A 55,312-nucleotide genomic window follows, 5' to 3' on the forward strand; every position below is an offset into this window, starting at 1 on the left:
GACGACCCGAAGTGCGCGTCGCGGCCGTTCGACGTCGATCGCGACGGCTTCGTCTTCGGCGAGGCAGGCGCGATGATGATCGTCGAGACCGAGGAGCACGCCAAAGCGCGCGGCGCGACCATCCACGCGCGGCTGATGGGTGCGGGGATCACCTCCGACGGTTTCCATCTGGTTGCTCCCGACCCCGAGGGTTCCGGCGCAGCGCGTGCGATGACCAGGGCGCTGCAGAGCGCCGGATTGACCAAACACGATGTCGACCACATCAATGCCCATGCGACCGCGACACCGATCGGTGACACTGCCGAGGCGCTCGCGATCAGCAAGGCGATCGGCAACCATGCGTCGGTGTACGCGCCGAAATCGGCACTCGGACATTCCATCGGCGCCGTCGGCGCGCTCGAGTCGGTGATCACCGTGCTCTCGGTGCGTGACGCCATCGTCCCGCCGACGCTGAACCTGGAGAATCAGGATCCGGAAGTCGACCTCGACATCGTCAGGGGTCAGGCAAGGGCCGGGCGCATCGAGTACGCCGTGAACAACTCTTTCGGCTTCGGTGGGCACAACGTCGCACTCACTTTCGGCCGGTACTGAGTGACCCGGGGCCACCGGACCTGCTAATCTTCCCGGCGCTCCGGTGTCTGTCTGTGTTCAGTGTCATGGCTTAGTGCGTGCGTTGGAAAAGGATAAGGCGATGATCGGCGAAACCTTCGACGACTATTTGGACGAGCAGGGCAATATCAAGATCTTGGGTGACAAGACCTTGATCGACTTCGTCGACAAGCACAGCGCGGAGAACGGTGACGGACTCGCGTACCGCTTTATCGACTACTCGCGGGAACGCGATGGTGAGTACCTGGAACTGACCTGGCGCGAGTTCGGTGTCCGGCTGCGGGCGGTCGCTGCTCGACTTCAGCAGGTGTCGAAGCCGGGTGATCGGGTGGCGATCCTTGCCCCGCAGGGCCTCGACTACGTCGTGGCGATCTTCGCGGCTGTCTACGCGGGCAATATCGCGGTGCCGCTGTTCGACCCCGAAGAGCAGGGTCACACCGATCGCCTACACGCGGTGCTCGGTGACTGCGCGCCCGCGGCGATTCTGACGGTCGGATCCGCTGCGGCGGGGGTGCGGAACCTCTTCCGGCATCTGCCCGCGGGGCAGCGTCCGCGCTTCATCGCCGTCGACGCGATCCCCGACAGCGTCGGTGCGGCGTGGGTGCGGCCGAAGATCAATATCGACAGTGTCGCCTATCTGCAGTACACCTCGGGGTCGACGCGGACGCCTGCGGGTGTGGCGATCACCCACCGCTCGGTCGGCACGAACCTGCTGCAGATGATCGATGCCATCGGCGTCACCGAGAACTCGCGCGGCGTCACCTGGCTGCCGCTGTTCCACGACATGGGTCTGCTGTGCGTGATCCTGCCGACCATCGGCGGCGGCTTCATCACGATCATGTCGCCGAGCGCGTTCGTGCGTCGACCCTATCGCTGGATCAAGGAATTGGCTGCCGCCTCCGACGGTGCGGGAACCTTCGCCGCCGCACCGAATTTCGCGTTCGAGCATGCCGCGGCCCGGGGCAAGCCGAAGCCGGGCGAGGCGCTGGATCTGTCCAATGTGATCGGCTTGATCAACGGCAGTGAGCCGGTATCGGTGTCGTCGATGAAGAAGTTCAACGAGGCGTTCGGGCCCTACGGTCTGCCGAAAACCACCATCAAGCCGTGCTACGGCATGGCGGAGGCAACGCTGTTCGTCTCGGCGACCAAGGCCGAGGACGAGGCCAAGGTGGTCTATGTGGATCGTGGCGAGCTCAACGGCGGACGCATGGTCGAGGTCGAGCCGGGCACCGACAATGCGATCGCCCAGGTTTCGTGCGGCTACGTCGCGCTGTCGCAGTGGGCGGTGATCGTCGATCCGGAGTCCGGCATCGAGCGCGCCGACGGCGAGGTCGGCGAGATCTGGCTGCACGGCGAGAATATGGGCATCGGTTATTGGGGTCACCCAGAGGAATCCGTCGCGACTTTCCAGAACAGGCTCACCAAGCGGCTACCCGACGGCAGTCATGCCCAGGGCACCGCTTCGGACGCGAAGTGGATGCGCACCGGCGATTTCGGTGCCTACTTCGACGGCGAGCTGTTCATCACCGGCCGGGTCAAGGATCTGGTGATCGTCGACGGCCGCAACCACTACCCGCAGGATCTGGAGTTCTCGGCGCAGGAATCCAGCACCGCGCTGCGCCCGGGATTCGTCGCGGCGTTCTCGGTGCCTGCGAACCAGTTGCCCGCGTTGGTGTTCGAGCAGGGCAGTCGCGCCGGTCTGAACTACGACGCCGAGGACACCTCCGAGCAGTTGGTCATCGTCGCCGAGCGTGGGTCCGGCGCGGGCAAGCTGGACCCGCAGCCGGTCGCGGACATCGTGCGTGTGGCCATCGCGCAACGGCACGGCGTCACCGTCCGCGACGTGCTGCTGGTGCCCGCGGGTTCCATCCCGCGCACCTCCAGCGGCAAGATCGCCCGCCGCGCCTGCCGGGCCGCCTATCTCGAGGGCACCCTGCGCGGCGGATATCAGCAGCAGGCCTTCCCGGACGCGCCGGACGATCAGCAGACGGCCGTGTGAGAAACCGCCGCTACAACCGGGTTTCGTCGGTGTAGTCGAATTCGCGGACCTCGGCGCCCAGGATCTGGGCGTCGAGTTCGCCTTCGGTGCCGGCGCCGCGGAACCGGTCGAGCGCGGTCCGGGTGGACCAGCGCTAGCGCGACTTCCTTTACAAATACCGACGCGCCGGTCGCTGACCAGCCGGAAAATCGGTTGGCCGGAGCGCGCGTCGATGCGACGCTGGATTGTCGGACCCCGATGCGAACATCATGGGAGGGTCCGTTCGCGACACCGCCGATCCACGGACCACGAGGGGGAGCCTTGTCTGTCATGCTCGAACGGCCGTCGGCCGAACCGGAGGCCGATAGACCGGAGCGGCTCGATGCCGCCGCGCCTGGACGCTTGCAATCGCTGCGTCGGTTTCTGCCCTACCTCCGGCCGTATCGCGCCGCACTGATCGGGGCGACGGCGCTTGCCGTAGTCGCCACCCTGACCGCGATCGTGATCCCGCTGCTGATCGCGCGCATCATCGATGGCCCGATCGCCCATCGCGATTTCTCCGGTGCGGTCCTGCCGGTGCTGGCGGTGCTGACACTCGGCCTGCTGGAGGCACTCGGCGTGTGGGGACGCCGATGGCTGGTTTCCAAGCCCGCGACGCATTTCGAAATCACGATGCGCGCCAAGATCTTCCGCAAGCTGCAGTCGCTGGCGATCGGACGCCATGACGCCTGGGAATCGGGACAGCTGCTCTCCCGCGCGATCGATGATCTGGCCACGCTGCGCCGGTTCGTCGCGTTCGCGGGCCCGTTCCTGGTGCTGCACTTCGTCATCATTCCGGTCGGCCTGCTCGTGTTGTGTGCGCTGAGCTGGCAGATCGGGTTGATCTTCGGGATCATCTCGATCCCGCTGGTGTACATCTGCACGCGGTTCGTGCGGCGCTACGAGGTGGCGTCGCGCCGCTCACAGGACCAGTCCGGCGATCTGGCGACAACGGCCGAGGAGTCGGCGCAGGGCGTCCGGGTGCTGAAAGCGTTCGGCCGCGGCGTGTTCTTCGGCGGGCGCTTCACCGCACAGTCGCGCGAACTGCAGCAGACCGAACTGCTCAAGGTCCGGTTGGACGCGACACTGTGGTCGGCGATGATGAGCCTGCCGCAGCTGGCGATCGCGTTCGCGCTCGGCTACGGCGGCTACGCCGTCGCGCACGGCACGATGACGCTCGGCACCTTGGTCGCGGCCATTACGCTGTCGACGTTCCTGCAGTGGCCGATCATCTGGACCGGATTCCTGCTTGCCGAGCTCAACGATTCGCGCACCGCGGCGGACCGGTACTGGGAGATCATCGACACTCCGGTCGACATCACCGATCCGGCCGACCCGGTAGAGCTGCCCGCGCACATCGCGGGCGAGCTGACCTTGGACGGTGTGCGGTTCGCCTTCCCCGACGCGAAAGGGGAGGTGCTGCACGATGTCTCGCTGAAGGTGCGTCCCGGTGAAACGGTGGCGCTCGTCGGCGCGACGGGCAGCGGAAAAACCGCGCTGCTCAACCTGATTCCGCGGCTCTACGACGTCTCCGACGGTGTCATCACCATCGACGGCATCGATATCTCCGCGATGCGGTTGTCGGATCTGCGGTCGCTGGTCTCGGTGGCATTCGAGGATCCGGTGCTGTTCTCGGCGAGCGTGCGGGAGAACGTCGCGCTCGGTGACCCCGAGGCCACCGATGCGGATGTGCACCGCGCGCTCGACATCGCCCAGGCCGCGGAGTTCGTGGATGACCTGCCGTGGGGGTTCGACACCAGGATCGGTGAGCAAGGGCTCAGCCTCTCCGGCGGTCAACGTCAGCGGCTCGCGCTGGCTCGTGCGGTGCTCGGCCCTGTCAGCGACAACGTACAGACCACTCGACATGGTCGGCAGGGCGTGGGTGATCGGACCCGGATCATGGTGCTCGACGACCCGCTGTCGGCACTCGACGTGGAAACCGAAGAGCGCGTGCAGGAACGGCTGCGCACCGTGTTGGCGGGAGCGACCACGCTGCTCGTCGCGCATCGGCCGTCCACGGCGGCGTTGGCCGACCGGGTCGCGGTGCTCGCCGACGGCCGGATCGTCGCCGAAGGCTCCCACGATCAATTACTGAAGACCAACAGCCGCTATCGCGAGCTGATGGGAGGTGAATCATGACGACGGAAGCGGAGGCGACCACGCCGCGCGAGGCCGAACCGGCCACCCGGGATTCGGTCGCCGATTGGCGCGGCATCGCCAGCGAGGACAAAGAGGTCACCCAGACCGGAAACCTGGTGCTGGCCGGTCGATCCCGGCGACTGCTGCTCGACCTGGTCCAGCCGTACCGCAAGATCGCGGTGCTCGCCATGGTGCTGATCGTGGTGGACAACGCCGCGATGGTTTCGGCGCCGCTGTTCATCGCGCACGGTCTCGACACCGGGATCGCCGAAGGAGCCCGGGGCAACTGGACTCCGTTGGCGCTCACCGTCGTCGGTTACCTCGGCACGGTCGGCCTCGGCGTGCTCACCACGTTCTTCTTCCTGCGGGTTTCCGGCAATCTGAGTCAGAGCGTGCTGTTCGACCTGCGGGTCCGCTCGTTCGAGCACATGCAGCGGCTCAGCGTCGCCTTCCACGAGAAGTACACCTCGGGCAAGGTTGTCGCCCGGTTGACCGGCGATATCGAGACACTCCAGGAACTGCTGGAGAGCGCGCTGAATCAGGCACTGAGCGCAATCCTTTCGGTGCTCACCATCGCGGTCCTGCTGGTCTATCTCGATCAGACACTCGCCGCGATCGTGCTCGTCGGTTTCGTCCCACTGGTGCTCGTCACCCGCTGGGCGCAGCGCAGGCAGCGCGCGGGCTATCGACGTACGCGCGGCGCCATAGCGAAGGTCGTCGTGCAGTTCGTCGAGTCGATGGGCGGCATCCGCGCCGTGCAGACCTTCCGGCGCGAACGGCGCAACGAATCGGTGCTGGCACTGGAGGATTCGGAGTATCGGCAGGCCACCACCGCCGCCATGCGCGGCATGGGCGACTACGCCGGACTCACCCGGCTGCTCGGCAACCTGACCACCGTGATCGTCATCGTGGTCGGTGCGTGGCGGGTGATCGAGGGTGACCTCGCGGTCGGTGTCCTCGCCGCGTACCTGCTGTACCTCAATGAGTTCTACGGTCCGCTCGACGAACTGGCCCAGGTCTTCAACTCCTATCAGTCCGCGGCGGCGGCGCTGGAGAAGATCTCCGGTGTGCTGGAGGAGGAGCCGTCGGTGCCGGAACCGACCGAGCCGACATCGCTCGGTAAGGCCCAGGGCGCGGTCCGGATGGATCGCGTGTGGTTCGGATACGACTCCAGTGCGAACCGGCCCGCGGAGACCGGTACGAAGCAGCAGGTCGACGGCGGTGTGAATGCGCTGCCCGACGATGCCGAGCCGCTGCCCGAGGTGGGCACAGCCGTGTCCGCGATCGGGGGCGAGGCCACAAAGACGTTGCAGCCCAACGGTATAACGCTCGACAAGGCATCGAAGCCGGGAGGCGGGACCCGCACTGTGCTGCCGGAGTTCACCTTGGACATCCCGGCGGGCCAGGTGATGGCCCTGGTCGGCGCGACCGGTGCCGGCAAGTCGACGCTGGCCAAGCTGCTGACACGTTTCTACGATCCGTCCGGTGGCACGGTGACCCTGGACGGCATCGACCTGCGCAAGTTGACCGATGTCGACCTGCGGCGCAATATTGTGATGGTGACCCAGGAGTCGTACCTGTTCTCCGGATCGGTGGCCGACAACATCCGGCTCGGCAGACCCGAGGCCACCGACGAGGAGGTGTACGCGGCGGCCCGCGCGATCGGACTGTACGACTTCGTGCAGGCGTTGCCCGAGGGTTTCGACACCGACGTGCGCAAGCGCGGCGGCAGGCTCTCGGCGGGCCAGCGGCAGTTGGTGTCATTCGCGAGGGTGTTCCTAGCGGATCCCGCGGTGATCGTGCTGGACGAGGCCACTTCGAGCCTGGACATCCCGAGCGAGCGGCTGGTCCAGCAGGCACTGGAAACGGTGCTGCGCGACCGCACCGCGGTGATCATCGCGCACCGGCTCTCCACTGTCGCCATCGCCGACCGGGTGCTGGTGCTGGAATCCGGCAGGATCGTCGAGGACGGCACCCCCGAAGCCCTGATCGGGGGCACCGGACGGTTCGCCGGTCTGCATGCGGCCTGGCGCGAGTCGCTGGTGTGACGCGGGGCAGACGGCTGCGTCCCTTACGGTAGATACGTGACGAACCCAGCCTCTGGCCCTGACAGCCAACCGGCATCGCGGTGGCCGGCGATTCTCACCTGGCGTGCGCACAACGCAGTGCGGATGGAGTCGGTGCGTGTGACGCTCAACGGCAACCGCATCCGCGCCGCGGGCCGGATGATCGCTGGCGCCTGCGCGGACCATCCCCCCTTCAGCGCCTCCTACGATCTGGTCACCGACGAGAACGGCGTCACCAAGCGGCTGTCGCTGCGCAGCACCACTGCGGCGGGGGAGCGGCACGCGTCCATCGCACGCGATGAAGAGAACTACTGGCTGGTGGATGCGGGTGGCAGCCACGTGCGCTCCACCTTCGCGGGTGCGCTCGATGTGGATGTGGTGCTGAGTCCGTTCTTCAACACCCTGCCGATCCGCCGCTTCGGCCTGCAGCACGCAGTCGGCGATGTCCAGGTGCCGGTCGTCTACGTCCGCCTCCCCGACCTGCTCGTCCAGGAAGCCAGCCTCACCTACAGCAGCGGCACGGACGGGATCAGCGTCCTGTCGCCGGTTTCCAGCGCCACTGTCACCGTCGACGCCGACGGCTTCCTGCTGGACTACCCCGGCCTGGCCGAGCGAATTTGACGGCAGCCCGCCTGTCGGTGACCCATGACCAGCAGCACGGTTGATCGCCCCCACCAGGCCCGGTCCACTCGTGGACGACTGTCGGCGCGGACGCCTTTCCCCTCGGCGCTAATGCTGCGCATCGAGCCGAAGCTGCCTGCGTAGGTCGAGCCTCGATCAACATCGCATCGGCCGAACATTCGGCCCATCAATCCAGCTGAACCGATGACGCCGTGCTGGATTCTGCACGCAACATCCTGTGCATCAACCAGCATCGCGATCGGCCGGGTGACCGATCATCAGTCCAGACTGGTGATAACGCCACCGCGCCGACCAGCTTCGCGCAACTGCCCCAGCCAGTCCTGCTTGCCAGGGTGGACACCGGTGATCTCCCAGCGTTGCGCCGTTTCGTAGCGCTGCCGTGCCGCGAACCCGGCGTCGACGAGATCCGCAAGCGATCCTGTCTCGCGCAGGCTGTCGCGGGCGGCGGCGAGCACCGCGAGCGTGACGTCCAACGTGGCGAGCAGCGCCGCGGAATTCGGTTCACAGATCGCGCGCACCAGGCCCGGCGCGGTTCCCGCCACTCTGGTGCCATCGCGGAACGAGCCCGCCGCGAGCCCGAGCGCCAGCTCCCCGCCGCCGTCACCCGCGATCGCGAGCGCCTCGGCCAGCACATGTGGCAGGTGCGAAATCCGGGCGACGGCGCTGTCGTGCTCGTCCGCGACAACCGGCACGACCACCGAACCGCAGGCCAGCGCCAGCCGCACCACGCGCGTCCACGGTTCCGGGTGCGTGCCCTCGTCGACGCCGACCGCCCACGCCGCGCCTCGGAACAGACCCGGATCAGTGGCGGCCCAGCCGGATTCGGAGGTGCCCGCCATCGGATGGCCGCCCACATAGCGCGCGGACAGTCCGTGTTTGTGTACGGCCGCCGCCACCGGAGCCTTCACGCTCACCACATCGGTGAGCGTGCACCTGGGCGCGAAGGCGGAAACCTCTGTGAGGATGTGGTCGACCGCGGGCATCGGCACCGCGACGACGATCGTCGCGTCGGTGTCCGCGGCCCTGGTCAACACACCGAGCAGATCGCCGGTGACATCGAATCCGTCGGCGCGTGCGGCCTGCGCACCCGGCTCCGATCGGTTGTATCCCCAGGCGTCGAAGCCCGCGCCGGCGGCGGCGCGGAGCAGGGAACCACCGATCAAGCCCGTCCCGAGGACGCACACGGGTGCTTTCTGGTCACGAGTCACCGGAACAGATTCGCATACGACTTCAACATTTCGGCTCGAGCCGACTACCGTTGCGGCCATGGCAGCACAGCGCTCGGGCACGAACAGGGCGGCGTCGGATGATTACGACGACGTGGAAGGGTTCGCAGTGGCCGTTGTCCGCGAAGAAGGACAATGGCGGTGTAGTCCGCTGAGTTCGGCTGCACTCACCGATCTGTCCGCGGCGGAGAACGAGCTCAAGGCATTGCGCAGTTCAGGCGCGGTGTTCGGACTACTCGACATCGATGACGAGTTCTTCATCGTGCTCCGGCCCGCACCCAGCGGCACCCGCATGCTGGTCTCGGACGCGACCGCCGCGATCGACTACGACATCGCCGCCGATGTGCTCGAGGCTCTCAATGTCGAAATCCCGGATATCGACCCCGACGAACTCGACGACATCGAGCCATGGGAGGAAGGCGACCTCGGCGTCCTCGCCGATCTCGGCCTGCCCGAACCTGTGCTCAGCGTGATCCTCGCCGAGACCGACCTGTACCCGGATGAACAGCTCGGCATGATCGCCCAGCGGCTCGGCTTCGCCAACGAGCTGTCGGCCGTGCTGGACAAGCTGCCGCGCTAACAGTGTGTCGGCCGACGTGGGCTTGCTGAGAGACGGTCTCTCCGACTTCGAGATGGTGCGCGCCGCGATCGCCGCCGCCGGCGACGCGGGTGTCCGCGACGTGCCGGTGGGCGCCGTCGTGTTCGATTCGGCAGGCCGCGAGCTCGCCCGCGCGGCCAATGCGCGCGAAGCCCTCGGCGACCCGACCGCACACGCGGAAATCCTCGCCCTGCGCCGCGCCGCCGAGGTGCACGGTGATGGGTGGCGCCTGGAAGGCATGACCCTCGCGGTCACCCTGGAACCGTGCACCATGTGCGCGGGCGCGCTGGTGCTCGCCCGCGTCGCCCGCGTCGTATTCGGCGCATGGGAACCCAAAACCGGCGCCGTCGGCTCACTCTGGGATGTAGTCCGCGACCGCCGCCTCAACCACCGCCCCGAGGTGCGCGGCGGCGTGCTCGAGCAGGAGTGCGTGGCGCTCCTCGACGACTTCTTCCGTGCCCAACGTTGACTCGATGTAGCGGGCCGCCAAAGCTCCGCTTTCCCACCTCTCCAGGCGATTTATCGATCCGGCGGTGGTCCGGTATGGTTGTCGGCGGTGGCGTGTCCGAGCGGCCTAAGGAGCACGCCTCGAAAGCGTGTGAGGGGTAACCCCCCTCCGAGGGTTCAAATCCCTCCGCCACCGCCAAAGCCCTTCACCTGTTCACGCAGGTGAAGGGCTATTTTCTTCTCTGTAGTAGGGGATTTAGTCTTGGCCGCGTTGACCGGTCGACACGTCCCTCGACCAGATGCGAGGTACTCGGCGAGGCCACCGCGCGCGGGCAGCCGCGAGATTCGGCCATCTGTCAAGCTTTTCGTCGGTCTTGAAGACACGGTCCACCCATCCGTCATCGGTGGCGTAGGACCCGAACATGTCCGCGACCGGCTCTGCGTCAGCGACGCCGTACCCGGCTCCTACGAAGGTCAGCGCACTCGCAAACAGCGGAGCGGCGCCAAGACGCAGAGTTCGGCCCCAGGGTGGGGTGCCGATTGGCGAGGGCGATCTGCCAGGGGTGTCCGAGTCCGGCGTTCGCCAACCGCGACCTACTCGCGAGCATTCTGTAGCATTCTGTACACCATGTAGCAGTTTGGGTAGCCTGGGGGTATGAAAACGATCCAGCAACGCGACCTCCGCAACGACAGCGGCAAGGTCCTCGCTGCTGTCGAAGCCGGCGAGAGCTTCACCATCACCCGCAATGGCAAACCTGTCGCCGAACTCAAGCCCCTCACACGGCGAACCTTCGTGCCCATCGCCGAACTCGCCCGCACCAGCGCCCACGTGCCGCGTATCGACTACAACGAGTGGCGTGCCGGCATGGATGCGATGATCGACCAGGAGATCCCTGGCCGTGAATGAACCCACCATCCCCCGGCACGTGCTGCTCGACACATCGGTCCTTATCGATTTCCCCGAGGTGCAATCAGCGCTGCCCGATGAAGCGGAAGCCGCCATCAGTGCGATAAGTCTTGCCGAACTCGCCGCGGGACTGCACTCCACCAAAGATCCGATGAAACAAGCCCAACGCCAACTCCAGTTTCAGTGGGTCGCGAAATCGTTCAACCCACTCGCGTTCGACGCCGAGACGGCCAACGTGTACGGGTCGTTGGCCTTTCTCCTCGAGCAGATCGGGCGTAAACCCCGAGGACGAGTGGCCGACCTCCAGATAGCAGCTACAGCAGTCCAGTACAGCTTGCCGCTGTACACCCGCAACCCAGACGACTTCAAGGGGCTCGGACCGCTGCTGAACGTCGTCGCGGTGTAGACGGGCGCAGGGCAGCGGGCGGCCCGTCTGGTGGGCGCAACGGGACCGCATTTGCTGATGTTGATGGACGAGATCGCTCGCTGATCTGATGCAGGTGCGGGCATGTCCACACATCACGTCGACAGGCCGCCGGCCGCGGCGCGGGTTATCGGGCGGGGTAGTGCTCGTCCAGCCATTCGGTGAAGGTTGGACCAGCGAGGACTGCGTCGGGCCCGGGGAGTAGGGCGCCGTTTGCTTGGAGTTCGTGGTTGGGGTCTTCGAGGTCGGTGATTTCTTCGACTCGGGAGGGGGCGCCACGGCGGGCGGCGAGCCGGGATGTGGCGGCGGCGAGGTTGAGCTCTTCCGGGCCGGCTATTTCGATGGTCGTGGTGGGAGCCGTTTCATCGGTGGCGAGTTCGGCCAGTTTTTCGGCGACGGTGCGGGCGGCGACGAGTTGGGTGCGGGTTGCGGGGACGTAGGCCACATCGTCGCGGGTGGTCCAGTCCAGCATCATCTCGGTGAACTCATGGAACTGCGCGGCACGCAGGATCTGTACAGGCACCGGGCCTTCGTTGAGGGTGCGTTCCTGCACGAGTTTTCCGGCGTAGTGACCGGCGGTGAACGGGTCGATGCCGATGATCGAGACCAGGACGATTCGGGTGACGCCGGCCTCGGCCGCTGCTTGTTGCAGGTTTCGGGCAGTGGTGCCGAAGAAGTCTGTCACCGCGTCGGTTTCCGCGGTCGGTGCGTTCACCGCGTCGACGACGACCTGCACACCGGTCAGCGCCTCGGCGAGACCTTCCCCGGTGTAGACGTCGACGCCGGTGGAGCGGGCTATTTCGACTACCTCATGGCCCTGAGTCTCCAGCACATCGACCACCTCGCGGCCGATCCGCCCGCTTGCTCCGGCTACTGCGATCTTCATCGTCTGCTCCTTTATCAGTCTTCTGAGGAACAGACGAAACGTAGCGCCGGAGTGTGACATCGGCATCGATGCGCACGTTGTGCGGCGTTTCTCCGGTCGTGCGGTCCGCGCCACCGCGCGCGCGGGGCTACGGGGACTCGGTGGGCCACGTGGCTGTCGGCCGGAGGATGACTCGAAATCCGGCGGAGGCCCCTGGGTGATCTTCGAATTCGCGGGTATACGCGCAGTAGATGAGTGCAGGAAGGACGCGATGACAGTGCGCCGCCGAAGAGTCCGCGTGGGAACCATGCGCGGCAGATATATGAGTGAGAGTTATATGAGAATTGGCAGTCTGCTGGTCCTGATCTGGTTGGTGATCGGTGTGATCGCCGCGGGTCAGCGCCACTATTTCGACAGCGGCCCGGTGAACTGCGCCGGGTTCGGCACCATCGCCGTCACCGTGATCGCCGGTCCACTCAACTATATGGGTGTGAATCCGAAGATCTCGGATTGCAATGTGCCGCAACCTAGTCCGTAGCAGTTAGGGCAGTGTCGGCCGGTTGGTCCTCCGTTCGCGGTGGTCCACCGCAACAGTGCGGCCCGAGGGCGCGGCGCGCAAACATCGGCGAACCAGTGGGCGGGTTGCGCTCTTACGCGGATAATTGGCACACGTGCGGGTATCCGCTCGAGAGGAAGCGCGGGACCGATGCCAGGCAGGATGCGTCGTGGCACGGCCCGTGCCGCGACGATGCGCAGGTGAAACATGAAACGGGGCACTGCTCTTGTCCTGATCTGGCTGGTCATCGGTGTGATCGCGGCGGGTCAGCGTAACTATTTCGACAGCGGTCCGATCAACTGCGCCGGGTTCGGTTCGATCGCATTGACCGTGCTCGTCGGCCCGCTCAACTACATGGGTGTGAACCCTAAGGTTGCGGACTGCAATGTCCCGCAACCGAGTTCATAGCCGCATTGTCCCGAGGGCACCGGACTCGCCCTGTTCCGGCGAGCAGGGAGCGCTTGCTCGCCGGAACAGGGTGCGATAGACGGTGCCGTCCTACGCCGCGACGATCTCTCGATGCGACTGCGACTGCGACTGCGACTGCGACTGCGACTGCGACTGCGACTGCGACTGCGACTGCGACTGCGACGGTTGGGTTTTCGACTCACCGGTGAGGCGGGCAGCCCCTGCTGCCGCGGCAATCACCAGGCCGACTCCGATCCATTGCGTGAGGTGCAGCCCCTCACCGAGCAACAGCAGCCCCACCCCGGCCGCGACCGCAGGCTCCAAACTCATCAGCACCCCGAACGTCGAGGCCGTGATTCGGCGCAGCGCCTGCAGCTCGATGGCGTGCGGGACCAAAGAAGACAGCACGGCGATACCGACAACGCCGAGCAGCACTATCGGGTCGAACAGTGCCGAGCTTGCATCGACCGCGACCAGGGGCAGCGCCAGAATCGCGCCGAAGCCCAATGCCCAGGCCAGTCCGTCATGACCCGAGGTGTGTTCGCCGACCACCTTGCTGAACACGATGTAGCTGCCCCAGCCCGCAGCCGCGAGCAGCGCGAACAGCACGCCGGTCCAGGACATGGGCCCACCGGTTTTCATCAGAAGCAGCACGCCGCCGCCGGCAAGCAGCGCCCACAGTAGGTCGCGGCCGCGGCGGGAGGATGCGACCGCGACGCCGAGTGGACCCAGGAAATCGATAGTGACCGCGATGCCGAGCGGAATGCGATCGATCGCCGCGTAGAAGAACGAATTCATCACGGCCACAGACACTCCGAGCCCGATGATGCCGGGCAGTGCGTGCCGTTCGATGCGCAGCGACGGCCGCCACAGCGCCATCGCGATGATGCCTGCCATCAGCAGCCGTAGGGCTGCGGTCGGGCCGGTGCCGAGGATTTCGAACAGCTGCTTGGCGATGATCGCGCCGAATTGGATGCTGAGCATGGCGGCGAGGATGAGGACGGGTGCACTGCCGAACATGGAAGCTGTTCTGCCAGTGTGTGATTGCGGCAATGCAACCGCGGGTGGGATTTCTTTGACCGGGCCGATAACCAACGGGTGACTCCATTCTGCGGACACGCGCCGACGCCACCGGTGCGTGCCGGTGGTGCGCGGTCGGATCTCGTATTCGGTTGTGCGGGAGGGGGATTGGACATATCCGTGGAGATGGGCGCGCGCTGGTAGCGCGCGGGATCATCCAGGCGTTTCGCATTCGGTATCAGCACGAATGGGCTGGGGATGTCCGGGATTCGAGTGGGAGGGTCCGTCAGGCGACGGACGTCGACGTAGTACAGGCCGGTGGCCGAGCGGTGCGGAGCGGGTTCGCCATCGGCGGCATTGCCTTCACGAGCGAAAGATAGGTGCTCTAAGTGGCAGGCAAAAGACTGGTCGGTTGATTAAAAGCGTGGAGCATGTGACGGACTGTATCGCAGATTGTGTTGCCTCGCGTGGGGAGTGATCGGCGTAAACGGGGGTACCCACGGTAGACGCGAGTGCAGAAAGAAGGCGATGACAATGCGCGAGCGAACGATCGACCCACGACCGGTACACCGCAGAGGTACTGGGCTGCTGAGCACACTGCTTCTGGTCTGGTTGGCCATCGGCCTTATCGCCGCAGGTCAGCGCCACTATTTCGATAGCGGCCCGCTCAGTTGCGCAGGTTGGGGCACCATTGCTGTTACCGCCCTCGCAGGCCCACTCAACTACGCGGGTTTGAACCCCACGGTCACCGACTGCCTGTTGCCCCAACCCAGCCAGTAGGTGCCGCCGACATGAGCGCGTCCCCAACCGATCGGATGGGGTCGCGGGAGTCTCGTCGTACCTAGCCGAAGCGGCCGGTACCGCGCTCAGCCCGCACAAGATCAAACCTGGACGGAAAGCACTCGGCCCCGCACCCAGGTTCCTGGGTGCGGGGCCGAGTGGTTGTTTCAGGGGCGGTCGGCTCAGCCGACCAGGACCGGCTCCTTGTCCACCCCGACGGACTGCTGCTGCAGTTCACGCAGCTTCGAGCCCTCGACGTCGATGTCGGGCAGGATCCGGTCGAGCCACTTCGGCATCCACCAGGACCACTTGCCCATCAGCACCAGCAGCGACGGGATCAGAATCATTCGGACGATGAACGCGTCGAGCAGCACACCCACCGCGAGCGCGAAGCCGAACGACTTCGCCGTGGCATCGGATTCCAACAGGAACGAGCCGAACACCGAGATCATGATGACCGCGGCCGCGGTGACCACGCGGGCACCGTGGTGGTAGCCGCTGACCATCGCGTCCTTGGGGGACTTGCCGTGCACGAACTCCTCGCGCATCCGGGTCACCAAGAACACCTGGTAGTCCATGGCGAGGCCGAACACAAGACCGATCAACATGATGGGCAGGAAGCTGATGATCGGGTGCGGGTCGTCGATCAGCCCGAACTTGCCCTCCTGGAAGATCAGCACCGTCGCACCGAAGGTCGCCGCCATGGAGAGCAGGAACCCGAGCGCGGCCGTCAGCGGCACCAGGATCGAGCGGAAAACCAGGATCAGCAGCAGGAACGCAGCGCCCGCGACGATCGCGAGATACGGCACGATCTTGCCGAGCAGCACATGGTCGACATCGGCGAAGATCGCGGTGGTGCCGGTGATTCCGTATTCCATGCCGTACTCGGATTTCAGCGATCCCTCGGCGTCGCGAGCGTCGCTGACCAGATCCTTGGTGGCCTGGTTGTTCGGGCCCGACTTCGGCACGCCGTTGAGCAGTGCACCGGCCTTGTCCTCGCCGCTCCACTGCGGCTCGGTCACGTAGTCCATGCCGGAGTAGGACGCGAGCTTGTCGCGCAGTGCGTTGACCGCATCCACGCGGCGGTCGGCGGGCACGTTGGTGAGGTCGGCGGCGACGTTCAGCACGCCGTTGCTGCCTTCCCCGAAGCCCTCGGTGCGCAGCTCGTACGCCTTTCGGACAGTCGAGGTTTTCGGCATGCTGTCATCGCCGGGCAGACCGAGGTTCAGGCCGGCCGCGGGCGCGGCGAGCAGGCCAAGGACGACGACGCTCAGGAGCAGCGTGACGGCGGGTGCCTTGCCGATGAGCCTGCCGAAGCGCTGGCCGTTGCTGATCGAGGTGTCGTCTTCCGGATCGTGCTTGGCGACGAACGGCAGCTTGGGCTTGAACAGGAACCGGCCGAACGCGCCGAGCAGTGCCGGCATCAGCGTGATGGCGGTCAGCACCGCGAACGCGGCGGCGATCGCGCCACCCAGACCCATGAAGGTGAGGAACTCGACGCCGACGATGCTCAAACCGCCGAGCGCGATGATCACGGTGAGACCCGCGAACACCACCGCAGAGCCTGCGGTGCCGAGCGCGGTGCCTGCGGCCTCTTCCGGCGAATCCTGTACCGCCAGTTCATGTTTGTACCTGGAGACGATGAAAAGCGCGTAGTCGATCGACAGCGCGATACCGATCATCGAGGCGAGGAAGGTGGTGAAGCTCGGAACCTCGATCACCGAGGTGCCGAGGAAAATCAGCGAGGTGGCCGCGCCGAGGCCGACGATCGCGGTGATGATCGGGACGAAGGCGGCGACGATGGCACCGAACGCGACGATCATGACAATGAGCGCGATGCCCATGCCGATCTGCTCGGACTTGCCGCTCGGCCCCTCTTGCTTCGTCGCGATCGAGCCGCTCATCTCGACGGTGAGTCCGGCGTTGCGCGCGTCATCGGCCACGTTGTAGGCCGCGGTGCGCTGCTCGTCGGTGACGTCGGTGAACTTCTTGATCGAGAACGGCACGCTCATGAACGCGACCGAATCGGGCGCGGTCTTGCTCAGCACATTCAGCGGAGCGCCGCTGCACTGCGACGGATCAGGGTTGGCCAGGCAGCCCATCTTCTCGGCCGCTTCGATCGGGTTCGCGGCCGGCTTGCTGTGGTCGACGATATCCAGGCCGCTGAGCTTGGCGATGAACGCGTCCACTGCCGCACGGTTGGCCGGGTCGGTCAGCTTCTGCCCGGCGGGCGCGCCGATCACATACGTTCCGGTGACGGCGTCGAACTTGAAGGCATCGGAGGCGCCGGGAAAGTGCTTGTCGAGGATGTCATTTGCGCGCGCGGACGGTAGCTCCGGCATGCTGAAGTCGTTGCTCATCGGCTCCTTCAGCTGCGCCCCGAGGCCGCCGAGGAGGACGAAGAGGATGAGCCAGACCGGAAGCACTATCCATTTCCGGCGGAAAGCGAACTTTCCCCATCTATACAGATAAACGGACACGAGGGATTCTCCTAGCGATGACTGGGGGCGTGCTGGTTCTCGGCCTGTAGACAACGCTCGCGGGGTGCCCTGCCGCCCCCCGCCTCCACTGACGCTTTCTGCCTACCGTGCGGTAGGTAGACTACCTATCGCCTAAGCGGAGGTACAACCTCAATTTTGGTGGCAACGTTAGCTCAGCGCACGAGTGATGAGAGGATCAGCCAATGGCAGTCCGTGCCGCGTCCGACACCGTTACCGCAGGTGGAGGGACTAAAATTGCGATTCGCGACGCTGCGGTGCGGCTGTTCGGAGCCAAAGGATTCGAGCAGACGAGCCTGCGCGAGGTCGCAGATGCGGTAGGAATCACAAAGGCATCCCTCTACTATCACTACGCTTCGAAGCTCGATTTGCTCCTCGCGATCGTCGATCCGATCGTCGATCACATGCGCGCGGTCGTCGAAGACATCGACGCGGTGCCACACAATGCGGAGGGCGTGCGCGCCGTGCTGCGCACCTATCTGCGCGGCATGATTCGCAACCGCGACGCCGGGGCGCTGTGCGTGCGCGACACCGTGGCGATCATCAACGCCATGGCCGACCGGTACCCCGACATGATGGATTCGAATCAACGCCTGCGCTCCTGGCTGGCCGGGCCGGACGCGGACGACGAGGCGATGCTGCGCGCCTGCGCGGCATTGGAAGTGCTCGGGGTGGCCTTGCTATCCAAGGAGTTCGTGCCGGGCGCCGCCGACTCCCTGCTGGAATCGACACTGCTGGACGCGGCCACCTGTGTATTGACCGCTTGCGGTACCGCGTAGATTCGACCAGGTCATCGGAGAGTTCAGGGAGTTGGTGCTGTGCACATCACCGCGAAGGTCGATTACGCGGTGCGGACCTTGCTCGAGATCGCCCGCGCACCGCGGGTGAGCCAGGCCCAGCCGGCGGCCGTCCCGGCTCTCGATGCGACCCCGCTCGCGCAGGCAGGCCCGGTGGTCACGGCCGCCGCTGTGGTCAAGGCCGATGTCATCGCTACCGCGCAGCGCATTCCACCGAAGGTGCTGGAAACCGTCCTCGCCGAGCTGCGCAGGGCCGATCTGGTGATCAGCAGGCGCGGCCCCGACGGCGGCTACTGGCTGGCCCGCCCGGCCGCCGAGATCTCTATCGCCGACGTGATCAGGGCCATCGAGGGACCGCTCGCATCGGTGCGCGGCGAGCGCCCGGAAGATGTGAACTATCCGGGCGCGGCCGAGCCGTTGCAACGGGTGTGGATCGCGCTGCGGGTGAATATTCGCGCGGTGCTGGAAAACGTCTCCATCGAGGACATCGCGCAGGACGAGCTGCCCGGATTCGTCGAGGCACTGACCGGGGACCCCGGCGCGTGGGCGCGCAGGTAAAGCGCACGGAGGCGGTACATTCCCGCCGGTCGATAATCACTGCGACCTGCCTCCCCGTTTGCAGGTAGCCTGCCAAGCATCATGTTGATCAGATTGCTGCGTACATTTCTATCTCCCTACCGGGCGCAATTGACGGGGGTCGTTGTCCTGCAACTGATCTCCGTCATCGCGATGTTGTACCTGCCCAGTCTGAACGCCGATCTGATCGACAACGGTGTCACCAAAGGTGATATCGGCTACATCTGGACCACCGGGCTATGGATGCTCGCGGTGAGCTGTGTGCAGATTGTCGCGTCCGCGTTTTCGGTCTATCTCGGCGCGCAGGCCGCGATGGCCGCGGGGCGGGATCTGCGTGGCGCCGTGCTGCACCGGGTCGGCACTTTCTCCGCCCGCGAGGTCGGGATGTTCGGTGCGCCGTCGCTGATCACCCGCACCACCAACGATGTGCAGCAGGTTCAGCTGCTCATCGTGATGTCCGCGACCATCCTGGTGATGGCGCCGATCATGTGTGTGGGCGGCGTGGTGATGGCGCTGCGCGAGGACCTCGGCCTGTCCTGGCTACTGCTCATCGCGGTGCCCGCACTCGCCATCTCGATGGGCTTCATCGTCGCGCGGATGGTGCCGGGCTTCCGCGCCATGCAGACCAAGATCGACGAGGTGAACCGGGTACTGCGCGAGCAGATCACCGGTATCCGCGTGGTGCGCGCGTTCGTCAGGGAGCGGCAGGAGACCTGGCGCTTCGGCGTCGCAAACACCGAGCTGACCGACACCGCGCTGCATGTCGGCAGGCTGGCGGCGCTGATGTTCCCGCTGGTGATGCTGATCAGCAATGTCACCGCCGTAGCGGTGATCTGGTTCGGCGGCCACGCGATCGACGCGGGGACCATGCAGATCGGTTCGCTCACCGCGATGCTGTCCTACATCATGCAGATCCTGATGGCCGTCATGATGGCCTCGTTCCTCGCCATGATGGCGCCGCGCGCCGCGGTCTCGGCCGACCGGATCGGTGCGGTGCTGGAGACCGAATCCTCGGTATTGCCGCCGCGACTGCCGCAGCAGTTCAAGGGCGACCCCGGATCGATCGACATCGCGTTCGCCGAGTTCGCCTTTCCCGGCGCCGAGAAGCCGGTGCTGCGCGCCATCAAATTCACGGTGGCACCCGGCACAACCACCGCGATCGTCGGATCCACCGGTGCGGGCAAGACGACCCTGCTCAATCTGATTCCCCGGCTGATCGACGTGACCGACGGCGCGGTCTACGTCGGTGCGACCGATGTCCGTCACATCGACCTCGAACTGCTGCGTCAGCAGATCGGCCTGGTACCGCAGAAGGCGTACCTGTTCTCCGGGACGATCGCCAGCAATCTCCGTTACGGCAATCCGGACGCCACCGACGAGGACCTGTGGCGCGCCCTGGAAATCGCGCAGGCCGACGACTTCGTGCGGGATATGCCCTTGGGGCTGGAGGCGCCGGTCGCCCAGGGCGGCACCACCGTCTCGGGTGGTCAACGGCAGCGTCTTGCCATCGCCAGAGCGCTGGTGAAAAAGCCGCGGATCTACCTGTTCGACGATTCGTTCTCCGCGCTGGACGTCGCCACCGATGCCAGGCTGCGCGAAGCGCTCCGGCCGGAGACCAGGGACGCATCGGTAATCATTGTGGCGCAACGGATTTCCACGATCCGCGACGCCGACCAGATCGTAGTGCTCGAGGACGGTGCAATGGCCGGGATCGGCACCCACGAACAGTTGATGCGTGACTGTCCGGAATATCAGGAAATCGTCGCGTCGCAGCTCAGCGCGGAGGAGGTGCGATGAGGCCAGGAATGCCGAATCCCGGTGCGCCGGATGCCAAGGCGAAGTCCTTCAAGCCGTCGTTGCAACGGCTGCTCGCCCGGCTTGCCCCGGAACGGGTGTACGTCGTGGTGATCGTGCTACTCGTCATCACCGCGGTGGTGCTCAATACGCTCGGTCCGTACATCATGGGCAAGGCGACCAACCTGGTCTTCGACGGTGTGGTCGGCAAGCAGCTGCCCGAGGGCATCAGCAAGGACCAGGCGGTCGAGTCGCTGCGGGCCAAGGGGGACAACACCTTTGCCGACATGCTCGGCGCGATGGACGTCACCCCCGGTGTCGGCGTCGACTTCGACGCCGTCGGCAAGGTGCTGGTCCTGGTGCTGCTGCTCTACATCGGCGCGGCGGTGTTCGGCTGGTTGCAGGGCTTCCTGCTCAACATCGTCATCAACCGCACGGTGAAGCGGCTGCGCAGCGATGTCGAGGACAAGCTGCATCGACTTCCCTTGAGCTACTTCGATTCCGCGCCGCGCGGCGATGTGCTCAGCCGGGTCACCAATGACGTCGACAATGTCTCGACGAGCCTGCAACAGACCATGAGTCAGCTGCTGACCTCGGTGTTCTCGGTGCTCGGCATCCTGATCATGATGTTCTGGATCTCGCCGCTGCTCGCGGTGATCGCGTTGCTCACCGTCCCGGCGGCCATCGTCGTCACCGCGCAGATCGCCAAACGATCCAAGCCGCACTTCGTGAACCAGTGGAAGTACACCGGCATGGTGAACGCCCAGGTCGAGGAGGCCTTCACCGGCCACGAGATCGTCACGGCGTTCGGTCGCGGCCGCGAGGTCGGCGCCGAGTTCGACAAGCGCAACGACGACCTCTTCGACGCGAGCTTCAAGGCGCAGTTCATCTCCGGACTGATCATGCCTGCCATCATGTTTCTCGGAAACGTGAACTTCGTGCTGGTGGCGCTGGTCGGCGGTCTTCGAGTGGCGACGGGCAACATCTCCCTCGGTGAGGTGCAGGCGTTCATCCAGTACTCCCGGCAGTTCAGCCAGCCGCTGACCCAGATCGGCGCGATGGCCAACCTGTTGCAGTCCGGCGTGGCCTCGGCCGAACGGATCTTCGAGATCCTCGACGCCGAAGAGCAATCGCCGGACCCGGTGATGGACAACGCCCGTCCGGTCGATCGCGGCCGAGTGGAATTCGAGGCCGTCTCGTTCCGCTACGAACCGGAGACCCCGATCATCGAACGGCTGTCGCTGGCCGCCGAGCCGGGACATGTGGTTGCCATCGTCGGCCCGACCGGCGCAGGCAAGACCACGCTGGTGAACTTATTGATGCGGTTCTACGAACTGGACGCCGGCACCATCACGATCGACGACGTCGACATCACCGAGATCACCCGCGACCACCTGCGTGCCCGCATCGGTATGGTGCTGCAGGACACCTGGCTGTTCAAGGGCACCATTCGGGAGAACATCGCCTACGGCAATCCGAATGCGAGCGAGGAGGATATTCTCGCCGCCGCCCGCGCCGCCTACGTCGACCGCTTCGTGCACGCGCTGCCGCACGGCTACGACACGGTGATCGACGAGGAGGGTTCGGGGGTGAGTGCGGGCGAGAAGCAGCTCATCACCATTGCTCGCGCCTTCCTGGCGAAGCCGTCCATCCTGGTGCTCGACGAGGCGACCAGCTCGGTGGACACCCGCACCGAGTCGCTCGTGCAGCACGCAACCGCCGCGCTGCGCCGCGACCGCACCAGCTTCGTCATCGCGCACCGCTTGTCCACCATTCGCGATGCCGACCTGATCGTCGTCATGGAGGCGGGCCGCATCGTCGAACACGGCACCCATGAGCGTCTACTCGAAGAGCGCGGCGCCTACTACCGCCTCTACAACGCCCAGTTCGCAGCGGCCGCCGCCGATGCGTGACCGCCGCTGCGGGTCATGTGCCGGACGTGGGGTGCCTCGCCGGTAGTCCTCGCGGACCGGCGGTTATCGTCCGGCCGACGTGCGGCGACGGTCACTCGACGCCGCCTGAGAGGATGGCAGCGTGTCCACACCCGAATCCTTCTCCTTCACCGTCACCAACCGCCTCGATGATGGGCGGCACGGTCGGTCGGGCGTGATCGGCACACCGCACGGCTCGATCGCGACGCCCGCGTTCATCCCGGTCGGCACCAAGGCGACGGTGAAGGCGGTGCTGCCCGAGACCATGAAGGAGCTCGGCGCGCAGGCGCTGCTCGCCAACGCCTACCACCTGTACCTGCAGCCCGGTTCGGACATCGTCGACGAGGCGGGCGGGCTCAGCAAGTTCATGAACTGGCCGGGCCCCACGTTCACCGACAGCGGCGGATTCCAGGTGATGTCGCTGGGGGTCGGCTTCAAGAAGGTGCTCGCGATGGAGGCGGTCGACGTGCGCAGCGACGACGTCATCGCCAAGGGCAAGGAGCGGCTGGCGACCGTCGACGACGACGGCGTCACCTTCCGTTCGCATCTGGACGGTGCCAAGCATCGGTTCACGCCCGAGGTGTCGATGGGCATCCAGCATCAGCTCGGCGCGGACATCATGTTCGCCTTCGACGAGCTGACCACCCTGCTCAATACTCGTGGCTACCAAGAGAAGTCGCTGCAGCGCACGCACGAGTGGGCGCAGCGCTGCATCGAGGAGCACGAGCGGCTGACCGCGGCGCGCACCCATCGCCCGTATCAGGCGTTGTTCGCGGTGATCCAGGGCGCACAGTACGAAGATCTGCGCCGCAAGGCCTGCCGCGAGCTGGAATCGATTCGGGGCAGCGCCGGAACGGGTTTCGACGGCTACGGCATCGGCGGTGCGCTGGAGAAGCACAACCTCGGGGCCATCGTCGGCTGGTGCTGCGACGAACTGCCCGAGGACAAGCCGCGTCACATGCTGGGCATCAGCGAGCCGGAGGACATCTTCACCGCTGTGGAAAACGGTGCCGACACCTTCGACTGCGTGAACCCGTCCCGGGTCGCCCGCAATGCCGCCATCTACGTCGCCGAGGGGCGATTCAATATCAATACCGCCAGGTTCCGTCGCGATTTCACGCCGATCGACGACACCTGCGACTGCTACACCTGCGCCCATTACACGCGCGCCTACATCCATCACCTGTTCAAGGCGAAGGAGATGCTCGCCTCGACGCTGTGCACAATTCACAACGAGCGCTACACGATTCGATTGGTCGACCGCATCAGGGACAGCATCGAGGGCGGTTACTTCGATGACTACAAGGCAGCGACCCTCGGTGTCTGGAAGGGCCGCATCGCGACCCCGTGAGCCCCGTCGCCGACCGGCGTCGACGCTGGGGCGACGGGGCGCGAATCAGACGTGCAGCGGGTCGGATTCCCGTGGCGCATAGCTCGGTTCGTGCTTCTTGAGCACCGCGATCGCCCGATAGGTGATCGGCATGACGAGCACCTCGCACAGCGTCTTCCACACGAATCCGACAATGACGTAATTCACGAACTGGCGCCAGCTGTCGATGCCGATCGCAGTGGCCGCGATCGAGCAGAAGATCAAGGTGTCGGCCAGCTCGCCGACGATGGTGGAGCCGATCAGCCTGGCCCACAGGTGCTTCTCCCTGGTGCGTTCCTTGATCAAGACCAGCGTCGCCGAGTTGAGCAGCTGGCCGACGAAATATCCGGCGAGGCCAGCGGCCACCAGCTGCGGCGTGGTGCCGATGACGGTGCGGAACGCCTCCTGGTTCTCGTAGAACACCGCGGCGGGCAGCCGGATGGCGATGCTGAAGCACAGAACGGTCAGCAGCAGGGCGCCGAAACCGTAGTAGATGGCCCGGCGGGTGGCGCGGAAGCCGTACACCTCGCTGAGCACATCGCCGAGGATGTAGGCCAGTGGGAAGAGGAAGAAGGCGCCGTCGGTGGAGATCGGCAGTATCTCCACGGGCCCGAGCTGCACCGAATGATCGGTGAAGAACTGGACGCCTTTTGTTGCGCAGATGTTGGAAATGATCAGCGTTGCGGTGAACAACGCCACGATGGGTGCGTAGTAACCCCGCGCGACCTGGGCGAATGCCGCATGGTCGGGCGCGGGGCGCCCAGACTCTTCGTGTTCTTCGGTTTTGCTCGACTCACTCACGCGCTTCATCCAACCAGGTTGTGCACGAGGGGCTGCCGACTTCGGCCGGACTGCGTGCGGCTGTACCCATTAGTCTGTAGCAATGACGAATCCCGGCGATTCCGACGAGTGGTGGAAGCAATACGGCGGCGAAGGCGTGTCGCCGGAAGCTGGCGCACCGAGCTCGGTACCGCAATATCCGACCGCTGAACCGTCCGGATATCCGTCGGCTCCGCAGTACCCGCAGCAGTCCGCTCCGCAATATCCGCAGCAGTCGGCTCCGCAGTACCCGCAGCAGCCCGCGCCACAGCTGACACCGCCGCCGCAGCCGCAGTACCCGAGTTACCAGACGCCGCCGCCGGTCGCGCAGCCGTATCCGCAGCCGCCCAACTACGGCTACCAGCCCTACGGCTATCCCCAGCCGCAAGGCACGAGCGGTCTGGCCATCGGCGCGCTGATCTCGTCCCTGGCCGGGTTCGTCACCTGTGGCATCGGGTCGATCGTCGGGATCATCCTCGGCGCCATCGCGTTGAATCAGATCAAGCAGTCCGGTCAGGAAGGCCGTGGCATGGCGCTCGCGGGCATCTGGGTCGGTCTCGGCGCCATCGTGCTGTCGGTGCTGTGGTTCGTTTTCGTGATCATCGCAGGTAGCGCCTGAACGTCGAACTCTCCGAAAACGTCAGGGGCGCACCCGCTATCGGGGTGCGCCCCTGACGTATGTCGTGGTCGTGCGAGGCGGTGTCAGCTCTTGACGACCTGGGTGCCGCCGGCGAACTTGTCGTGCCAGCCCTGCTTGTTCGGGTCCTGCGAGGTGGAGATGATCATGTAGATGATCAGGCCGAGCGAGATCAGGCCACCGACGCACGGGATGATCGACGCCGCGACGTAGATGTTGCGCTTGAGCGAGGTCTCGGGATCGATCTTCGCCGCACCACCGGGCGCGAGGACCTTGAGTCCGAGCATCTTCTTGCCGAGGGTGGTGCCCTGCGTGGTCTCCATGCCGACGAAGTAGCCGAGCAGTGCCAGCGAAACCACCGCGCCGTTGATGAACTGGCCGGTGTTGCTGAAGCCGAAGATCAGCAGAATGATGATGGAGACCGGGATTCCGACGATCAGGTGGTCGATGACACGGGCACCGATCCTGGTCCCGATGTCACCGGGCTGTCCGCCGTAACCGCCTTGCTGCCCGCTGTACTGCGGCTGCTGCGGATAGGGCTGACCGTAGGGGTCCTGGCCGTACTGGGGCTGCTGGCCGTACTGCGGCGGCTGCTGCTGGCCGTACTGGGGCTGCTGGCCGTACTGCGGCGGCTGCTGCCCGTACTGGGGTGGCTGCTGCTGGCCATAGGGATCCTGGGGCGGCTGCTGCCCGTACTGGGGCTGCTGGCCGTACTGCGGCGGCTGCTGCCCGTACGGATCCGGCTGGCCGCCTTGCGGATACTGCTGCCCGCCTTGCGGATGCTTATTGGGGTCGTACCCACCGCTTGTCATATTCAGTCCTCGTCAGTAGATCGGTCGAGTGCGTACGTTACGGACATCGGCTGCGTTGCAACAACCCATTCTCGTCGAGTATCCACGGTTCGTCGGGCAGATTGGCGGGTGTGAAACCGGCGAGGACCTCGACCGGCGACAACGGCGGATATCCGAGCGAACAGGCCAGCGCCGCGGCGACCTGCTCGGGCGTGTTGCCCAGTGCGAGTTGATCGGCGAGTGTCACCGCGCCGTCGCGTTTGGCCAGCCGAATTCCGTCCTCGTTCAACACCAGCGGCACATGCGCGTACTGGGGAACGGGCAGCTCGAGCAGCGTTGCGAGATACGCCTGCCGCGGTGTGGACGACAGCAGATCGTCGCCGCGTACCACCTGATCCACGCCTTGCGCCGCGTCGTCGACCACGACGGCGAGGTTGTAGGCGGGCGTGCCGTCGCCGCGGCGCAGCACGACATCGTCCACCTGGCCGCGGTAGCGCCCGTGTAGTTCATCGACGATCTCGAACTCCGTCACCGCGGCGCGCAGTCGCAGCGCGGCGGGTCTGCCGTTGGCGTGGTGTTCGGCACGTTCGGCCTTGCTCAGCGCGCGGCAGGTGCCGGGATATGCGCCCATCGGCCCGTGCGGTGCGGTCGCGGCCTGCTGTATTTCCCTTCTGGTGCAATAGCATTCGTACACCAGCCCGGCCTCGGTCAGCCGATCGATGGCCGCCTGGTAGCGGGGCAGCCGCTCGGATTGCCTGATCACCGGTCCGTCCCAATCGAGACCGATCGCGGCCAGATCGGCCAGCTGCCGCGCCTGTGCGCCGGGGCGCACCCGATCCAGATCTTCTACGCGCATCAAAAACCGCCTGCCCGATGCGCGGGCGAACAGCCAGGCCAGCAGTGCGGTGCGCAGGTTTCCGAGGTGCAGATCGCCCGACGGGCTCGGTGCGTACCGGCCCGCGCCTGTCACTGCATTTGGAAAGCGCACATTTGTCATCGTAGGCGGCGTGGTCAGCCCAGTAGCTGTGGCCTGAGCCGGTCGGCGGGGATCGGCGTTTCGGAATCCAGTTCGACGAGCAGGGCCTGGGCGTGCGCGATCAAGCCCGCCCGGTCGATTCCATAGAGTGCGTCGGTATCCGCTTCGCCGCTATCGTCCGGTTGATAGGCGCTGAGCCGGGTCACGGCGCGGGCGAGCAGCGTACGCGCGCCCTTGGGATTGCCGCGCTGGATGTGCGTAAGACCGACCGCGTATTGCGCGAGACCCTGCCACAGCATCCGCTCGGCGAACGGTCCGTTCTTCCATGCGGCCTCCAATACCTCGTGTGCGTTGAATGCCAGGCCTTCATCCAGCAGTTGCTGAGCGTACGAAAGAGTTTGCTGAGGAGGCAGATTCAGGTCATCCGGAATTCGCGGTATACCGGGGCTGCCAGGGGGTAGCGGGCGCCCGAACCTGTCGCGTGGGCGAGGATTGCGGGCACGACCTGCCTCGTCGCGGGGACGTTCGACCATGCCCTCCATGATCCACGGCCTGTTGCGAAGCTGTCGAGGGAAGGGCGCCCTTGGTGATTAATTGACGGATCACGGAGTAATCACATCGGTGCAAAAGTTAGCGGTGTACGTGTTGTCCGAATGAATGTCACCGACCGGCAATGTCTCCGCAACATTTCATCTTCGCAAGATTGGCAAATGCGATGATTGAACCGGCAAGAGATCGGCAAATTATCGATGAACCTGCTAGTCTTTAGCCCGCGGGGGCAACCCCGGGGGTGTATTTCACCTCGAGCGCAGTGCGATCATGACGCACTGTGAAAGCGGCGCGCTACCACTAGGCGCACCACGGGATTCGGCGTTCCTGCCGAGTGCCGGTGCTAGTTAGAGCGATGTCATAAGAATTCTCGTTCTCGACGCAGCAAAGGAGCTAGTGCCGTGGAGGTTGACTTTACGGGCGCTGTGTGGCGCAAGAGCACACACAGTGGTCCCGACGGGAACTGCGTGGAAGTCGCATTTCTTGTCGACGGCAACGTAGCGGTTCGCGATACCAAGAACAACGGACGTGGTCCGGCGCTGGCATTCGCGCCGGGTGCGTGGGACGCATTCCTAACGGGAGTAGCAGCGGGGGAGTTCGGTCGCGCTTAACCGAAGTCGCGTCGAACCGGCCAGGACGGGCCCCGAGTCGAAAAGGACTTGGGGCCTTCGCGCTGCTCAGGGCTGATGTGCACACGTGGCGCCAACTCAGTGCGACCAGTGGCCGTTGCCCTCGTGGCTGTTGACCTGGTCCTGATACCGCCGCAGCACGGCGAGCTGCTTGCGCTCTTCCTCGTGCTCGACCGCCAGGTTGCGCTCGGACTCCGGCCGGGGGTCGGCGCGTAGGAAGGCGCCGGTGCCCGGTTTGCCCGCCGCACCGAGCTTGCTCATCTTCTTTGGTACCGGCGCACCTTGATACTCCAAGGGCATCGGATGGCCGTGGTCGTCCACCGGGCCGAGCGGCTGATGGATTTCGATGTACTCGCCGTGCGGAAGCCGCTTGATCACGCCGGTTTCCACGCCGTGTTCCAGCACCGCCCGGTCGCTGCGCTGCAGGCCGAGGCAGATCCGGTACGCGACGAAGTACGCGATCGGAGGCGCGATCAGGATGCCGATCCGGCCGATCCAGGTGGTCGCGTTGAGGGAGATGTCGAACTTGTAGGCGAGGATGTCATTGACGCACGAGAGGGTCAGCACCACGTAGAAGGCGATCACCATGGCGCCGATTGCGGTGCGCACCGGTACATCTCGCGGCCGCTGCAACAGGTTGTGGGAGACGGTGTCTCTGGTCAGCCGCTTCTCGATCCACGGGTAGGTGATGAGCAACGTGAACACCAGTCCCATGATCAGCGCGCCCCAGACCGGTGCCGGCACCGTGTAGCGGCCGAGATACAGCTCCCACGGCGGTATCAGGCGCATCATGCCGTCGGTCCACATCATGTAGAAGTCCGGCTGTGAACCCGCGGAGACTTGAGAAGGGTTGTAGGGGCCCATATTCCAGATCGGATTGATCTGCAGCAGGCCGCCCATGATCGCCACGATGCCGAGGGTGAAGGCGAAGTAGGCGCCCTGGTCCAGCGAGAAGACCGGCACAATGCGGGTGCCGACTACGTTGCGCTCGGTGCGACTCGGCCCGGGGAACTGGGTGTGCTTCTGGTACCAGACCAGCGCGATATGCGCGGCGATCAGCGCGAGCATGATGCCGGGGAACAGCAGCACGTGTGCGATGAACAGGCGCGGGATGATGATGTTGCCCGGATAGTCGCCGCCGAACATCAGCCAGTGCATCCAGGTGCCGATGATCGGTATGCCCAGCGTGATCGAGGAGAACGCCGCACGCAGGCCGGTGCCGGACAGGAGATCGTCGGGCAGTGAGTAGCCGAAGTATCCCTCGAACATCGCCAGGATGAGCAGCAGCGAGCCGATGACCCAGTTGGCCTCGCGCGGCTTGCGGAACGCACCGGTGAAGAAGACGCGGAAAAGATGCACGATGATCGACGCCGCGAACAGCAGCGCGGCCCAGTGGTGGACCTGGCGGACGAACAGGCCGCCGCGCACCTCGAAGGAGATGTTCAACGCGGTCTCGTAGGCCCGCGACATGGTCACGCCGCGTAGCGGCTGGTAGGCGCCGTTGTAGACAACCTCGGTCATCGATGGGTCGAAGAACAGGGTCAGGTAGACGCCCGACAGCAGCAGGATGATGAAGCTGTAGAGGGCGATCTCACCCAGCAGGAACGACCAGTGGGTCGGAAAGACCTTGTTGATCGACCGTTTGACGAATGCCGCAGCCCGGTATCGCTCGTCTGCGGCATCGGTTTGCGCGCTGAGCTTGCGACTTATCTGACCAGCCATGATCGACACCCCGCCCCTCGGTTGAGTGGGATTTTGTTCTACTACAGACGGTAGCAGAGGATCTGGTCGGAATCGATAGGTTCACCGAACGCCGCTGCGGAACAAGATCATTCAGCGCTTGCCCGCCCGCTCCGGCCGCCGCGAACAACAGCCGATATCGTTCGACGAGTGAGTTCGATGGCACCCCAGGACGCGACGATGTATTGGCTGTCGAGGCGCACTCACAATGATCTGTTCCTGCTGTATTGCTTCGCCGACTCCGGCCGTCCGGCCGCGGAGCTGCGTGCGCTGGTCGCCCGGCGCAGCGCGCACATACCCGACTTGCGTCATCGCTTACGCGAAGTGCCTGCGGATCTGGACTATCCATCGTGGATACCCTGTGATTTCGCCGCCGAGCAATTCATGGAACACGTACCGCCGGAATCGAATTGGCCGACTGTGTTGAAGGTGCTCGGCAAACTACTCGGCACCGTCCTGGACGCGACGGTGCGCCCCTGGCGATTGCACCTTTTCCGTGACGTCATCGGAGTGCCGGGTCGGCTGCCCGATGCGGGTCCCGCGACAGTGGTGGTGCTCCAGATGTCGCACGCCCTGGCCGATGGGCGACGGGCCGCGCAGATCGCCCGCGCGCTGTTCTCGGAGTCCGCTGCCACCGACCAGGAGCGCGCCGGCTCCCCGCCACGCACGCCGCTGCGGAGGTGGGTGCCGACCGGATCTGTGCTGCTCGATTCCGCTCGGACGGCTGCCGTGCTCGGGTTGCTGCGCACGCCCATCCAGGTGATGCGGACCGCCGTGCGCGGCTATCACGCCTACCGGTCGCAGCAGGAGCTGGCCGAACTCACCGCCACCGGGCAGGTGCCCGCGCCGGGGCCGGGCTTTACGCCCAGCCTGGTCAACCCCGCGACGGAGGTCGGCGATTCGGATCATCGAGTGCGCATGATCGTTTGCACGCCGGATCAGTTGCGCATCCCAGACCGGACGGTGACCGTGGTTGTTTTGACCGCGATATCGCTCGCGCTCACGCGCTACCTCGAATCGCGCGGTGCACAGGTGGATCGGCTGGGCGCGCAGGTGCCGATGGCGCTACCGGGGGTGTCCACACCCCGCAACAACTACCGCAGCCTCGGCGTCGACCTCTTCGTCGCCGAACCCGATATCCGCCTGCGCTCGCGTCGCATCGCCGATGCGCTGGGTGACCGGATGGCCCGCGCCGGGCATCCGCTGCTTGCCGCGCAAGACCGCGTCACCGCCGTCGTCCCCGCGACGCTATTGCGTCGCGACATCGATCGCTACCCGCTCGACACCGTCCCCGACTCGATCGCAGGCCACACCGTGGTCTCCAGCGTCCACCGCGGCCCCGCCGATCTCACTTTCGGCGGCGGCCGAGTCCTCTTCACCGCGGGTTTCCCCGCACTCGGCTCGGTCATGCACCTGACCCACGGCGTGCACGGCCTCAGCGAGGATGCCGAGGGTCGTGGCGCGACGATCACGATTTCGATCCACGCCGACGTGGCGGCGCTGCCGGATATCGATGTCTACTCGGACCTGCTGGTCGCGGCATTGCGTGAGATAGCGCATGCGCACGAGGCGGCCGACGAAGCCGGCTGATTCGGAATCCGGCAAGGTAGGCGACCAACAATGGGTCGATGCGGCTCGGACCCCGCCGCGTGCGGGCGCTGGCCTGTGCCCGAGGCTACCGTCGGTCTGGACCCGGACATGCAGTACTTCTACTCATGACCCGACTGGGTCCGCATGCTCGAATGTATTGGACGCCCGGATCTTTGACCCGGACGTCGCCGATCACCGCGGTACTCCGGATCGGCCGCACAGCAGGGGGCACGCGCATGTCGACACCGAATACCCGTTCGTCCGCGCATGTTTCAGTGGGTCAGTGGATTGCGCGAGCGATCGCCATCGCGGTGCTGATTCCGCTGCGTCTGCTCTGTGGGTCGACGTGAACATCGCGACGCCGATGAACAGGTGGGCCACCGAGATCGTGACGAGTGTTTTCGGCCGCTGATTCGTCGATACTGAAGTCCTGCCGCAGCACGGTGCCGGCGACTGGCAACCGGTCCATATATTCAGGGCCGGGCCTGTCGTTGAAATGCGCCGTCAGCTATCTGTGAGACCAGCCGTTGGGAGACATGGGGCTCCCGCCATAGTTCCAGCCATAGTTCTCGCCCTGCTTACCGCCCTGATTCTCGCCTTTGCTCCAGCCCTGGTCCCAGCCGTGGCCGCATTCTTCGTCCTTGCTGTCGCTGTCTTTTTCCTTGATCAAGCCCCATTGGCTTTCGCGATTGCACCATAGGTCGTCACTGTGACATTGAGGGTAATTCGTTTGCGCCACACCGGGTGTGAGCATTGGTGCCGCTATGGCAGGAATAGCTACCGCCAGTGTTGGAATCGCCGCCGCGGCTCCCGCCAGCGCAATATTGGCAAGTAGCCGGCATGCGCCGATGCTGTGGGTCCTGTTGATAATCATGATGCCTACTTCCGGCGAGTTCGTCGCGCAGACCAACTCGCCGATTGTCGAGCTCATTGACATTCCCCGACTTCCTGATTTTAAGACCGCGCCACCTGTCATCGCCAGCGCTGCGCGATTCTGTTTATTTCGGCACTGTGCCGGATCGCGGACCGGCCGCCCACATTACTGATTTCCAGAAATTCGGAAATGAACGACAATGGTGGTATGACGACCGTGCTGCTGGGCGGCGACGTCATGCTGGGCCGCGGGGTGGACCAGATTCTGCCGCATCCCGGCGATCCGAGGCTGCGCGAACGATACGTCGACGATGCACGGACATATGTGGAGTTGGCCGAACGTGCGAACGGCCTCTTTATCCGCCCGGTGGATTTCCGCCGTCCGTGGGGTGCTGTCCTGCCGATCCTCGCGCAGTTCGACCCCGACGTGCGGTTGATCAACCTGGAAACCGCGATCACCGCCGACGGCGCATTCGACCCTGCCAAAGGCATCCACTACCGGATGAGCCCGGACAACCTGCCGGTGTTGACAGTTGTCGCGCCGGTCGTGTGCGCACTGGCCAACAACCACATCCTCGACTTCGGTATCGAAGGCCTGGCCGACACCCTCGAAGCGCTCGATTCCGCGGGTATCCACCACGCCGGAGCGGGTGCGGATCTCGACAACGCCCTGGTCCCGGCGATATCAGAACTCGAGGGCGGACGTCGGGCGGTGATCGTCTCGGTCGCGGCGGGATCGAGCGGGGTTCCGGATTACTGGGCCGCATGTCGTGATCGGCCAGGGCTGTGGTGGGTCGGCAATTCGCCGAGTGTTCGTGCCGCCGACGAGGTGGCGGCAAATGTTTTGGCGCATAAGCGTGTTCGCGATATCGCTATCGTCTCCATACATTGGGGACCCAACTGGGGCTACGGGGTGGCACTGAGCGAAACGCAGTTTGCACATCGGTTGATCGATGCCGGCGTCGACCTGGTGCACGGGCATTCCGCACACCATCCGCGGCCGATCGAAATCTATCGGGGCAAACCGATTCTGTACGGGTGCGGCGATGTCATCGACGACTACGAGGGCATTCATGGCCATGAGCGGTACCGCACCGATCTTCGTCTGCTGTATCTGGTGACGATCGATATCGATGCGGTGGAAGTGCAAATGATTCCGCTGCGGGTTCGGCGCATGCGCCTCGAATCGGCCGCGCGCAGCGAATCCCGATGGCTGTGCGAGACCATCGAGCAAATAAGCCGCGGCTTCGGCACACGCGTGGCGATGCGGCACGACGACCTACCCGTGGTATTCAAGGACGCGAAACGCTGAGCTCGAGCACCCTTCAGCACAGCGATCTTGACGTGTACCCTTGGCAAGCGGATGACGCAATTGCGATAGGTGTCACATTGCCGCCGGTGTTTCCCACCTGCGGGATCATCGGCCAGCCGCTCCAGCGGTCGGCCATAGCCTGGTGTGCGCCGTATGTAATCACCCGGTCGGGAGATATCGGATCTGTCGCAACGGAGACCTCATGAGTTCACCGAACCGATTCGACGAACTTCAACATCGCGTCGCAGACATCGCTCCAGTGTTCCGTACCCCGCTGGATTCCCCGTACGAGATCTCGAACGCATTGTTTGCCGCTCTCCGTCACGTCCTGCACGACGTCGGCGGACAGCCGGATATGCCGGTCGAATACCAGGAAAAAGTCGAAGAACCCTGGGAGATGAACACTTACGTCACCTGCGAATGCCTCGGCTGGCGTGGCGTGTGGAATTCCGAGGAACGCCGCCGAGCCGAGAACGACCTCGGCGCGACGCTGTACTTCGGTCTGCCCTATTACGCACGTTGGGCGACTGTCGCCGCGAAGTACCTGATCAACAAGGGTTTGATCACCCCCGACGAGCTGTCGGCGAAATTGGACGAGGTACGCGCACGGATGGAGGCGCGGACATGACCAGGAAGTACGAGATCGGCGATCGCGTTCGGGTTCGGGACAAGACGTCGATGTTCCACACCCGCACCCAGGCGTACACCCGCGGGCGCACGGGCGTTGTCGTCGAACACCGGCCCGAGTGGGTGATTCCGGAGGACGAGGCATGGGGCCGCGACGACGGCCGCGTCGAACCGTTCTACGTGGTGCGGTTCCGCCAGATAGATCTGTGGCCCAAATACACCGGCTTCGCCGTCGACACCCTGGAGACGGAGGTCTCCGAGCGTTGGCTCGAGCACGCAGAGGAGGATGCCAAGTGAGTCAGACCCACGATCACGGGGCGCACGCAGCGATCCAGACGACCGGAGAGATCAGCGAGTTCGAGGTCTTGGAGACGGCGATTCGCGAACTCGCCATCGAAAAGGGCCTCTTCTCGCAGGAAGATCACCGACGCTTCTCCGAGTGGGCCGAATCGGTCGGTCCGCACGGCGGATCGAAATTGGTCGCGAAGGCGTGGACGGATCCGGATTTCAAGGCGCGCCTGCTCGCCGACGGTACCGAGACGTGCAAGGAGGTCGGCATCGACTGGCGTGACCCGACCGGCTCCGGAACGCCGAGCGACTACACGTACTTCTACGTGCTGGAGAACACGCCCGAGGTGCACAACGTGATCGTGTGCACGCTGTGTTCGTGCTACCCGCGCCCGGTTCTGGGTATGTCTCCGGACTGGTATCGCACCCCCAATTACCGTCGGCGCCTCGTGCGTTGGCCCCGCGAGGTGCTCGCCGAATTCGGCCTGCATTTTCCGCCCGACGTCGAGGTCCGGGTGCACGACTCGAACCAGAAGTCTCGGTTCATGGTGATGCCGATGCGGCCCGAAGGCACCGAGGGCTGGACGGAAGAGCAACTGGCGGCCATCGTCACTCGGGACACGATGATCGGCGTGGCATTGCCGCAGGTCGACTGGACCGCGCAGGCGCCGCCGGACCAGGCCGAGGCCGCCACGGGACGAGGTGGTCGGCAGTGACAAGCGGTCCGTACGAGGTTCTCCTGCACACATTGGACCCCGAGTCGCACCGGGAGAGCTCGCTTCCCGAACTCGACCGCAAGCCGGACCCGTGGGAGTCGAGCATGCAGGCGACGTGCGAATGCCTGTCCTGGCGCGGCACATTGGACAACCTGGAACGCCGCCATGTCGAGGATGCACTCGGCGAGACGATCTACCACGGCTTCCCCGTGCGAACCCGATCGGTAGTCGTGACGGCCCACACGCTGATGGATCGCGGACTGATCACCCCGGAGGAGTTGCAGGCGCGAATGGAGGTGATTCGGGCGCGGTTCAACCGGGAGTAGCGATGATGCCCGCGCCGACAACACGGCTCGAGAAATAGCCCGATCATGACTCGTCCAACCGCTGCTGCATCGTGGGGTGCGCAATGTCGATCGCCGACAACGTTCGAAAGCCAACGGTGCTTATCCTCGGCGCCGGCTTCGGCGGGCTGGAACTCGCCGCTTGCCTGTCGGAGTCACTGCCAGAGGCGGACGTAGAACTCATCGACCACAACGAGGGGTTCACGTTCGGTTTCACCAAACTGGACATCCTTTTTCGCGGTCGGACACCGGAATCCGTCCGCATCCGCTACGCCGATCTCGCCTGTCCCGGCGTCGAGTTCCGACAGGAATCGGTGACGTCGATCGACCCGCGGACCCGCCGTGTCGTCACCGATGCCGCCAGCTATGAACCGGACTTCCTCGTCGTCGCGTTGGGCACCGATTACGACCCGGCCGCCACCCCGGGGTTCATCGAGGACGGCCACGAGTACTACTCGATCCAAGGAGCTTGCCGACTCCGCGATCGACTGGCCCTTTTCGACGGCGGAACCATTGTGACCGCGGTGTTGAGTGTGCCGTTCCAATGCCCGCCCGCACCCTACGAGGGCGCGATGCTCTTGCACGAGCTGCTGACGCGGCGTGGCCTTCGCGACCGCACCCGAATGCACATGCTCACCCCCATGGACTCACCGATTCCCGTCTCCGCGGACACCTCTGCCGCGCTCGTCGAGGCGCTCGCCCGACGGGGGATCGACTACTCCCCGGGAACGCGGGTCCATGCGCTCGACCCGAAGCACCATGTCGCGGCCACCGACGCCGGTGACCTCGCCTACGACCTGTTCATCGGCATCCCGACGCACTGTGTTCCGCCCGTGGTCGAGGCATCCGGGCTGACCGTCGGCGGCGCCGACGGCTGGATCCACGTCGACCCGCGCACGCTCGCCACCCGGTATCCGGGCGTCTACGCGATCGGTGACTGCGCGGACGCGCCGGTCCCACGAGCCGGCGTGTTCGCCGAGGATGCCGCCCGCACGGTGGCAGCGCACATCGGTGCACGGTTGCACGGCACGCCCGATCCCGAGAAGTATCTCGGCCGCGGCTCCTGCTACATCGAATTCGGGGACGGCCTCGTCGGCAAGGTCGACGCCGACTTCCTTTCCGGGCCCACACCGATCGCACCGTTCGACCCGCCCTCGGCCGAACTCGCGATCGAGAAAGCCGAATTCGCCGCCACGCGGATTCGGCGCTGGTTCACTTCGTGAGCCGAATGGCTCCGACGGGCTGCTCGAGCCGCTCACCGGAGACCTCGCTCGGAAACACCCCCACACAGAACAGTCCCCGGTAGTCTCCATCGACTCCATGAACTTCAGCCGTCGCTCGAAGCTCCGGTATTCGATTGGCTTGCCGGGGGCCTGGCCAGATCCTGGAAAAAGGGTCAACGCCTACGACAGACGTCTCTGCCGACAGTGCGGCTCTCTCCGGTGTTCCGGTGTAATGATTAGTCTCCTCCGGATTTGCGTCCAGTCAATACCCTGTACGCCCTGAATATGGCCATATCGCTCGGCCGAACGATCGGCTCGCGGACGTCAGCCGTCGGAGTCGGCGATCACCGGCAACGCTGGGCGCTGGGCCTGCCGAGCAGCTCGCCGAGATCGCTCTTCGTGCGGGTCGGGAAGTCACCCGCGATCGTGGAGTACGTCGAGACCACAGATGGGATCTGTCAGCCGGGAGGGCTGCCGGGAGTCGGGATCTCACAGCGCTTGCTGACGCTGACCCTGCGCCGACTCGAACGCGACGGTCTCGTCGATCCGACGGAGTCCCGACCGTCCCGCTCAGGTCGGGTACCCACCGACAACCACGGGCCACAGCTGACCTTCGTGTTCGGGGCCCGTCGCCGAATGGGCGGCCGAACACCGCAATGAGGTGGTGCGGCGCTCGCAAGGGGCTTTGCGAAGTGCTGACCTGGACGCGATATTTGCGTTTCATTAACGGCCGCACCTCGATTCGATGATCGGCATGGTCGTCGAGCGCCAATCGACGGTTGCCAAAATTTCGCTGGCGAGTTGACCCTAAATCAGGGTGTCTTGTGAATCTGCTGGTACGAACGTCGAGTTGACTCGAAGCCTCGCTGTGTGCGGAATTTTTGTCTCTGGAGCTAACGGTCGGGTACCGGTCCGGATGCATCGGAAGATTGGCAGTTCTTAACGGCAAAAATGATTGCCGGCCTCATAGGCTGGGCTGATGGTGCAGCCGACTCCATGGCAAGCAAACAAGATTCGCTATCGGAAGGTCGATACGCCGAGCACTGTACAACGCATTGTCTCGCAGCGCAGGGAAGAAGTTGCGAAGGTTCTGGCATCGCTTCGAGGGAACTGGGGTTACCTGTGCGCCGCGGTCGGGAGCATCATCACGTTCCGCATGCTGTTCAAGCCGTGGCTTACCGCTTCCGGCACCGACGGCCAGATCAGCGCCGATCCGTTCGGTGGGCTTCAGATATCCACATCACTGGCGAGCCTCTGGTCCGGATCGCCGCCGCCCGCCGCGGATGTCAACGGCACCTGGGGCGTACTCGCCAGCACGGCCAGTGCCGTGACCGTCTTCGCCGTACTGGTGAACCTTCGGGCACGCACCAAGGTGCTTTCCTATGTCGCGGTGGGTTCTTCGGTAACACTGGCGCTTCTCATAGTCGTCGTGGTGGCCCATTTGAACAGCAAGGCGGCCGAAGTGAAACGCATGGTCGGATACGGATCCGCCCGGGATGCGGGTACCCAGGTCGGGCTACTGGTTCGCTGGGCTACCGGCAACGGCCAATACCCGGTGCCTGGCATGCGTCAGGTCGCCTATGCCACTGCGAGTCTCACGACCTGGGCATGGCTCGCCGGTGCCATCTCCCTCATCTCGGCCCTGATCGCCATCGCCCAGTGGATTCGAGGGCGGACCACCGGACCAGCCGCCTGACCGTCGCGGCACCGAGCCATCGCACGTGCGTGTGGAACCGCCGAACACATTGCCGCACTGTTCAACTCGCCTTCATCCCGTCGGATGTTTCGCAACCGCTGGTGTTGCCGTCGCTGTCGCGATCGGCGTCGTAGGCGATGTCGCGGCCGCCTGTCATCCAGATCGTGCAGGGCGCGTCCCGAGCCGGGATCACTGCGTTGACCGCGTGAGGCTGCTCGGTCGATCGCCACCGCCGGTGGTGCGGTGCGGTGCTATTCGGCGCTCGCCTCGCGAATGTGCCTGTCGACGAAGGAAGGCGAGTGTTCCGGCAAATAGCCGCCGCGGCGGAACCGATCCAACCCGGGTTCGGTGTCGAGTTCTGATCGCAGCCCGGGATTGCGCAGGTAGAACATGAGCTGATGGTAGACCCGGGTGGGGTCGGTGCGGAGAGCCTTGTGGGCGATGTCGATGGTCCGGTAGCCGGTATCGGCATCGCCGGTGACAAGGGTGGTGGCGTTGATTCGGCTGGGCACGGCCTGGGAGGTCCAGCACCACTACTCCTGCTCCGGGTAGATGGTCCGCCCCTCCTTGATGGTCTCGAGCACCTGGATGTTCTTGATCTCGTCCGGCTCGACTGCGAGCGGATTGCGGCTCAGCACAACGAAGTCGGCCAGCTTACCCACGGTGATCGAGCCTTTGGTCGCCTCCTCGAAGTACTGGTGAGCGGCGTTCAGCGTGGTCGCCTTGATGGCGTCGAGCGCCGAAACCCGCTGCTGCTCGCCCAGCACATGTCCGCTGCGGGTGACCCGGGTGACCTGGCTGGCCAGCACCGCTATCGAGCTGGGCAGCGCCACCGGCGCATCATGGTGCGAGGTGTAGCGCAGTCCCCGCCGCAATGCGGATGCGGCAGGCGAGATTCGGGCCGCGCGCCGTTCGCCGAGCACGGTTTCCCGGTACCAGTCGCCCCAGTAGAAGGTGTGCATGGAGAAGAACGACGGAATCACGCCCAACTCCTGCATGGCATCGAGCTGATCCTCCCGCGCGGTTTGCGCATGGATCGCCACCGGCCGCGGATCAATGGGCCGATAACGTGTGGTGGCCTGCCGCAACGCGGTGATGAACTGGTCAACAGCGGCATCGCCATTGACATGCGCAAGGATCTGCCACCCCTTGCTGTATGCGCCGCAAACCGCGTCCAGCACCATGTCGTCCGTCATCGCCGGATATCCCCGGTACTCCGGGCCCTTGCCCCCTGGGGGCGTCAGGTACGGCTGGGTCAGCCAGGCGGTCCGCCCTTGCGGCGACCCGTCGAGCCCCAGCTTCAGCCCGCCGATCCGCAGTCTGTTCGTGTACTGCGGCCCAGGCGCCTCCTCGAGCTTCGCAGCCAGCGAACTGTCCGGGTAAGCGACCACATCGATATCGAACAGGCCATTATCGGCGGCGGCTCGCAGCGCGTCCAGATCCGTCGTCGTCATTACCCGGCCATCCTGCGCGGTCGTGAATCCGAACGCAGCCATCGCCCGCTGACCGAGCCCGATCAGCCGGCGGCGCTCCTTTTCGTCGAAGTCCTCTGCCGACTTCCCCCACGCCGCAAAGAATGCAGTCTCCTCCAGTACCCCATTGGGCACGAGGGTTCCGGGCCAGCGCCGGATCACCCCGCCCTCGGGATCTTCGGAGCTCTCGTCATACCCGAGCAGCTCGAGGCCCTTGCTGTTGACAGCCCCCAGATGGCTGGATTGGTGGATCACCAGCACCGGCCGCTCTACCGAAACGGCGTCCAGATCATCACGGGTCGGATGCGCGAGGCCCGCCAATTGGGCATCGTCATAACCGAATCCGATGATCCAAGTCCACGCCTTCCCAGTCTCGGTGTCGGTCCACGCCTTTAGCGCGGCCTGCAGCGCAGCGATGTCGTTGACCTCGCCATCGGGCGCGGGCAGCAGATTCGCCGTGCCTGCCTGGAACCCGGTCAGTGACAGATGGCTGTGTGCGTCGACGAACCCGGGCAGCAGCGTCCGGCCGCGCAGATTCACCAGCCGCGTATCGTCACCGGCCTGCGCCAACACATCGGTCAGGTCCCCGACGGCCGCGATTCGACCACCCTTCACAGCGACCGCCTCCACGCTGGGCCGGGCGTCGTCGACGGTGACGATATCCCCGCCGAAGTAGATGGTGTCAACTGCCGTGTTGGAAACGATCTCGGTCATGATTCCTCCGGAGTTGGTCGCGAAGCAATCTCCCAAGTATCGAACGGATTCCCGACGCACACAGGTCAATTGACGGATCGGTCAGCGGGCCTTCGGAACGGCTGGGCCCCTCCAACTCGACTCCACCATCGACGGCCGGGCGGAGAAGATCGCGTCGATGGTCGACAAGCCCATCCGCCGATCATTTGTTGCACCTGGCGTGCGGGGCGGTCACCGCCAGCGGCTCGTCGCTGAGCTCGAGCCTGTCGATGATCCCGTGTAATACACAGACCGGTGCCTGTTCGTCACCCCTTGCCCGCTGTGACCAGGCCGAACATCGTGTCGGTTGGCGTGTCAGGTCGGCGTCAGGTCGGTGTCGACCACGCTGGCGACAGTACTCATGTGAACAGCACAGCAATTGCCACTTCCGGGCTGCGGCAGCCATACGTCCACAAGACGATCCTCGATGGCTTCGATCTGACTATCGGTGCCGGCTCCTACCCGATGCTGCGCGCGGAATGGCTCGACCGACTCGCCCGCGTGATGCAGTATCTGCGCGGTGATCACGCCTTCGCCCAGCTGATCCGCTTCGCCCTGGTCGGCGGCTCCAGCAACATTGCCTATGTGCTGCTGTTCATGGCCATGAACGGGTTCGGCCCGTTGGTCGCCAATATCGTCGGCTCGATCGTCAGCACGGTGATCGCGAACGAACTGCACCGGCAACTCACCTTCCGCGCGGCCGGACGGGTCGGCTGGTTCACCGCACAGTGGGAAGGCGGCGGGCTGGCGCTGATCGGCCTGCTGATCAGCACGGCGGCGCTGGCCGGTCTCGAGTTCTGGGCACCCGGCCTCGGCGAGATCGCACAGGCGGGCGCCGTGATCGCCCTCATGGCGGCGGTCGGCGGTATGCGCTTCCTGGCACTGCGCGGCTTCGTCTTCCACGAAGGTCTGTAAGACACCTCGAATCAGCCCCCGGCGCCAAACTCCTGGTGCTATTGAAACGCAAGCGCTACAGGATGTTCCAGGTGATCGGCACGTTTGCTGCTGACGCCTACGAGGCTACGCCGCCGATGTCAACACTCAATGGCGTAATGCAGAGGTTCGGCATACTCGCCGAGCCCACAGAGATCATGTTACTTGTCAACACAATCCGCGGGCGAACACCATGCTCTTATCGCCTCCGAGGTCGTGCACGACCACCTGTCGCCCGGTTTTGCCGTCCCATTCGGTGTAATGCTCGTTCCCGGCATCGGCCTGCAGCGAATCCGCTACGCCGCTGCCCTGCCAGTACTGGCTCTTCCAGTTGCTCGGCACTCCAGCCTGGAATTGGTCGAGATGCGAATTCGCTTGGAACGAGTCCAGATCGGCGCGCGGTAGCTCGGCAACCACCTCGACGGTCTGATCGCCACCGCCGGCCATGGCACTCTTGGTTGCGATGACTTTCGCGCTGTCCGGGAAGTGGATACCGCCACATTCCCCGATCTTCTCGACATCCGAGGGGTCGCTACCACATCCCGTGAGCACTAGCAGGCCGGCCAGCGCCGACGCCCAAGCGACGCGTACGCAGGCTTGGCTCCGGATGTGCCCCATCAAAGATCCCCCGACCACGTGTAGTCACCCAGCGATTCGGTGTTGCCACGCGCTTTGAAACCGCGCGCCCATCCCGCTTCCTCCAGCTGCCGCATATCGTGGTTGAGACCTTTCTTGACCGCCAATTCGGGACCGGGTGGTACGGCACGATCGGCTCCGGCTGGGTCGCCAGGGCCGAGCGCGACGACCTCGCCGCATTGCCGACGTCCTCCGTCCAAGTTATGCCAGCGGCCCCACCGAGAAGCCTAGATTGAGCAGGGCAGCGCAGTTCAAACGTGTCGGCGTAACTCCTTTCCGATGGAACGCAATTCGTCCAACGGCATCTGCAATTGCGTCGCGGCTGCGGAGAGTATTTTCTCGCCAGCAATTGGCGAGTCTTCGGCGATTGCGGTCAGTTCGGCGATTATCGGGCCCAGTTCCACAAATTGATGATCTCTAAGATAGTCAGTTAAATACTTCGGGTTGATGACTTCAAATTTCTCGAGTTTCGTTCTATTCATCATAGTGATGATGCATTCTCTGTAGCCCGCCACAGCTTCCGGAGGTAACTGGTACATCCTGGTCTCGACTTCGACGTCGGCGCGAGCCTGCGCGAGGTCAGTGGGCGGAGCAGCCGCCTTCTCGGCAACGTATACACCGATCGACAGCTGATACTTGCCGTCCCCGCCAGGAATCGTGAAATACGCCTTGTTGTGATCGGTCCGGTAGCTGATGTCGATGGTTTTGGCGATGATTTCGGGATCTTTCTGGAACATGGGGACCTGGACTACTGCTGGGACTTTCAGAACGAATGCTTTCGATCCCCCTGCGGTCGCGTCCACCCAGTTGGCCGTGCGGACGCCGTTGACTTCGAATTGCAGGACAGGAGTGTCGAACCCGGCGTGCTCAACCGCTGCGGTCACAAGATAGGTATCTTCTTCCCACAGCATTTCAAACGAATGCTGACCGCACTCCGGTCCGATATGGGACAGTATCGCTTCCCCTGCCGGTTTCAGCGGAGCATTCGTTATTTTTGGAGCGAGGGTCAGGGAGGCTTGCCGGACGGTGGGTAGCACGGCGCCGACCAGCAAATACACCACAGCTGACGTGTGATCTAAGACCCGCACCCCGATCCGGCCGTTCGACCAGTCCTGGTCGCCTTCAGGGCTGGGTATCGGCAAGGTGCCTTCGTAGAACACCCGGTCCACCGGGCCGTCGTTCGGAGCACCATCCTCGCGAAGGATCGTGTGGATCACACGCCTGGACCTAGGGTCGTGTTCGCAAGACCGCGGTCCCAGCCGCTGGGGGGCCGGTACTCGACCGTGGTCCATACCGGGTTCGGTCCCGCAGACGGTATCGCCACCAACGTCGGCGCGTCGCCGCGGCCAGGACCCGCCGCATGCAGCTTGACGAACGTAGGCGCCGCGGCTGCGGGCAGTTTCAGCACCCACTCAGCGTCTTTCGCATCGAAGCGCTGCATCGGGCGCGACTCCGCGAACCTCCACAGTGTCGCTGGCGAGACCCCTGGGCCCGCCATGCCCCACAACGGGCTCGCGAAGAGGAATTTGCGGTCCACCGCCGGGATGGAGAACGCCGGACGCTGCCGACCAAATCTCTTGGCAGACATTATGTCTACCGGGTCGTCATATGTACCCCACTGATCCACGGAATGCGCTGGCCCGGCCGAATGGCCGTATCCCAGGAGGTGGCCGAGTTCGTGGGCGATGACGTAGTGCTCGGTAGCGAGGTCGAAGTAGGAGACGCCATAGGTGTGCCCCTCTTGCCGGATCCCCGTGGTGCCGGCATCTACTGTGACGGCCCTCGGCCGCCCAGCGACCCAGATGGCAAGCCCGTCGAAAGTGTGTGCCTTCGATCCGCCCAAATTCTTGTTGATATGCCAGATCGCGTGTCCTGCGCCTATCGTGCGCCGTTCCACACCTATACCAGGGTCGCCTTCGAGTTCACTAATAGTTTTCGGGTCGGTTCCGACGTTGATCCACGGGTGTACGGTCGCCTCGATCGTTCGTGTCCCCCCGGTGACAGTCGACCAGTATCGAGGGAAACTGTAGGTGTACTTGGGGTCGAACAGCGTCTCGAGACTGTAATCGATCGGAGATGAACCCGGTGCGGAGCAGTCGATTCCGTAAACACCCAATCGAAATGGTGTCATTGCTAACTCCTTCATCTGACCTGGATAGTCGGGGCATCCGCATTGCCTGGCACAAGATACAATTCCGCCGCAACGGCCGAGCATTCGCTCATGCGTATCGCGGGACAGAACAGTTAGCTACTGAGATCGCCCGTTTTTGGGTAGGAACGCAGAGCCCCCTCGCCGCTCGCGGCGCGTCCATCGGTGGTGCTCGATAGGGCAAGCACCGACTTTTTGATGAGTGTCCATCGTCCCACGTGTAGGTTGTCGAAAGGGTCGATATAGTCCAACTGCTGCGGCGAGCATTACGGTGGCGCGATACTCGGCCGTCGGGTGCCACGGCTTGCCGCCGGCTGTCGCGGTGGGACTGTGTCGCGTCAGCGAGGGACCGGAAACCTACCGCCAGCCTCCGATCTTTTCATCGCCACCGACGATTCACCCATCTCACTGATTGATAGACTCTCGAAAGGCTTGCAGGCTCTCGGAAGGGCTTCCTGGCTGCCGAGACCCGATGCGACGGTTCCTCATTCGATCGTTGGCTCGGGCCCGAGCGCGCGGTATGCCCGACGAGTGCAGCCCATCAGCATGCAGACATTCGAGAAGCGCTTGGAGAAGGCCCTGCATCCCGCTGATCCCTTGCGTGGGATGCGCCTGCCACGCCACGACGAACCGGAGATCGATATCTATACATCGAAGCGTCGCGTGAGGTCAAGCGACCGATTGGTGATGTCGGGCAACATCTTTTCACCACCTAACGGCCAGTGACATTCGGGTGACTGGCAGAGGAGGATGAACTACCCCGGTCTCTTTACTAGAGAGGTGGAGGCAAATGTCCGACACGGACCTCGTCCTCGAGGGTGGAGGCGTAAAAGGTATCGCGCTCGTGGGCGCCATCGCCGTGTTGGCGGAACTTGATACGCGAGAACATATACATTTGTACGCTGGTTCCGTCGAGGGGGCGCTGATATCGAGTATCATTTTAGGGAGTGATTGATGCCGAAAAAGAAGCGACCTCGATCGCGAAGGAACCGTCAAACGAAGAACCCGCCGGATCGGGCAAACGCAACATTTTCGAAGTTCCCTACTTTGCTACAGAATGTAACTGATGAAAAGCGGGAATTACGCGATCGCAAGAATATCCCCCGGGCTGCCATCGCATTGTCACTCCTTGCCGCGATCGTAGTGGCAGGCCAATACTTGGATCCCTATATTACTGCTCCGAAGGGGCAATCGACTACAGCCCAGGCGGTCTTAGCTTTCATCGTCGGCGTACTCATGGGCTGCACTGTCGCTACTCTGACTATCGCATTTCTGACCATCTCATTAACTGATAGATCTGATGAGGCACTTACATTCCACGAGAAGCTTGCTCAGAGAGCCGCATTGGGCGCGATCTACGGGACGTTACTCGCGATCCGGGCTTCGGCGCATCAACTAGGTAGGGAAGGGGCAGAGCTTGACCTCATAGACGTAGTTGCGCGAGTGACTATGCTTGGAACTCTCGCGGGAATATCGACCTGCCTTCTTAGTTCTATTAAGGCGCTCTCCAGATCGCTGGCTGCTATCAGAATGCGCGACAAGGGATCATTCACTCTTGTCGCCATACCTTGTGTAGTTGGTCTTCTCGTTGCTATCGGAATTATTCCTCCGCTGATGCATGGTCGCGGGTGGTGAATATCGCTTTACCCCAACCATCCAACGCAAGCCAAATCGAACCTGCCATCGTAGGGTAGGCCGAAAAACGCCAGAATATTGCCACCAGGGCCACGGCTAGAGGCAGATGTGATCGAACGTGCGGTGGCGCGAGTGGGTTAGTACAAGAAGGACGACGGCGCCTAGGTAGCCTTCGATGATCTGCGGCCGAGCATGGCAGTCGGGTCGATCAGTTACGGTGGGCGGATGTACGCACTCGTGGTGAAGTTCGACTTGTTCGACGCCGAGAAGGCGGCAGGCTTCGACCAACTCGTCGCCGATACCGTTAAGAGCATCACTGAATACGAGCCCGGCACGCTGGTTTACGCCACCAACACCGTTGAGGGCGAACCGCTCTCGCGGATCTTCTACGAGGTGTACCGCGACCGCGAGGCGTTCGAGGAGCACGAGCGGCAGCCCCACACCCGACGGTTCCTGGACCAGCGAAACGAATACGTCGCGTCGTTCCGCGTCGAGTTCCTGACACCGCTGGTTGCCAAGGGTCTGCCCACAGCCGACTGACTACAGGCGGTCAGTGATCCCGCACCACACGGCGAAGCCGTGCACCGTTTCGACGGACCGTGCCTCCGCCCGCGCCAACGCGCGCACCGTCTCGTGAACCATCGGGTTGTACCGAGTCTGTGACGGCGCAATCGACTTTGCGGTCACGAGTGCGTCGAACGCGCGGCGGCGCTCGCCATGCATCAGGTACGCGCGGGACAAGTCGATGTAATGGTGTCCCGCGCGCTCTTTCGGTGCATCGGCCGGGATGACCAGCGCCCGCGCCCGGTTGAGTGCTTCGGTGCCATCCATGGCCTCGACCGCCAGCGCGACAGACCAGATGCCGACGTTCGTCGGACCGAACGACAGGACAGGGTCGCGATCGTCACCGAGGCGGGCGGCGGTCTGTCGCGCTTCATCGAGATGCATATCGGCAAGATCGCGTCTCCCGGACCGTGAGGCGGCCAGCCCGGATTGCAGGTGCAGACCTCCCCAAGCGATGAGGTCGTGCCGTCGACCGGCGCCGAGGCGCGGTTCGATGCTGGACCGGCAGCGCTCCAGGAAATTGAGTGCTGCACTCCAGTCGCCGCCCGAGGTGAGTAGGGCGGCGCGCTGGAACTGACTCGTCGCAATCCACAGCTCGTTGCTTGCTTCGTTGGCTGCCCACCCGAGCCGGTCGATCGCGAGCGCGGCCAGGTCGGTGTATCCGAGTTTGTGGGCGAGGCTGTGAGCCGAGTAGTAGAGCTCGCACAGCATCGTCAGCGCGCGGTCGCGGTCGCTCCCGCTGCTGCGATGCACGGCCGCGCGCACCTCACCCAGCAGGGACGGCAATGCGTCGCCGAGCTTATGGAACGACGCGGCCCGGCGATATCGGCACACCTTCTCGACATCGCCGGCCATCTCCGGCAGCCCACGAATGACCGGCACATACGCGTTGTCAATGTCGTATGCGGCCAGCTCGGTACGCAGCACCGCTATTGCGGCATGAACCTCGGTGTCCTGTCCGGGCGTGGGGGCGAAGGGCTGCCCGGTCAAATCGGTGACGTTGACCCGCAGCGCTTTGGAAACCGCGCCGAGGAAGGCGGGGGTGGCACCCACTCGCTTTTGCTCGACCGACCGAATCAGGCCGAGCGATATATTCGATCTCTCCGCCAGCGTTTTCTGGGTGAGCCCAGCCAACTTCCGCGCCTGCGCTACCCGGTCCGCAACGCTACGGCGATCTTGGCCCATAAGAGTCACCATTCCATTCAACGCGCTTCGTACTACCAAGAGTACGAAAAACCTTGGTACTTCGCGGACGTGGACTGCGGCACCGTTCTCATCAGGCCCCGACGCCGGGTAGGGGGCGTCCCCTCATCGGCATACCGACTCGCATCTAGCCGCCCGTTGGTGTGCACGCCTCCTCAGCGTTGGGTGCCTACCAATGAGCCAGCAGGGAGGCGCGGGATGAGTTGGTCTGACAAAGATGGCGATGACGACAACGGGACGCCGCGGCAAATCTTCTACCAGCGGGAGGCGCTGCCATGAACGCCGCCGAAGCACTACCGAATCGCATTCCGTTCGTCGGCCCACTGGCCACCTATGTCGGAGCATCGGCCGATGTGGTCGAGCGCTTCGCCGGGGCCGTCCGAGAGTGGGCAGGACAACCCCCGCCCGCTGAGCCGTCTCGGTGCCGGGGTGTCGAGTCCCCCGGCACCGGGCGCACCAATGACGAGGTGGCGTGATGCGCCGAGACAGGTTGCGGACCACTCGAACCGAGGATGGTCGCAAGGTCGCGGTGTGGCAGTTGGCGCGGCGTTCTGCACGCATCCTGCGCGTGCAATTCACTTCCGAGTCGTTCACCGCCTATCGGCTGCCGTCGCGGACACCGCTACCTGCTGCACAACCCGGAACGATCATGTTCGACGGGGACCCGGATCTGGCCGCCGCGCGGGAGATGCTGCACAAGCACGGTGACCTCTGGGACGCGCTTCGCGATGACTACTGGGCCGCTCTGGGGTCGGCGAAGGATCTGCCAAACCCATTGGGGGCGTGAGTCAGATGTCCCAGATAGTTCCGGCGGGTTCGAACTCGACCCGGCTCAGCGAATCGTCTGCGCGCCGAAGCGTAATGACCCGGCAGGAACCGGCAGCGCAATCGAAGGGAAAACCAATGCACCACAAAGCAATCGGTCTGTTGCTGCTCGACATTACGGGCTCGAACAGGGTCCGTGACGAGCAGGTGATCAGTGACTTGGCCCGCCAGCGCGGTTACGAGTTCACCGGAATCCTCACGATCCGATCAGACACCTACATGCCCACGACTCTGGTCGTCGAAACCGCATGCAAGGCAGGGGCTGTCGCCATTCTGACACCGCATCTCGACCACTTCGGCGGACACGCACGAGCGGTCGCCCTGGCCTGCGATCTAGTGACACCGGCCGGGACCGTACCGCGGTCGAGCGCGAAACGGTGACCGCCGACTGCACGGTTCGCATGATGCCAAAACGCTGCCCTCGGTGCACCTTTGAAGATGCCGAGCCTAAAACCGGAATCTGCCGCTACTGCATGGCCGCTATCGAGCGGGCACGCGATGCCGTGCTTGTTGCTATGAGCGAAGCGACCGCTACGGCGGGGTGGCTGCAACGTGAGGACGGATCGTGGGCACCCGTCGACGAGCGCGGCATGGTCGGCCCGACGTTCGCAATCCCGGCCATGTCGTTGCTCGACGAGCCCGACGTGATCGACGTTGAGCCGCTGTACTCTCCCGAGCTTCGCGACGCTCTCGAACTGGCCGTGCGGATCGCCCGCGAGGCCGAGTGCGAGATCGTTGAGATTGAGCATGTGCGAGACGCGCTCGACCGACTGCACCCCCAACCACGAGCGAGCACACCGCGCGGGTCGGATGAAGCCTGACACGTCACGAGAGTACTGAGCGTGCGCAGGCCGTTCAGGTGGAAGAAAGATGGGGAATCCCATTGCTATCTCGCTGTAACACAATCCTTTTCGTCGGAATCCTCGGCTCCGCCGCGCTGGGCACCGCACCGGCCACCGCCTCTGCGCAGCCGCTCGACATCGCAGCAAAGTCGTGCGGATTCGAGTTCACCTGGAGCACACCGATGGTGACATCGCCGCAGATCACCGCCCTAGGCTTCGCGCAATGCGACGCACCGCCCGATGAACACACCCTGACCCTCGCTCTGGAATACGACAACCACGGGCGGTGGGAGAACGCCGCCTACCGGACCGATCGCAGCATCCCACCAGGCCCACCGAACTACACCTCCTACGAAACCTCCGCTGCGTGCTACGCGGGGAAGTGGCGTATGAGCGTGAGCATCCTCGGCAACCTTCGCGGTACGCCCTTCGCGTTCAGTGACCATTCGCAGCCGCGAGAGGTACCGTCCAGCCAATGCCCGAGCCGATGAGAGGAAATCTCTGGTGCCGAACCCTATTGACGTGAGCAAGTCCCGGGAATTGCGGGACTTGCTCCAGCCGATCTACGAGGAAGTAGCGGCCCTGCTCGGTGCCGAGCACCCGGCGGCGGTGTCGCTGCAACAGGCCGCGACCGAACTCGCCGCCGCCGCGCCCGGCCCCCGACGCTATGGCGACTATGAACCGGAACCGCCAACCACCTGAGACCACAGCAGACGATCGAGTGCGCCGCGGCGCACTCGATCGTCTGCGCTAACGTGTCGGCCGCGGTGGGCGATCATCCGGCAAAACCCAACCACAGGGGGAAACCTTGACATGGACGCGGATAAGAGACCGTGCCTGTTGTGAATCGTCTTCGGCGAGTTGCCGACCTCCTGCTCAAGGTGAATCACCCACGCGGCATCCATGTCTTGCGTGACGGCCTCGACCGGCGTGTACGCGCCATCGAAAAACGGGGTTATGTATCGGTGATACCGGGTGCGTGTGGCTTCCTCGATCCCGGTCAACCGGTTTGCGTAGCGACGCAACCACTCGGTCAGCGTGACGAACTCGCTCTGCGTGGCGCCCTGCTGCGCGGCGAGGATGCGCTCGGCCTCGAGCGGGCCGACCTCGTCGAGCAGCTTCGCCCAGCGGATCGCGGCGCCGTGGTCGTCGAAACTCTGCGAGGTCTCGACGGTGCGGCCGTCGCATTCGACGCGATAGCGGACCTGGCTGTAAGTGGTGTTGTCTTTGCGAATGCGAATGCGGGGTGTGGACATGTTCGCGCCTTATGGGTCGCGACGCCGATTTCCCTCAGATTTCGGTTTGTGGACCGGAGGTGTGGACCCAGGTCACCGGCAAGATCTGAAATCTTGCCGGTGACCTGCGTCCTTCCCGGCGGAGGATAGGGGATTTGAACCCCTGAGGGCGTTAACCCAACCCGCGTTCCAGGCGAGCGCCATAGGCCACTAGGCGAATCCTCCGTGGAGCAGCATAGCGGGTGCCCCCCGTCGGTCGCCAAATGGGCCTGCTGGGGAGCTATTTTCGCAGGCCTGCCATGACCTGGCGGGCCTGCGCCTCGGCGGCGGCGGCGACTGCGGACCGGTCGATCGAGGTCTTCGAGTAGATGCTGATCTCGACCTGGAGGGAGAGATTGCTGTCCAGCACGCCGATCGTGTAGTTCAGCGAGTTGAAGGATGTGGACGTGTCCTCGCGGTAGGCGAAGTACGCCTCTTGGCCGAGTCCGCTCACAGCGCCGGAGCTCCGTCCGGTGCCCGAGGTACCGGTGTCGATGTCTTTCCAGATGTTGTAATGCGGCGACCCGTACTTGCTCGCGAAGTCCGCGTCCATGGTCAGTGACGCGCTGTTGATGCTGGTGCCCTCGTACTTGGCATCGCAGTTCAGCGAACCGCCGCCGTAGTCGCTGTCGGGCTGGTCCTCGGTGTGCGTGAGTTCCTTCTGGGTGGGCGCCCACCGTGCGAGGACCGAAGGCGTGATGAGGCTGCACGAGTCCGTCACCTTGTCCATGGCGTAGTCGCCGGTCCAGGACTTGCTGACGCCGCCGATGCTCTTCGCCGCGACGACCAGGCCGCCGATCAGGGCGATGACCACGACCAGTGCGGCGATGCCGCCGATGATCCACCCCGTGTTGCTCCGCCGCCGCGGGGGCGTACCTGGGTAGCCGGCGCCGTAGACGGGCGCCTGTGGATAACTGGGCGGTCCAGGGGGCGGGGGAGCGGGCTGTGCGTATGGCGGCTGTGCATAGGGCTGCTGTGGCGACGCGTACTGCTGTTGCGGTGGCGTGTACGGCTGCTGTGGTGGGTACGGTCCTGGTGGCGGCGCGTAGGGCTGCGGTGGCGGCGTGTAGGCGTCGAACTGTCCTGGTACCCGGACCATCGTCGGGTCGGCGCCCGACGAAGATCCGGAGCTGTCGCTGGTGGTCGGCGCTTCCCACCACTGGGGTGTCGGCTCCGCGTCGCTGGACGCCGCCGGCGCCTCGTGGCCGCCGTGCGGCGGATTCTTGTCTGTCACCTGTCGATCCCCTCGTACGGTGGGGAAGCCCCTCCGATATTGGAAAGATCGTAACCAGTGCTCGCGAGTGCGCGCGGGCCCCGGATGGTGGGGTGTGATCGAGGAGCCGCTACACTGGCCAACGGATCCCGCGCGGCGCGCATCCTGTGAACTCCCCCAGGGCCGGAAGGCAGCAAGGGTCAACGGGCTCTGCCGGGTGCGCGGGGTCCCCTTAATTTCAGCGCTCGGCGGGTCGACGATCCCGAGCCGCTTATCCACTCCAATTCGGAGCAACCGCCGGGTAACGTGAACAGCGGTCCGCCGGCGGTCATACGGACATCGGCCGGACGTCACCACTCGCCCCTTTTGCTGCTTCGAAAGGCTGCCCAGGATGCCCCGGCAAACGCAGATCGGTTTGATGAGCCACGCGGAGCTCGTGTCGGAACACGAGACCCAACACGCGAATTACGCGACGCTCGGGACCGAGAAGCTCACGCTGGACCTGACGAGGGGAAAACCCTCGCCGGAACAACTCGACTTGTCCACGGAGCTGCTTTCCCTGCCCGGTGCCGGCGACTTCCGTGACGGCACCGGCACCGACTGCCGCAACTATGGTGGGCTGCACGGACTCCCGGAGCTGCGCGCCATCTTCGGTGAGCTGCTCGGCATTCCGGTGGACAACCTGATAGCGGGCAACAACGCCAGCCTGGAGCTGATGCACGACGTCATCACCTACGCGATGCTGTACGGCACGCCCGAGTCGAAACAGCGCTGGGCGGCCGAGCCCACGGTGAAGTTCCTGTGTCCGAGCCCCGGCTACGACCGGCACTTCGCGATCACCGAGGCGCTCGGGTTCGAGATGATCCCGGTCCCGATGAACCACAACGGCCCCGATACCCACTCCATCGCAGAGCTTTTGGCGAACGACCCGCAGATCAAGGGTCTGTGGGCGGTGCCGAACTATGCCAACCCGACCGGTGTGGTGTTCTCCGAAGAGGTTGTTCGGGAACTGGTTTCGATGCCCGCCGCCGCGCCGGACTTCCGATTGTTCTGGGACAACGCCTATGCGGTGCATCCACTGACCGACACCGCCGCCCCGGTCATCGACGTGCTCGGACTGGCCGCCGCGGCCGGAAACCCCAACCGCCCCATCGTCTTCGCCTCCACCTCCAAGATCACCTTCGCGGGTGCGGGAGTCAGTTTCCTCGGCGCCTCGACGGCGAACCTGGATTGGTACCTCGGGCACGCGTCGAAGAAGAGCATCGGCCCGGACAAGATCAACCAACTGCGGCACCTGCGCTTCTTCAAGGACGCCGACGGTGTGCGTGCCCACATGCAGAAGCACCGCGCCATCCTCGAACCGAAGTTCGCGCTGGTGCTGCGGATTCTCGAGGACCGGCTCGGCGCATCGAAGGTAGCGTCCTGGACCGAACCCAAGGGTGGCTACTTCATCAGCCTCGATGTGCTCGAAGGCACCGCGGCCAGGGTGATCGCGCTTGCCAAGGACGCCGGGATTGCGCTGACCGCGGCGGGTTCGGCGTTCCCCTACCGGAATGACCCGGAGGACAAGAACATTCGAATCGCGCCGAGCTTCCCGAAGGAAGCCGAACTCGAGAAGGCGATGGACGGTCTCGCGACCTGTGTGCTGCTGGCCGCCACCGAGAAGCTCCTCGGCAAGTAGCCCGCAACGACAGCGGGCGCACACCGAATCCGGTGGGCGCCCGCTGTCGCGTTCTCGTGGGTCAGAGCGGCTTGTGGGCCAGCACGGCGAACATGGTCACCGACAGATGGATATCGCCGCTCTCGGCGCCCGCCTCGAGGTCGGCGATCAGCTGATCGCGCTGCGCCTCGGTGATGACGCCGCGCGCCACCGCCATTGCCGAGATCCGATTGACCAGCGCACCGGCGCCGACGCTGCGGTCCTGTACCAGCGCATGGGAGCCGATCTCATCGATGACCAGGCCTGCCTTGGTCAGCAGTCCGGGCAGCAGCCGGCCCGACAGCGGGTTGGTCGTCGCCGAGAGCAGGGTGTCGACGACCTCCCTGACCACCTGACGATTGCCGGGATGCACGATCGCGGTGCCCCAATCGCTGTCCACCACCACAACCCGGCCGCCGGGACGTAGCACCCTCGCGATCTCGTTGGCGGCGCGGATCGGTGCGGTCAGATGTTGGAAGACCCGCTCGCACAGCGCCGCATCGAAACTGTCGGCGCCGAAGGGCAGGCCGTAGGCGTCGCCGGAATGGAATTTGGCGGTCGACCCGGCCTGGGCCGCGCGGCGTTCGGCGGCAGCGAGCAGGTGCGGGTCGGGTTCGACGCCGATCGCGGTTCCGGTCGGTCCGACCGCGTCCGCGAAGGCGAGCACCTCCGATCCGGAGCCGGAGCCGATGTCGACCGCGCGCTCGCCCGGCTGCAGTGCGAGTGCGTCGTGGGCCCAGGTCCGCAGTCTCCGGATGCCGGGCAGTGCCGCATGTAGATCGCGTACATCGACCAACTGATCCTGACCCGCGCTGTCGAAGCGGTCCGGGCGCAATCCGTGCGAATCCATTGGCCCGATTCCGTCCCTCGGTTCGGCCGTCGTCTGAGGCATGGCCGAGAGCCTACGCGGGGGCTTACCACATCGCACGGCAGGTCTGTGAGGTGCATCACGATCGAGGGCTTCCGTCGATCCGGGTGGCCGAGACCACGCGCGGTCGGTTGATGAGATGATCGAGGACGAGTCGATCGTGGCGTCGAAGACCGGGAAAGGAAGTCCGTGACTGTGAAGCTGTGCCTCGCGCAGGACCCGGAGGCGGACGAGTTGTTGTCGGAGAGTTCGTTCGCGCTGCTGGTCGGCATGCTGCTCGATCAACAGTTTCCACTCGAGCACGCGTTCCGCGGTCCGAAGAAGATCGCCGACCGGATGGGTGGGTTCGACATCCACCGGATCGCCGAGGCCGATTCCGCCGAGTTCGAGGAACTCTGTGCGACACCGCCGGCGATTCACCGCTACGGCCGGTCGATGGCACGCCGGACCCAGGAGCTCGCCAAGTATGTGCTGGAGCACTACGACGGCGACGTCGAGGCGATCTGGACTGCGGGCGACCCGGACGGCAAAGAGGTGCGCAAGCGCCTGAACTCCTTGCCCGGATACGGCGATCAGAAGGCGCGGATCTTCCTCGCCCTGCTCGGCAAGCAGCTCGGAGTGCGTCCGAAAGGCTGGGAAGCAGCCGCGGGGGCCTACTCGGAGCAGGGTTCGCGCCGGTCCGCCGCCGACATCGTCGATGCCGAGTCGCTATTGGAAGTGCGCGCGTTCAAGAAGCAGGCCAAGGCTGCCGCGAAGGCGAAGTAGTTTCCATTCTGTTCGCTCCAGGT

General features: G+C 64.7%; 58 protein-coding genes, 2 tRNA genes and 1 other RNA gene (1 of these 61 cut by a window edge). 41 read left to right on the forward strand and 20 right to left on the reverse strand.

Translation table 11 applies throughout. The annotated features are described in order from the left end of the window. From OHQ90_RS06120 to OHQ90_RS06140, 5 genes are all read left to right on the forward strand, one after another. Nucleotides 1-591 carry the final stretch of a KasA/KasB family beta-ketoacyl-ACP synthase gene (locus OHQ90_RS06120; RefSeq protein WP_328408128.1) on the forward strand. It extends 660 nt beyond the left edge of the window, so 591 of the gene's 1,251 nt are visible here — the last part of the coding sequence; the start codon falls outside the window, past its left edge; it ends in the stop codon at nucleotides 589-591. Nucleotides 592-691: 100 nt separating this feature from the next. Continuing rightward, nucleotides 692-2,608: a long-chain-fatty-acid--AMP ligase FadD32 gene (fadD32, locus tag OHQ90_RS06125; protein WP_442941331.1), complete on the forward strand. Its 1,917-nt coding sequence runs from the start codon at nucleotides 692-694 to the stop codon at nucleotides 2,606-2,608. 309 nt (nucleotides 2,609-2,917) lie between these two features. Further along, nucleotides 2,918-4,765, forward strand: coding sequence for an ABC transporter ATP-binding protein (locus tag OHQ90_RS06130; protein ID WP_328408130.1), 1,848 nt, complete (start codon nucleotides 2,918-2,920; stop codon nucleotides 4,763-4,765). Beyond that, entirely contained in the window at nucleotides 4,762-6,813 is a 2,052-nt protein-coding gene (locus OHQ90_RS06135; RefSeq protein ID WP_328408132.1) for an ABC transporter ATP-binding protein, read from the forward strand. The genes OHQ90_RS06130 and OHQ90_RS06135 overlap by 4 nt, the downstream gene beginning before the upstream one ends. Before the next feature lie 123 nt (nucleotides 6,814-6,936). After that, entirely contained in the window at nucleotides 6,937-7,452 is a 516-nt protein-coding gene (locus tag OHQ90_RS06140; protein WP_328412609.1) for a putative glycolipid-binding domain-containing protein, read from the forward strand. Nucleotides 7,453-7,730: 278 nt separating this feature from the next. On the opposite strand, the gene OHQ90_RS06145 is transcribed toward OHQ90_RS06140, so the two are convergent. Next, on the reverse strand, nucleotides 7,731-8,681 hold the full coding sequence (locus OHQ90_RS06145) for a prephenate dehydrogenase (RefSeq protein WP_328408133.1): 951 nt from the start codon (nucleotides 8,679-8,681) through the stop codon (nucleotides 7,731-7,733). Between the two features lie 58 nt (nucleotides 8,682-8,739). On the opposite strand from OHQ90_RS06145, the gene OHQ90_RS06150 reads away from it, so the two are divergent. The 5 genes from OHQ90_RS06150 to OHQ90_RS06170 all read left to right on the forward strand — a co-directional run bounded on the left by OHQ90_RS06150 (nucleotide 8,740) and on the right by OHQ90_RS06170 (nucleotide 11,057). Continuing rightward, nucleotides 8,740-9,279: a tRNA adenosine deaminase-associated protein gene (locus tag OHQ90_RS06150; RefSeq protein ID WP_328408135.1), complete on the forward strand. Its 540-nt coding sequence runs from the start codon at nucleotides 8,740-8,742 to the stop codon at nucleotides 9,277-9,279. Between the two features lie 52 nt (nucleotides 9,280-9,331). After that, nucleotides 9,332-9,766: a nucleoside deaminase gene (locus OHQ90_RS06155; protein WP_328412611.1), complete on the forward strand. Its 435-nt coding sequence runs from the start codon at nucleotides 9,332-9,334 to the stop codon at nucleotides 9,764-9,766. 86 nt (nucleotides 9,767-9,852) lie between these two features. Then, nucleotides 9,853-9,943: transfer RNA gene (locus OHQ90_RS06160), tRNA-Ser, on the forward strand. A 456-nt stretch (nucleotides 9,944-10,399) separates the two neighbouring features. Next, on the forward strand, nucleotides 10,400-10,651 hold the full coding sequence (locus tag OHQ90_RS06165; RefSeq protein ID WP_328408137.1) for a type II toxin-antitoxin system Phd/YefM family antitoxin: 252 nt from the start codon (nucleotides 10,400-10,402) through the stop codon (nucleotides 10,649-10,651). Next, nucleotides 10,644-11,057, forward strand: a complete 414-nt coding sequence (locus OHQ90_RS06170; RefSeq protein WP_328408138.1) for a type II toxin-antitoxin system VapC family toxin — start codon at nucleotides 10,644-10,646, stop codon at nucleotides 11,055-11,057. The genes OHQ90_RS06165 and OHQ90_RS06170 overlap by 8 nt, the downstream gene beginning before the upstream one ends. A 145-nt stretch (nucleotides 11,058-11,202) precedes the next feature. Here OHQ90_RS06170 and OHQ90_RS06175 read toward each other — a convergent pair whose 3' ends face one another. Further along, entirely contained in the window at nucleotides 11,203-11,961 is a 759-nt protein-coding gene (locus OHQ90_RS06175) for an SDR family oxidoreductase (protein ID WP_328408140.1), read from the reverse strand. 316 nt (nucleotides 11,962-12,277) lie between these two features. Between OHQ90_RS06175 and OHQ90_RS06180 the strand changes: the two genes are divergently transcribed. Together OHQ90_RS06180 and OHQ90_RS06185 are read left to right on the forward strand one after the other, a co-directional pair. Beyond that, a complete protein-coding gene (locus OHQ90_RS06180; RefSeq protein ID WP_328408142.1) occupies nucleotides 12,278-12,478 on the forward strand; it encodes a hypothetical protein in 201 nt (66 codons plus the stop codon). A gap of 225 nt (nucleotides 12,479-12,703) precedes the next feature. After that, the gene (locus tag OHQ90_RS06185) at nucleotides 12,704-12,904 is read left to right on the forward strand and encodes a hypothetical protein (RefSeq protein ID WP_328408144.1); all 201 of its coding nucleotides are present in this window, start codon (nucleotides 12,704-12,706) and stop codon (nucleotides 12,902-12,904) included. Nucleotides 12,905-12,994: 90 nt separating this feature from the next. Here OHQ90_RS06185 and OHQ90_RS06190 read toward each other — a convergent pair whose 3' ends face one another. Next, a complete protein-coding gene (locus OHQ90_RS06190) occupies nucleotides 12,995-13,924 on the reverse strand; it encodes an EamA family transporter (RefSeq protein ID WP_328408146.1) in 930 nt (309 codons plus the stop codon). A gap of 534 nt (nucleotides 13,925-14,458) precedes the next feature. Here OHQ90_RS06190 and OHQ90_RS06195 point away from each other — a divergent pair. Further along, a complete protein-coding gene (locus OHQ90_RS06195) occupies nucleotides 14,459-14,704 on the forward strand; it encodes a hypothetical protein (protein ID WP_328408148.1) in 246 nt (81 codons plus the stop codon). Between the two features lie 182 nt (nucleotides 14,705-14,886). Here the strand turns inward: OHQ90_RS06195 and OHQ90_RS06200 are convergent, their stop codons facing one another. Next, a complete protein-coding gene (locus OHQ90_RS06200) occupies nucleotides 14,887-17,184 on the reverse strand; it encodes an MMPL family transporter (protein ID WP_328408150.1) in 2,298 nt (765 codons plus the stop codon). A gap of 203 nt (nucleotides 17,185-17,387) precedes the next feature. Here OHQ90_RS06200 and OHQ90_RS06205 point away from each other — a divergent pair, with 203 nt between their 5' ends. From OHQ90_RS06205 to tgt, 5 genes are all read left to right on the forward strand, one after another. After that, complete coding sequence (locus tag OHQ90_RS06205) at nucleotides 17,388-17,981, forward strand: TetR/AcrR family transcriptional regulator (protein ID WP_328408152.1); 594 nt, start codon at nucleotides 17,388-17,390, stop codon at nucleotides 17,979-17,981. Between the two features lie 39 nt (nucleotides 17,982-18,020). Then, a complete protein-coding gene (locus tag OHQ90_RS06210; protein ID WP_328408154.1) occupies nucleotides 18,021-18,557 on the forward strand; it encodes an RrF2 family transcriptional regulator in 537 nt (178 codons plus the stop codon). A gap of 81 nt (nucleotides 18,558-18,638) precedes the next feature. Beyond that, on the forward strand, nucleotides 18,639-20,372 hold the full coding sequence (locus OHQ90_RS06215; RefSeq protein WP_328408156.1) for an ABC transporter ATP-binding protein: 1,734 nt from the start codon (nucleotides 18,639-18,641) through the stop codon (nucleotides 20,370-20,372). Then, nucleotides 20,369-22,282: an ABC transporter ATP-binding protein gene (locus tag OHQ90_RS06220; protein ID WP_328408158.1), complete on the forward strand. Its 1,914-nt coding sequence runs from the start codon at nucleotides 20,369-20,371 to the stop codon at nucleotides 22,280-22,282. The genes OHQ90_RS06215 and OHQ90_RS06220 overlap by 4 nt, the downstream gene beginning before the upstream one ends. A gap of 121 nt (nucleotides 22,283-22,403) precedes the next feature. Then, nucleotides 22,404-23,651, forward strand: coding sequence for a tRNA guanosine(34) transglycosylase Tgt (tgt, locus tag OHQ90_RS06225; protein ID WP_328408159.1), 1,248 nt, complete (start codon nucleotides 22,404-22,406; stop codon nucleotides 23,649-23,651). Between the two features lie 45 nt (nucleotides 23,652-23,696). On the opposite strand, the gene OHQ90_RS06230 is transcribed toward tgt, so the two are convergent. Continuing rightward, complete coding sequence (locus tag OHQ90_RS06230; protein WP_328408160.1) at nucleotides 23,697-24,479, reverse strand: queuosine precursor transporter; 783 nt, start codon at nucleotides 24,477-24,479, stop codon at nucleotides 23,697-23,699. A 73-nt stretch (nucleotides 24,480-24,552) separates the two neighbouring features. Between OHQ90_RS06230 and OHQ90_RS06235 the strand changes: the two genes are divergently transcribed. Next, a complete protein-coding gene (locus tag OHQ90_RS06235) occupies nucleotides 24,553-25,107 on the forward strand; it encodes a DUF4190 domain-containing protein (protein WP_328408161.1) in 555 nt (184 codons plus the stop codon). Between the two features lie 83 nt (nucleotides 25,108-25,190). On the opposite strand, the gene OHQ90_RS06240 is transcribed toward OHQ90_RS06235, so the two are convergent. The 3 genes from OHQ90_RS06240 to OHQ90_RS06250 are packed head-to-tail and all read right to left on the reverse strand — an operon-like array spanning nucleotide 25,191 to nucleotide 27,425. Continuing rightward, entirely contained in the window at nucleotides 25,191-25,937 is a 747-nt protein-coding gene (locus OHQ90_RS06240) for an RDD family protein (RefSeq protein WP_328408163.1), read from the reverse strand. 37 nt (nucleotides 25,938-25,974) lie between these two features. After that, on the reverse strand, nucleotides 25,975-26,913 hold the full coding sequence (gene gluQRS, locus OHQ90_RS06245) for a tRNA glutamyl-Q(34) synthetase GluQRS (RefSeq protein ID WP_328408165.1): 939 nt from the start codon (nucleotides 26,911-26,913) through the stop codon (nucleotides 25,975-25,977). A gap of 14 nt (nucleotides 26,914-26,927) precedes the next feature. Next, nucleotides 26,928-27,425 (reverse strand): DUF309 domain-containing protein, encoded by a 498-nt coding sequence (locus tag OHQ90_RS06250; RefSeq protein ID WP_328408167.1) that lies wholly within the window; start codon nucleotides 27,423-27,425, stop codon nucleotides 26,928-26,930. A 417-nt stretch (nucleotides 27,426-27,842) separates the two neighbouring features. Between OHQ90_RS06250 and OHQ90_RS06255 the strand changes: the two genes are divergently transcribed. Then, entirely contained in the window at nucleotides 27,843-28,052 is a 210-nt protein-coding gene (locus tag OHQ90_RS06255; protein WP_328408169.1) for a DUF397 domain-containing protein, read from the forward strand. A 96-nt stretch (nucleotides 28,053-28,148) separates the two neighbouring features. On the opposite strand, the gene qcrB is transcribed toward OHQ90_RS06255, so the two are convergent. Next, a complete protein-coding gene (gene qcrB / locus OHQ90_RS06260) occupies nucleotides 28,149-29,792 on the reverse strand; it encodes a cytochrome bc1 complex cytochrome b subunit (protein ID WP_328408171.1) in 1,644 nt (547 codons plus the stop codon). 177 nt (nucleotides 29,793-29,969) lie between these two features. Between qcrB and OHQ90_RS06265 the strand changes: the two genes are divergently transcribed. Then, entirely contained in the window at nucleotides 29,970-31,400 is a 1,431-nt protein-coding gene (locus OHQ90_RS06265) for a wax ester/triacylglycerol synthase domain-containing protein (RefSeq protein ID WP_328412613.1), read from the forward strand. A gap of 508 nt (nucleotides 31,401-31,908) precedes the next feature. Here the strand turns inward: OHQ90_RS06265 and OHQ90_RS06270 are convergent. After that, nucleotides 31,909-32,331: a hypothetical protein gene (locus tag OHQ90_RS06270; RefSeq protein ID WP_328408173.1), complete on the reverse strand. Its 423-nt coding sequence runs from the start codon at nucleotides 32,329-32,331 to the stop codon at nucleotides 31,909-31,911. Between the two features lie 132 nt (nucleotides 32,332-32,463). Here OHQ90_RS06270 and OHQ90_RS06275 point away from each other — a divergent pair, with 132 nt between their 5' ends. From OHQ90_RS06275 to OHQ90_RS06310, 8 genes are all read left to right on the forward strand, one after another. Next, on the forward strand, nucleotides 32,464-33,585 hold the full coding sequence (locus tag OHQ90_RS06275) for a CapA family protein (RefSeq protein ID WP_442941332.1): 1,122 nt from the start codon (nucleotides 32,464-32,466) through the stop codon (nucleotides 33,583-33,585). 202 nt (nucleotides 33,586-33,787) lie between these two features. Then, on the forward strand, nucleotides 33,788-34,213 hold the full coding sequence (locus OHQ90_RS06280; RefSeq protein WP_328408175.1) for a hypothetical protein: 426 nt from the start codon (nucleotides 33,788-33,790) through the stop codon (nucleotides 34,211-34,213). Continuing rightward, a complete protein-coding gene (locus OHQ90_RS06285) occupies nucleotides 34,210-34,509 on the forward strand; it encodes an SH3-like domain-containing protein (RefSeq protein ID WP_328408176.1) in 300 nt (99 codons plus the stop codon). Before OHQ90_RS06280 ends, OHQ90_RS06285 begins: the two co-directional genes overlap by 4 nt. Further along, nucleotides 34,506-35,216: a thiocyanate hydrolase subunit gamma gene (gene scnC / locus OHQ90_RS06290; protein ID WP_328408178.1), complete on the forward strand. Its 711-nt coding sequence runs from the start codon at nucleotides 34,506-34,508 to the stop codon at nucleotides 35,214-35,216. Before OHQ90_RS06285 ends, scnC begins: the two co-directional genes overlap by 4 nt. Next, complete coding sequence (locus tag OHQ90_RS06295) at nucleotides 35,213-35,542, forward strand: ScnB (protein WP_328408180.1); 330 nt, start codon at nucleotides 35,213-35,215, stop codon at nucleotides 35,540-35,542. Before scnC ends, OHQ90_RS06295 begins: the two co-directional genes overlap by 4 nt. A gap of 83 nt (nucleotides 35,543-35,625) precedes the next feature. Continuing rightward, nucleotides 35,626-36,783: an NAD(P)/FAD-dependent oxidoreductase gene (locus OHQ90_RS06300; RefSeq protein ID WP_328408182.1), complete on the forward strand. Its 1,158-nt coding sequence runs from the start codon at nucleotides 35,626-35,628 to the stop codon at nucleotides 36,781-36,783. A 252-nt stretch (nucleotides 36,784-37,035) separates the two neighbouring features. After that, the gene (locus OHQ90_RS06305; protein ID WP_328408184.1) at nucleotides 37,036-37,443 is read left to right on the forward strand and encodes a hypothetical protein; all 408 of its coding nucleotides are present in this window, start codon (nucleotides 37,036-37,038) and stop codon (nucleotides 37,441-37,443) included. A gap of 319 nt (nucleotides 37,444-37,762) precedes the next feature. Beyond that, nucleotides 37,763-38,479 carry a hypothetical protein gene (locus OHQ90_RS06310; RefSeq protein WP_328408185.1) on the forward strand — a complete coding sequence of 239 codons (717 nt, stop codon included), beginning with the start codon at nucleotides 37,763-37,765 and terminating at the stop codon, nucleotides 38,477-38,479. A 251-nt stretch (nucleotides 38,480-38,730) separates the two neighbouring features. On the opposite strand, the gene OHQ90_RS06315 is transcribed toward OHQ90_RS06310, so the two are convergent. Beyond that, a complete protein-coding gene (locus OHQ90_RS06315) occupies nucleotides 38,731-38,991 on the reverse strand; it encodes a hypothetical protein (protein ID WP_328408187.1) in 261 nt (86 codons plus the stop codon). Between the two features lie 21 nt (nucleotides 38,992-39,012). Next, nucleotides 39,013-40,665: an amidohydrolase gene (locus OHQ90_RS06320; protein ID WP_328408189.1), complete on the reverse strand. Its 1,653-nt coding sequence runs from the start codon at nucleotides 40,663-40,665 to the stop codon at nucleotides 39,013-39,015. A gap of 483 nt (nucleotides 40,666-41,148) precedes the next feature. Between OHQ90_RS06320 and OHQ90_RS06325 the strand changes: the two genes are divergently transcribed. Beyond that, nucleotides 41,149-41,598, forward strand: coding sequence for a GtrA family protein (locus OHQ90_RS06325; protein WP_328412615.1), 450 nt, complete (start codon nucleotides 41,149-41,151; stop codon nucleotides 41,596-41,598). Between the two features lie 186 nt (nucleotides 41,599-41,784). Here OHQ90_RS06325 and OHQ90_RS06330 read toward each other — a convergent pair whose 3' ends face one another. The 3 genes from OHQ90_RS06330 to OHQ90_RS06340 all read right to left on the reverse strand — a co-directional run bounded on the left by OHQ90_RS06330 (nucleotide 41,785) and on the right by OHQ90_RS06340 (nucleotide 44,095). After that, the gene (locus OHQ90_RS06330) at nucleotides 41,785-42,234 is read right to left on the reverse strand and encodes a hypothetical protein (RefSeq protein WP_328408191.1); all 450 of its coding nucleotides are present in this window, start codon (nucleotides 42,232-42,234) and stop codon (nucleotides 41,785-41,787) included. Between the two features lie 269 nt (nucleotides 42,235-42,503). After that, entirely contained in the window at nucleotides 42,504-43,469 is a 966-nt protein-coding gene (locus OHQ90_RS06335) for a hypothetical protein (protein WP_328408193.1), read from the reverse strand. Further along, nucleotides 43,466-44,095, reverse strand: a complete 630-nt coding sequence (locus tag OHQ90_RS06340) for a hypothetical protein (protein ID WP_328408195.1) — start codon at nucleotides 44,093-44,095, stop codon at nucleotides 43,466-43,468. The genes OHQ90_RS06335 and OHQ90_RS06340 overlap by 4 nt, the downstream gene beginning before the upstream one ends. Nucleotides 44,096-45,355: 1,260 nt before the next feature. Here OHQ90_RS06340 and OHQ90_RS06345 point away from each other — a divergent pair. Beyond that, nucleotides 45,356-46,036, forward strand: a complete 681-nt coding sequence (locus tag OHQ90_RS06345; protein WP_328408197.1) for a hypothetical protein — start codon at nucleotides 45,356-45,358, stop codon at nucleotides 46,034-46,036. Between the two features lie 225 nt (nucleotides 46,037-46,261). Further along, nucleotides 46,262-46,576 carry a putative quinol monooxygenase gene (locus OHQ90_RS06350; protein WP_328408199.1) on the forward strand — a complete coding sequence of 105 codons (315 nt, stop codon included), beginning with the start codon at nucleotides 46,262-46,264 and terminating at the stop codon, nucleotides 46,574-46,576. Here the strand turns inward: OHQ90_RS06350 and OHQ90_RS06355 are convergent, their stop codons facing one another. Continuing rightward, entirely contained in the window at nucleotides 46,577-47,797 is a 1,221-nt protein-coding gene (locus OHQ90_RS06355; protein WP_328408201.1) for a helix-turn-helix domain-containing protein, read from the reverse strand. 281 nt (nucleotides 47,798-48,078) lie between these two features. Between OHQ90_RS06355 and OHQ90_RS06360 the strand changes: the two genes are divergently transcribed. The 6 genes from OHQ90_RS06360 (at nucleotide 48,079) to OHQ90_RS06385 (ending at nucleotide 50,172) form a co-directional block, all read left to right on the forward strand. After that, the gene (locus OHQ90_RS06360) at nucleotides 48,079-48,279 is read left to right on the forward strand and encodes a hypothetical protein (protein WP_328408203.1); all 201 of its coding nucleotides are present in this window, start codon (nucleotides 48,079-48,081) and stop codon (nucleotides 48,277-48,279) included. After that, a complete protein-coding gene (locus OHQ90_RS06365) occupies nucleotides 48,279-48,590 on the forward strand; it encodes a hypothetical protein (protein ID WP_328408205.1) in 312 nt (103 codons plus the stop codon). Before OHQ90_RS06360 ends, OHQ90_RS06365 begins: the two co-directional genes overlap by 1 nt. A 116-nt stretch (nucleotides 48,591-48,706) precedes the next feature. After that, a complete protein-coding gene (locus OHQ90_RS06370; RefSeq protein WP_328408207.1) occupies nucleotides 48,707-49,009 on the forward strand; it encodes a hypothetical protein in 303 nt (100 codons plus the stop codon). Beyond that, a complete protein-coding gene (locus OHQ90_RS06375) occupies nucleotides 49,006-49,449 on the forward strand; it encodes a hypothetical protein (protein WP_328408209.1) in 444 nt (147 codons plus the stop codon). The genes OHQ90_RS06370 and OHQ90_RS06375 overlap by 4 nt, the downstream gene beginning before the upstream one ends. 62 nt (nucleotides 49,450-49,511) lie before the next feature. Next, nucleotides 49,512-49,961 carry a hypothetical protein gene (locus OHQ90_RS06380; RefSeq protein ID WP_328408211.1) on the forward strand — a complete coding sequence of 150 codons (450 nt, stop codon included), beginning with the start codon at nucleotides 49,512-49,514 and terminating at the stop codon, nucleotides 49,959-49,961. A gap of 31 nt (nucleotides 49,962-49,992) precedes the next feature. Then, on the forward strand, nucleotides 49,993-50,172 hold the full coding sequence (locus OHQ90_RS06385) for a hypothetical protein (RefSeq protein WP_328408213.1): 180 nt from the start codon (nucleotides 49,993-49,995) through the stop codon (nucleotides 50,170-50,172). Here OHQ90_RS06385 and OHQ90_RS06390 read toward each other — a convergent pair. The 3 genes from OHQ90_RS06390 to OHQ90_RS06400 all read right to left on the reverse strand — a co-directional run bounded on the left by OHQ90_RS06390 (nucleotide 50,145) and on the right by OHQ90_RS06400 (nucleotide 51,978). Beyond that, nucleotides 50,145-50,726 carry a hypothetical protein gene (locus OHQ90_RS06390; protein ID WP_328408214.1) on the reverse strand — a complete coding sequence of 194 codons (582 nt, stop codon included), beginning with the start codon at nucleotides 50,724-50,726 and terminating at the stop codon, nucleotides 50,145-50,147. The genes OHQ90_RS06385 and OHQ90_RS06390 overlap by 28 nt on opposite strands. A 119-nt stretch (nucleotides 50,727-50,845) precedes the next feature. Continuing rightward, a tRNA-Ser gene (locus OHQ90_RS06395) sits at nucleotides 50,846-50,930 on the reverse strand. 55 nt (nucleotides 50,931-50,985) lie between these two features. Further along, the gene (locus tag OHQ90_RS06400; RefSeq protein WP_328408216.1) at nucleotides 50,986-51,978 is read right to left on the reverse strand and encodes a hypothetical protein; all 993 of its coding nucleotides are present in this window, start codon (nucleotides 51,976-51,978) and stop codon (nucleotides 50,986-50,988) included. 120 nt (nucleotides 51,979-52,098) lie between these two features. On the opposite strand from OHQ90_RS06400, the gene ffs reads away from it, so the two are divergent. Beyond that, nucleotides 52,099-52,193, forward strand: an RNA gene (ffs, locus tag OHQ90_RS06405) — signal recognition particle sRNA small type. A 155-nt stretch (nucleotides 52,194-52,348) separates the two neighbouring features. Further along, nucleotides 52,349-53,638: an aminotransferase class I/II-fold pyridoxal phosphate-dependent enzyme gene (locus OHQ90_RS06410; protein WP_328408218.1), complete on the forward strand. Its 1,290-nt coding sequence runs from the start codon at nucleotides 52,349-52,351 to the stop codon at nucleotides 53,636-53,638. Between the two features lie 61 nt (nucleotides 53,639-53,699). Here OHQ90_RS06410 and OHQ90_RS06415 read toward each other — a convergent pair whose 3' ends face one another. Beyond that, nucleotides 53,700-54,548, reverse strand: a complete 849-nt coding sequence (locus tag OHQ90_RS06415; RefSeq protein ID WP_442941333.1) for a methyltransferase domain-containing protein — start codon at nucleotides 54,546-54,548, stop codon at nucleotides 53,700-53,702. A 165-nt stretch (nucleotides 54,549-54,713) separates the two neighbouring features. On the opposite strand from OHQ90_RS06415, the gene OHQ90_RS06420 reads away from it, so the two are divergent. After that, the gene (locus OHQ90_RS06420) at nucleotides 54,714-55,289 is read left to right on the forward strand and encodes an HhH-GPD-type base excision DNA repair protein (RefSeq protein ID WP_328408220.1); all 576 of its coding nucleotides are present in this window, start codon (nucleotides 54,714-54,716) and stop codon (nucleotides 55,287-55,289) included. The last annotated feature ends 23 nt before the right edge of the window (nucleotides 55,290-55,312 follow it).

Origin of the sequence: Nocardia sp. NBC_00403, from assembly GCF_036046055.1 — a bacterium.
In the GTDB taxonomy this organism is placed as follows: Bacteria; Actinomycetota; Actinomycetes; order Mycobacteriales; family Mycobacteriaceae; genus Nocardia.

What these genes read in the sequence shown, in the direction of transcription:
- fadD32 (WP_442941331.1), top strand. Translation starts at nt 692, where the DNA reads ATGATCGGCGAAACCTTCGACGACTATTTGGACGAGCAGGGCAATATC.
- OHQ90_RS06130 (WP_328408130.1), top strand. Translation starts at nt 2,918, where the DNA reads ATGCTCGAACGGCCGTCGGCCGAACCGGAGGCCGATAGACCGGAGCGG.
- OHQ90_RS06135 (WP_328408132.1), top strand. Translation starts at nt 4,762, where the DNA reads ATGACGACGGAAGCGGAGGCGACCACGCCGCGCGAGGCCGAACCGGCC.
- OHQ90_RS06140 (WP_328412609.1), top strand. Translation starts at nt 6,937, where the DNA reads ATGGAGTCGGTGCGTGTGACGCTCAACGGCAACCGCATCCGCGCCGCG.
- OHQ90_RS06150 (WP_328408135.1), top strand. Translation starts at nt 8,740, where the DNA reads ATGGCAGCACAGCGCTCGGGCACGAACAGGGCGGCGTCGGATGATTAC.
- OHQ90_RS06155 (WP_328412611.1), top strand. Translation starts at nt 9,332, where the DNA reads ATGGTGCGCGCCGCGATCGCCGCCGCCGGCGACGCGGGTGTCCGCGAC.
- OHQ90_RS06165 (WP_328408137.1), top strand. Translation starts at nt 10,400, where the DNA reads ATGAAAACGATCCAGCAACGCGACCTCCGCAACGACAGCGGCAAGGTC.
- OHQ90_RS06175 (WP_328408140.1), bottom strand. Translation starts at nt 11,961, where the DNA reads ATGAAGATCGCAGTAGCCGGAGCAAGCGGGCGGATCGGCCGCGAGGTG.
- OHQ90_RS06180 (WP_328408142.1), top strand. Translation starts at nt 12,278, where the DNA reads ATGAGAATTGGCAGTCTGCTGGTCCTGATCTGGTTGGTGATCGGTGTG.
- OHQ90_RS06185 (WP_328408144.1), top strand. Translation starts at nt 12,704, where the DNA reads ATGAAACGGGGCACTGCTCTTGTCCTGATCTGGCTGGTCATCGGTGTG.
- OHQ90_RS06190 (WP_328408146.1), bottom strand. Translation starts at nt 13,924, where the DNA reads ATGTTCGGCAGTGCACCCGTCCTCATCCTCGCCGCCATGCTCAGCATC.
- OHQ90_RS06195 (WP_328408148.1), top strand. Translation starts at nt 14,459, where the DNA reads ATGCGCGAGCGAACGATCGACCCACGACCGGTACACCGCAGAGGTACT.
- OHQ90_RS06205 (WP_328408152.1), top strand. Translation starts at nt 17,388, where the DNA reads ATGGCAGTCCGTGCCGCGTCCGACACCGTTACCGCAGGTGGAGGGACT.
- OHQ90_RS06215 (WP_328408156.1), top strand. Translation starts at nt 18,639, where the DNA reads ATGTTGATCAGATTGCTGCGTACATTTCTATCTCCCTACCGGGCGCAA.
- OHQ90_RS06220 (WP_328408158.1), top strand. Translation starts at nt 20,369, where the DNA reads ATGAGGCCAGGAATGCCGAATCCCGGTGCGCCGGATGCCAAGGCGAAG.
- OHQ90_RS06230 (WP_328408160.1), bottom strand. Translation starts at nt 24,479, where the DNA reads ATGAAGCGCGTGAGTGAGTCGAGCAAAACCGAAGAACACGAAGAGTCT.
- OHQ90_RS06235 (WP_328408161.1), top strand. Translation starts at nt 24,553, where the DNA reads ATGACGAATCCCGGCGATTCCGACGAGTGGTGGAAGCAATACGGCGGC.
- OHQ90_RS06240 (WP_328408163.1), bottom strand. Translation starts at nt 25,937, where the DNA reads ATGACAAGCGGTGGGTACGACCCCAATAAGCATCCGCAAGGCGGGCAG.
- gluQRS (WP_328408165.1), bottom strand. Translation starts at nt 26,913, where the DNA reads ATGACAAATGTGCGCTTTCCAAATGCAGTGACAGGCGCGGGCCGGTAC.
- OHQ90_RS06250 (WP_328408167.1), bottom strand. Translation starts at nt 27,425, where the DNA reads ATGGTCGAACGTCCCCGCGACGAGGCAGGTCGTGCCCGCAATCCTCGC.
- qcrB (WP_328408171.1), bottom strand. Translation starts at nt 29,792, where the DNA reads ATGGCTGGTCAGATAAGTCGCAAGCTCAGCGCGCAAACCGATGCCGCA.
- OHQ90_RS06265 (WP_328412613.1), top strand. Translation starts at nt 29,970, where the DNA reads ATGGCACCCCAGGACGCGACGATGTATTGGCTGTCGAGGCGCACTCAC.
- OHQ90_RS06270 (WP_328408173.1), bottom strand. Translation starts at nt 32,331, where the DNA reads ATGAGCTCGACAATCGGCGAGTTGGTCTGCGCGACGAACTCGCCGGAA.
- OHQ90_RS06275 (WP_442941332.1), top strand. Translation starts at nt 32,464, where the DNA reads ATGAACGACAATGGTGGTATGACGACCGTGCTGCTGGGCGGCGACGTC.
- OHQ90_RS06280 (WP_328408175.1), top strand. Translation starts at nt 33,788, where the DNA reads ATGAGTTCACCGAACCGATTCGACGAACTTCAACATCGCGTCGCAGAC.
- OHQ90_RS06285 (WP_328408176.1), top strand. Translation starts at nt 34,210, where the DNA reads ATGACCAGGAAGTACGAGATCGGCGATCGCGTTCGGGTTCGGGACAAG.
- OHQ90_RS06300 (WP_328408182.1), top strand. Translation starts at nt 35,626, where the DNA reads ATGTCGATCGCCGACAACGTTCGAAAGCCAACGGTGCTTATCCTCGGC.
- OHQ90_RS06310 (WP_328408185.1), top strand. Translation starts at nt 37,763, where the DNA reads ATGGTGCAGCCGACTCCATGGCAAGCAAACAAGATTCGCTATCGGAAG.
- OHQ90_RS06320 (WP_328408189.1), bottom strand. Translation starts at nt 40,665, where the DNA reads ATGACCGAGATCGTTTCCAACACGGCAGTTGACACCATCTACTTCGGC.
- OHQ90_RS06325 (WP_328412615.1), top strand. Translation starts at nt 41,149, where the DNA reads ATGCTGCGCGCGGAATGGCTCGACCGACTCGCCCGCGTGATGCAGTAT.
- OHQ90_RS06330 (WP_328408191.1), bottom strand. Translation starts at nt 42,234, where the DNA reads ATGGGGCACATCCGGAGCCAAGCCTGCGTACGCGTCGCTTGGGCGTCG.
- OHQ90_RS06345 (WP_328408197.1), top strand. Translation starts at nt 45,356, where the DNA reads ATGCCGAAAAAGAAGCGACCTCGATCGCGAAGGAACCGTCAAACGAAG.
- OHQ90_RS06350 (WP_328408199.1), top strand. Translation starts at nt 46,262, where the DNA reads ATGTACGCACTCGTGGTGAAGTTCGACTTGTTCGACGCCGAGAAGGCG.
- OHQ90_RS06355 (WP_328408201.1), bottom strand. Translation starts at nt 47,797, where the DNA reads ATGGTGACTCTTATGGGCCAAGATCGCCGTAGCGTTGCGGACCGGGTA.
- OHQ90_RS06360 (WP_328408203.1), top strand. Translation starts at nt 48,079, where the DNA reads ATGAACGCCGCCGAAGCACTACCGAATCGCATTCCGTTCGTCGGCCCA.
- OHQ90_RS06365 (WP_328408205.1), top strand. Translation starts at nt 48,279, where the DNA reads ATGCGCCGAGACAGGTTGCGGACCACTCGAACCGAGGATGGTCGCAAG.
- OHQ90_RS06370 (WP_328408207.1), top strand. Translation starts at nt 48,707, where the DNA reads ATGCACCACAAAGCAATCGGTCTGTTGCTGCTCGACATTACGGGCTCG.
- OHQ90_RS06390 (WP_328408214.1), bottom strand. Translation starts at nt 50,726, where the DNA reads ATGTCCACACCCCGCATTCGCATTCGCAAAGACAACACCACTTACAGC.
- OHQ90_RS06410 (WP_328408218.1), top strand. Translation starts at nt 52,349, where the DNA reads ATGCCCCGGCAAACGCAGATCGGTTTGATGAGCCACGCGGAGCTCGTG.
- OHQ90_RS06415 (WP_442941333.1), bottom strand. Translation starts at nt 54,548, where the DNA reads ATGCCTCAGACGACGGCCGAACCGAGGGACGGAATCGGGCCAATGGAT.